Raw genomic sequence first — 56,325 nt, 5'->3', positions numbered from 1 at the left:
GTGCATGCAGCGATTCTGGAAGAAGTCGTTGTATTCCAGCTCGGGATGGTAAAGCGCGAGGACGGCCTCGATGTCACGGGCCTTCCAGCTCAGGTGGTAGCGCATCACCACGTCGCGGGTGGCGGCGGTCAGGGGATCGGGAACTTGATCGTGGGAACTCATGGGACGGTCATGGCGAAGAGAAGCGCAAAGCATGCCCGAGCCGATGGGGGACCTTCAATGCAACGGCTGAACATGCCCCAGCCTGCGCAGGCGCTGGGCCAGCTGCAGGTGCTGGGTCGGGTTGTCGCAGAGCAGCAGGGCGCGTTCCAGGTCATAGCGCTCGGCCTGGGGGCAGTCCAGGCGCTGGTAGATGTCGGCGCGCACCAGGTGGTCGTGCATGCTCGGCGGTCCGAGCAGCAACACGCGCTCGGCGTCCTTCAGGGCAGCGAGGAATTCGCCTGCTTCGCGGTGCAGCTGGCTGAGGTTGCGTGACAGGCGCTGGATCATGTCTCCGGGACTGGCGGTCTGCAGGTGCGCGGCCTTGAGTTCGGCCTGTGGACCTTGCACGCGCACCAGCAGGTCCCGGCAGTCACGGGTATAGAGCCGGCGACCGCTGCTCGGGTCGAGCAGGTGGTCGGCGGTGGGCACGCGCAGCAGGAAGTGGCCAGGGAAATTCACCCCGACCAGTGGAATGCCCAGTCGAGAAGCCAGCTCCAGGGCAATCAACGCCAGGGACAGCGGCTGGCCTCGTCTCGTTGCCAGCACCTGGGGCAGCAGGGCCGCTCGCGGACGAAGGGGCATTTCGTCGTCTTCGTGGAAGTCCAGTTCATTCAGGCGCCGCAGCAGGGGTTGCGCCAGTTCCGCCGGTGGCAGTTGCGGCAGGCCGGCGGCGACCAGTTGCAGCAGCGCGCCGAAATCGCGCAGCACCTGTTCGGGCTCGAGCCGTGGATCGTGTTCGGCGGCAATCCACAGCGCCGCCTCCAGCATCGCGGGAGGGTCGCGTTCGAGGCAGGAGAGACAGTGTTGGCGCGGGTCCATGGGGTATCTCCGACGGGTTGATTCCTTGTAGCCAACTGGTTGATTTTCGTCCAGTAGTGGCACGCGCAGCGGTTATCTCGGGGCCTTGGCTTATGTCCGGATGCAAGGGGGCGGGTGGCGCAGCTCGGCCTATACTGGCCCTTAACGTCAGGAAGGGAGCCCGCCATGTTCGCCATGATGGAAACCGCCCGGCTGGAGGCGTTGCACCTCGCCAATGATCCCGCCACCGGACTCAAGGCCATCATCGCCATCCACAACACGCGCCTCGGCCCAGCCTTGGGCGGTTGTCGCTATCTCGCCTACCCGGATGATGAAAGTGCCATTCGCGATGCAATCCGCCTCGCCCAGGGCATGAGCTACAAGGCCGCCCTGGCCGGCCTTGACCAGGGTGGCGGCAAGGCCGTGATCATCCGGTCCGCCCACGTGAATGACCGCGCCGCCTTGTTCGAAGCCTTCGGACGGATGATCGAGTCCCTGGGCGGCCGCTACATCACTGCCGTGGACAGCGGCACCTCCAGCGCCGACATGGACTGCATCGCCCAGCAAACCGGTCACGTCACCAGCACCACCGCTGCTGGCGATCCCTCGCCGCACACCGCCCTTGGCGTGTTCGCCGGCATTCGCGCCACGGCCCATGCGCGCCTTGGCAGCGACGACCTGGAAGGCCTGCGCGTTGCCGTCCAGGGGCTCGGCCATGTCGGTTATGCGCTTGCCGAGCAGCTTCACGCGGTCGGTGCGGAACTGCTGGTCAGCGACCTCGACGCCGGGCGCGTGCAACTGGCGATGGAACAACTGGGCGCCCAGCCGGTGGCCAGCGATGCATTCCTCACCACCCCTTGCGACATCCTCGCGCCTTGCGGTCTCGGCGGCGTGCTCAACGCCCAGACCGTCGGGCAGTTGCGCTGTGCGGCGGTGGCCGGTGCGGCCAACAACCAGCTCGCCAGCCCCGATATCGCCGACGAGATGGAAGCACGCGGCATCCTTTATGCGCCGGACTACGTGATCAACTCCGGCGGGCTCATCTACGTCGCCCTCAAGCACAAGGGCGAAAGCTTGCCGGCGATCACCGCACACTTGTCGCGGATCAGCCAGCGCCTCACCGAAATCTACGCGCACGCCCAGGCCGACAAACGATCCCCCGCGCGGGTCGCCGACGCCCTGGCCGAGCGCTTGCTGTTCGGCTGAACGGCCGCCAACCAGCGGCCTGCCCGGCCCATTCCCGGAGCCATAAGCCCCGGGCCTCGACAGGCACCCACAAGGTGTAAGGAGAGATGCCATGTCCAATCGAATCGAGTTGCCCTATACGCGCTTCCTCGACCCCGAGGGGCGACTGGTCGGTGAACTGCCGGTCTGGGCAGACGACTTCAACCTGCTCACCGATCTCTACCGCCGCATGGTGCTGACCCGCCTGTTCGACCAGAAGGCGGTGGCCCTGCAACGCACCGGCCGCATTGGCACCTACGCGCCGACCCTCGGCCAGGAAGCGATTGGCGTCGCCATCGGCAGCCTGATGCGAGCCGAAGACGTGCTGGTGCCGTATTACCGTGATACCGCCGTGCAGTTGATGCGCGGCGTGCGCATGGAGGAAATCCTCCTTTACTGGGGCGGCGACGAACGCGGCAGCGATTTCCAGGACCCGCGCTCGAAAGAGGACTTCCCCATCTGCGTGCCCATCGCCACCCAGTCCCTGCATGCCTGTGGCGTGGCGACGGCGATCAAGATCCGCGGCCAGCATCGCGCCGTGGTGACCACCTGCGGCGATGGTGCCACCAGCAAGGGCGACTTCCTCGAAGCCCTGAACGTGGCCGGCGCCTGGCAGTTGCCAGTGGTCTTCGTGGTGAATAACAACCAGTGGGCCATTTCCGTCCCCCGGCGCATCCAGAGCGGCGCGCCGACCCTGGCGCAGAAGGCGATCGGTGCCGGCTTCCATGGCGAACAGGTGGACGGCAACGACGTGCTCGCCGTCTACGACCGCATGCAGTGGGCGCTGGATCGTGCCCGCCACGGCAAGGGGCCGATACTGCTGGAGTGCATGAGCTACCGGCTGGGCGACCACACCACCGCCGACGACGCCACCCGCTACCGCAGCGCCGAAGAGGTCAAGGCGGCCTGGCAGGACGAACCCATCAAACGCATGCAGGCATTCCTCGCCAGCCACAAGGTCTGGGATGAAGGACGCGAACAGGCGCTGATCGCCGATTGCCAGCGTCAGGTGCAGGTTGCTGTGGATAACTTCGAAGGTGCTGGAATCCAGCCGGTAGAGTCGGTGCTGGACCATGTCTACGCACGCTGGCCGGCCGCCCTTGGCGACCAGCGCGAAATGCTCCTTGAACGGGTCGCCCGCAGGGAGGAACAGGGTCATGAGTAACCTCAATGCAACTACTGAAAAACGCGCCCTGCTGGAAGCCGTGAACATGGCCCTGCACCGTGCGATGCAGGAGGACGAGAATGTTGTAGTCCTGGGTGAAGACGTGGGCATCAACGGTGGCGTGTTCCGCGCCACGCTCGGTCTGCGCGACCGCTTCGGATTCAAGCGGGTGATCGACACGCCGCTGGCGGAAACCATGATCGGCGGACTCGCCGTGGGCATGGCCGCCCAGGGCCTGAAGCCGGTGGTGGAAATCCAGTTCCTTGGTTTCATCTATGCCGCCATGGAGCACCTGGTGTCCCACGCCAGCCGCATCCGCTGTCGTACCCGTGGCCGGCTGACCTGCCCGCTGGTGCTGCGCAGTCCCATGGGCGCCGGCATCCGTGCGCCGGAGCATCACAGCGAAAGCACGGAAGCCTTGTTCGCCCACGTTCCCGGCTTGCGCGTGGTAATTCCGTCGTCGCCAGCACGAGCCTACGGCCTCCTGCTGGCGGCCATCGACGACCCTGATCCGGTGATCCTCCTTGAGCCCACCCGGCTCTACCGGATGAATCCGCAACCGATCATCGACGACGGCAAGCGACTGCCCCTGGATAGCTGCTTCACCCTGCGCGAAGGCTCGGACATCACCCTCGTCAGCTGGGGCGCCAGCATCCACGAAACACTTCAGGCCGCTGCCAGGCTGGAAGAGCAGGGCGTATCCGCCGAGGTGATCGACGTCGCCAGCATCAAGCCGCTGGACCTCGACACCCTGGAAGCCTCGGTGCGCAAGACCGGCCGCTGCGTGATCGTCCACGAAGCACCACGCAGTTGTGGCGTGGGCGCGGAGATTGCCGCCAGCCTCTACGAGCGCGTGCTGCTCGACCTGCAGGCGCCGATCCAGCGGGTCACGGCACCGGACATTCCCCCGCCGCTGTATCGCCTTGAACAGCTGTACATCCCCGGCCCGGAAGACATTCTCGCGGCCTGCGACCTGGTGCTGAACTACGCCTGAGGAGTGCACGATGAAATACTTCAAACTGCCCGACCTGGGCGAAGGCCTGCAGGAAGCGGAAATCGTCCAGTGGCACGTGAAGGTGGGGGATAACGTCAAGGCGGACCAGTTGCTCGTCTCGGTGGAAACCGCCAAGGCCCTGGTGGACATCCCGGCGCCCCACGATGGTGTGGTGGCCAAGACCTTCGGCAAGGAGGGCGACATCCTCCATGTCGGCGAACCCTTGCTGGGTTATGAGGGCGAGGACACCGACGCCGGCACCGTGGTCGGTCGCCTGGAAGGCGGTGGCAATGCCCAGGCGGACAGCTTCTTCGTCGGCGCCGCACCCTCTACCCGAGAACACCTGGCGCCCCGCGCCACCCCGGCCGTTCGCCAGCTCGCCCGGCAGATGGGCGTGGAACTGGCGGCCTTGGCCGGCAGCGGCCCGGATGGTCTGGTGACCCGCGCCGATGTGGAACAGGCCGCGCAAAGCGCCCGCGACAGCTTCGGCGGCGAGCGGCTACGTGGGGTGCGCCGCAGCATGGCGATCAACATGGCGCGCTCCCACGCCGAGGTGGTTCCGGTGACCATCTTCGGTGACGCCGACCTGCACCGCTGGCCGGAAGCCCGCGACCCGCTGATCCGCCTCGGCAAGGCCATCGCAGCGGCCTGTGAGGTGGAACCAATCCTCAATAGCTGGTTCGACGGCCGCGCCCTGTCCATTCGCCAGCACGACAAACTCGATCTCGGCATCGCCGTGGATACCCCGGACGGGCTCTTCGTCCCGGTGCTGCGCAATGTGGGTGGACGCAATGCGGAAGACCTGAAAGAAGGCATGTCGTGCCTGCGGGCGGACGTGAAGGCACGTTCCATCCCGCCGCAGGAAATGATGGGCGCCACCATCACACTGTCCAACTTCGGCACCCTGTTCGGTCGGTACGCCAACCCCGTGGTGGTTCCGCCCCAGGTGGCGATCATCGGGGCAGGCGGCATCCGTGATGAGGTGGTGGCCTGGCAAGGCAAGGTGGAAATCCACCCGGTGCTGCCCCTCTCGCTGACCTTCGACCACCGTGCGGTCACGGGCGGCGAGGCGGCGCGGTTCCTCAAGGCGCTGGTGCAGGCGTTGGAGCAGCCGTAGGGCAGAGCTGCGCCCTGCTTGGCGATTGAAATCGCCCCCACAGGACTGCGCCAAAGATCAGCCGAAAGTCACCCCTCTCCTCTTCAGGGAGAGGGGCCGGGGGAGAGGGTTGTGTCAGGGCGGCTCGGTGCCAATCCAGTTCGCGAATGAATTCGCTCCTACAGGGCAGGGCTGCGCCCTGTTTGGCGAATGAATTCGCCCCCACAGGGGAAGTGCCACAGGACTGCGTCGAAGATGATCCAGAAGTCACCCCTCTCCTCTTCAGGGAGAGGGGCCGGGGGAGAGGGTGGTTTCCGGGGGCTCGGTGCCAACCCAATCCGCAAATGAACTCGCTCCTGCTCATCCCCTTCGCACCCACTTGCCGAGCCGGGAGAAGGTCGTTATTTCTGTCTGCCCCCGGAACCGGCAGGAGGCCCCCGATGACCGAATCCCCTTGGCAGGGCGCGCTCTGGCTGGCCCGTGATTTCTGCCTGCTCGATGGGGTCAGTGGCAGTGCGCGTACCCACGCCCACTACGCTCATCAGGCGCTGCTGGCCAAGGCTGCGCCGTTGCGCCTGACGGTCGATGGTGAGCTTCAACGCGGTCGCTTCCTGCTGGTCGAGTCGATGCATCCGCATGCCATCGACAGCACCAGCCAGAACCTGCTCGCCGTCTATGTCGAACCCTTGGCATTCAGCCCGGCGACCTTGCGTGAAGTGCTCGAAGATGCTCCGGCAGACCTCGGGCGCTTGGCCGACCTGCTGCTGGCGGCGCCGCGGCAACGGCTGGATTCGCGCATTGCCGAGGCGCTCGCGGCGGTCGATGGATTGCTGACGGACAAGGTCAGTGCGACGACCCTGGCGCAACGGGCTTGCCTGTCCCTGAGCCAGTTGGAGCGGTTGTTCGGCGACCAGGTCGGGCTCTCGGTACGGCGCCTGGTGCTCTGGCGCCGCTTGCGTCTGGCGCTGCGGCTGGCGCTTGAGGGTTTGTCACTGACCCAGGCCGCTCACGATGCCGGCTTCGCCGATGCCGCACACTTTTCCCGCACCATGCGCGCCACCTTCGGCATCCGCGCTGACCGCAATCTGGCACGGCTGAAGCTGCAACTCATCGATTAGGCACCGCGCAATCCGGCGGGTGCTTCCGGGCTGGCGCCGTGATCCTGGGCGCGGAAGGGTTCGGCCATCTGGGCCAGGTAGTCGCAGGGATAATCCGGGCGGCTGCCGATACCCAGGTCATCGACGCCCATGCGGTATTCGCTGTGAAAGGCGGTGCCCAGCAGGCGGTCCCAGAAGCAGAAGAACAGCGCGAAGTTCACGTCTCCGGCGCGGCCGTATTTCATGTGGTGGAAACGGTGTACCGGCGCCCAGGCGAACAGGTGGCGCAGCGGGCCGATGCGCATGTCGACGTTGCTGTGCTGCAGCAGAAGCTGCAGGGCGATGGCGAAGGCGAGCAAGGCCGCGACCGGCAACGGCATTCCCATCAGAAGCAGAGGCGCGGTGCCGGCGAGGGCTTCGACTGTCTGGTGCAGCGGGTGCTTCATCAGGCCATTGAAACCGTACATGCGCTGCACACTGTGGTGCACGGCATGCAGGCGCCAGAGTGGCTCGATCCTGTGGCTGAGGTAATGCATGAGGGTGACGCCGAAGTCGGCGATCAGGATGGCCAGCAGCAACTGCAAAGGCAGCGGCCAGTGGTGGGGCCACACGCCGGCGTTCGGTATCCAGGCGGCAGCCAATGGGATGGCCGCGATGCCGAGCAGGTTGAGGGTTTCGTTGAACAGCGCGTGCAGGCCGTCCCGCAAGAGGTCGCCCCGTGGCCGGTTCCACTGTGGCTCATAGGGCAGCCAGGCTTCGGCGAGGAAACTCAGGGCAATGGCCAATACCAGAAACACCACGAGCCAGTAGGGCGAGTGCTGGGCCGTGGTCCAAAGTGCAAGGGCGAGGAAGCCGAAGAGGAACAGCGGGGAGTAGAGCCAGGCGAAGAGTGGACGCATGGGAGGTCTCCTTGAAAAGTGACCTCCAGCGTGAGGGACAAGGCGCCACGCGGATTGAAGAAACCGCGCAAGGTGGAACGGGCGCGGTTTACTCGCCAGCCAGTTCCAGCTCGGCCAGCGCGTCGGGCTGGTTCTTGAAGGCTCGGGCGAAGGTGTCGCGATGCTTGGCCATGAAGATGCCGATGTCTTCCACCTGCTGCTCGCTCAGGGACGGCACCGCTTTCTGCAGGACTTCGGCCAGGGATTCGGCCAGTTCGAGCATCTTGTCGTAACGGTCGGCTTCGGCCTTATCCATGAACAGGCGCTCCGGATCGCGACTGCTGCGGTACACCACTTCGACGGCCATTCATCACCCCTCACCTTCATCGGTTGGAAAATACTGGATGTGCGTACAGTATTCGGAATGATGGCAAATGGAAATAGCCCGTAGGAAATTTCCCTCAGCCGGCCTCGCTCAACGGTCGCTGCGAATGGGCCCGAATTCCGCTGGAATCCAAGCATAGCCCGTGCCTTCGCCTTCGCTAAGAACAGGGCTGTGGTCGCCGGGACGAGGGTCAGGGCTGCGACAACCTGCCTCGTGGCGCGCAGGGTAGGGCGGCCCCCATCCTGCATCACCCCCAACTGTCACTTTTCCCCGGCACCATCAGGGCCGTTGTCGCAAGGAGCTGTATCGTGAAAATCAACTGGGCTGAACAACTGCGCGAAAACGTGCATGGCCTGGCCGAGTCGCTGGGAAATCTCCTGGTGGAGAGCTTCCATTACCTGGCGCTGTTCGCCATCGGCGGTATCACCGCCTGGGCCGCTGTGGTGGCGTTCCTGGGGATGGTGGAGAAGGGGCACATCACGGTCGATGACATCCTGCTGCTGTTCATCTACCTCGAACTGGGCGCCATGGTCGGCATCTACTTCAAGACCAATCACATGCCGGTGCGCTTCCTGATCTATGTGGCGATCACCGCCCTGACGCGCCTGCTGATTTCCGACGTTTCGCATCATCACCGGCCCGACCTGGGCGCGGTTTTCGTCTCCGGGGCGATTCTGTTGCTGGCGCTGGCGATCCTGGTGGTGCGCTTCGCTTCTTCGCGCTTCCCTTCCGAACAGTCCGACGCAGCTCCGCGCCGCCGGCACCTGCGCCGTCAGGTCGAGGCAGAAGAGGAAGCCTGACCGCGTGCACGAATAGCGTGCATCAGATGCGCGCTATTTGTGCGGCGTTGACCTGTCCCGAGCGAACCGGCGCGACACTGCCGCCGGTCATGCTGGTAAGCAGTTCTCCCACCTTGTTGCCGCTCTCGATGGCGATCCCCAGGCGAATGCTTTCAATCACGCGATTGAGGCGTACCGCATCGTTGCGTTGCGCTGCGCTGATCAAACGCCGCGCTGCCACGCCGCGCTCGTTGGTGAGGGTCAGCATGATGGCGCCGTCCGGGCTGACGAGGCTGAGGTTGACGCGGTATTCGGCCTGGAATTCGTCGGTGAGGATCTGGAAGGGGTTGTACATGGCCTGTCACCTGGTTGATGGAGCATGAGTCGATGGACGCCAGGAGAACTGCAAAGTTCGAACCGCCATGACCAACGGCGCGCGCGGAAACCGACCGGCGTCGTCGCCAGCGAACTGGAGGTCGCAGCCCATCCGTCGGCTCGGCTCGGTCGTGCGATCTCTGGGGGAGGCCGCTGCGGGTCTGCAGCTGGTACGTCGGGCGCCTGATACAAAATCTTCATTGCAATTCAGACACGGCTGAGAATAATTCTCACATTTCATGGCACTTTCGCCCCAACTGGCGGCCCGCTCGCTCCGCCAACGGGGCAGTGCGAGCCATCTGCCGACTTCCGGTTTGCCACTGTCGACGGGCTGTCAGCCCGGAAAGGGCAATCAATGAAGGAACTAACGTGAGCAAAGCCAAGACCTCCACGCGCTGGGACGTAACCGCGCGGGTACTGGCGGCGATTCTCGGTGGCTACGCGGCGGCCTATGCGGCCACGGCGTTCCTGTCCGTTTATCTGCCGCTGGTGCGCAGCGACCGGGTGGTGTTCGCCAGCCTGTCCTGCTTCGCCGTCTACACCCTCGCCATCATCTATGCCTTTGCCGCGCGTTCGGCCGTCCGTGCCTGGCTCGTGCTGGTCGGGGCGACCGCCCTGATGGCGCTGGCCGCCTACCTGCCCAGCGGTTTCGGAGTACGTCCATGAGCCTGCGCCAATCCATGGCGGGATTGCACACCTGGGGCGGGCTGCTGCCGTCCTGGCTGCTGTTCGTCATCTTCTTCGCCGGCAGCATCGCGTGCTTCGACAAGGAACTGGAGCGCTGGATGCGCCCAGCACTGCATGAGCCATCCAGCCACAGCATGACCGTCGACCAGGTGCGCGAAGCCATGCTCGCCAAGGCACCGGATGCCCATGCCATCTGGATTCGCCCGCCGAGCGAGCGCGAGCCCTTCTACTGGGCCGGCTACGAGCCCGCCGATGAAAGCGAATTCATTCGTTTCGCCCTCGACCCCGCCACCGGCGAGGCGATGCCGGAAACCGTCGGCGGACTGTTCTTCTTCACCCTGCACTACGACCTCAACGCCGGCAGGGTCGGCATGTACATCGTGGCCATCGCCGCCATGTTCATGCTGGTGGCGCTGATCAGCGGCATCATCATCCACCGCCGCATCTTCAAGGACTTCTTCACCCTGCGCCCGGACGCCAACGGCCAGCGCGCCTGGCTCGATGCGCACAACCTGTTCGGCGTGGTGGGATTGCCGTTCCACCTGCTCATCGCCTACACGGGCCTGGCCATCTTCGTGGTGTTCTACATGCCCGCCGGTATCCAGCGCGCCTACGACGGCAATGCCGAGGCGTTCTTCCACGACGTGATGGGCGCCTACTCGCGCGAAGACATAAAGCAGCCCGCACCGCCGCCGATGTCCCTCGACAGCCTGGTGGCCGACGCCCATCGCCGCTGGGGCGGCAATGAGACCGGCTGGATCAGCGTGCATCATCCGGCCGACGCCGCCGCGGTGGTGGATATCCGCCGCTACGACCGTTCTGGCATCGTCGACTTCCAGTGGACCCTGTCTTACGACGCGGCCAGCGGCGAACTGCTCCACGAACAGAAACCCTACAGCCCCGGCTACCAGAGCTATGCCTGGCTGACCAACCTGCACATGGCGCAGTTCGGCGGGCAGATCGTCCGCGCTCTGTACCTGCTGCTCGGCCTGATGGGCTGCGCGATGCTGCTGGCCGGCCTGCAGGTCTGGCTGCGCAAGCGCGAGACGCGTGGCAGCTACGACATCGGCCTGGTGCGCGCGCTGAATGGCGCGGTGGTCGGCGGCCTGCCGATCGCCAGCCTGGGCCTGCTCTACGGCAATCGCCTGTTGCCGGCCGGCATGGCCGAGCGCGCCAGCGCGGAAACCTGGGTCTTCGTGGATGTCTGGCTGCTGGTGGCGGCCTGGGCCGTGCTGCGCCGCAACAGCGGCAAGGTTGCCCGTGATGTGTTGATTGCCGTGGCGGTACTGGCCTTCGGCTTGCCACTGCTCAATGCGCTGACGACGCCCCAGGGCAGCCTGCTGGCGACCCTGGCGCGTGGCGATTGGGAGATGGCGGGCATCGACCTTGTCCTGCTCGGGACCGGCGTTCTCTGCGGCTTCCTGGCCTGGCGCCGTTCGCAACCGCAGGTGGTGAAAGCACCGCGTGTGCGCCGCCGCCTGGTGGAGGAGAGCGCCTGATGCTGTTCCTGAGTTTCGCCTTCTGCTACCTGGCCATGACCGGATTGGCCCTGGCCATGTCACGCCAGCACAAACTGCTCTTCAGTGCCGCCCTGAGCGAATCCCGCAGCCGCCTGCTGCGGATCGGCGCCGTGCTCGCCATGCTGGTAGGCCTGGCCCTGGCCATCGCCGAACTGGGTGGCGAAATCGGCGGCGTGATCTGGCTCTGCCAACTGATGCTGGCCGGCTTGCTGTTGGTTGCGCTACTGGCCTGGCAGAACCGCTGGGTGCTGCCTCTGGTGGCCCTGCTGCCACTGGGTGGTGGCCTGCTGAGCCTGATCTGAACCGTCCGACTGGCACCGCTCGCCGTTCGCAATGGCGAGCGTAAACTGGTCCTGGCGGTGCCTTGCATCACCGTCAGGAGGTGTTCCATGCGACCCACACCCCTCATCGTGCTGGCCCTGGTGATCCTTTCCCCGACGGTGTTGGCATCCACCATCGAGGTCAGCTTCACACAGCCCGACAAGTACAGTGATGCTCGCCTGAATCGCGACTACGGCCGGGGTGCGGATGACTTCGTGCTGAAAGATCTCAAAGCGCATATCGAGAAACTCGGCAAGCGCTACCTGCAGCCCGGCCAGACCCTCAAGATGGAAATCCGCGACATCGACCTCGCCGGCCAGTTCGAGCCCTGGCGAGTGAATTTCCAGGACGTGCGCTTCATGCGTGAAGTGACCTGGCCGCGGATCAAGCTGCACTACAGCCTGGAGCAGGACGGCAAGACGCTGGTGAGTCGCGATGCCACGGTGATCGACCAGTCCTACCTGCAACATGGCAACTACTACTTCAGCAACGACCGCCTGCGTTACGAGAAGACCATGCTGGACGACTGGTTCCGCTGGAACATCGGGCCGAAGGACAAGACTGTTTCCTATTGAGTGGCCATGTGGGCTGCGGAAGATTCGCGAGCAAGCTCGCTCCTACAAAAGCACGGCAGGACTGCGTCCTGCATAGCGATTGAAATCGCCCCCACAGGACTGTGCCTATCAGGACTGCGCCGAAGGTGTGCCGTGAGTCACCCCTCTCCCACTGGGAGAGGGGCCGGGGGTGAGGGGGATAACCGGCGGCTCGGTGCCTGCCCCTTTCGCGAATGAATTCTCTCCCACAAAGCCCCCTAGAGGACTGTGCCGAAGTCGAGCCGTGGGCACCCCTAGCCCTTCAGGCTCGGAAGGTTCGCGAGCAAGCTCGCTCCTACAAAAGCGCGGCAGGACTGCGTCCTGCATAGCGATTGAAATCGCTCCCACAGGACTGTGCCTATCAGGACTGCGCCGAAGCTGAGCCGTGAGTCACCCCTCTCCTCTTCAGGGAGAGGGGCCGGGGGAGAGGGGCCCTTAGTACTCCACGCTGTAACTCAGGCTGTAGGTACGACCGCGGCCGTGGTAGTCGAACAGGTCGGCGGGGATGTTGGCGCTGTAGAACACTTGCGCGCGCTGGCCCCAGACGGTGGTGTAGTCCTTGTCCAGCAGGTTCTGGATGCCGAAGTTGAGGGTGCCCACCGGCAGGACCTGGCTGCCCAGCAGGTCGAAGGTCGCGTAGCCGTCGATCTTGTGGTCATTGCCATCGAACTGGCCATTGGCGAGGACGTTGCCGTCGTCGGACAGGTTGAAGGTGCGCACGCCTTGCAGGCGCAGGCTGGTGTCGTCGTCGCGCCAGCCGACGAAGGCGGTTAGTTTGGACGGGCTGGCGGCGGTCACGTCCTGCTTCTGCCAGCGGTCGTCGATCTTCTGCTGGGAACGGATGGCGAGGGCGCTGGTGCCGATCTGCCAACTGTCGTTCAACCAGTAGTTGGCCTGGCCTTCCAGTCCGTAGTTGCGCTTCTTGTTGTCCAGTTGCTCCACCAGCAGGGTGGTGCGGTTGTAGGTGATGCTCTTGTCGGACCAGGCGTAGAAGGCGGCCAGCTGGGCATCCAGGTTGCCGTCGTAGTGGCGCCAGCCGAACTCCAGCTGCTTGGTCTTGATGCCGTCGAGGGCGGAGTCCTTCACGTTCACACCCTTCTGCAGCACCCAGCGGCCATTGACCGGGGCGGCGGAGTAGGTGCCCTGGCCGTAGTACTTGGCCGGGTCCGGCAGCTCGAAGCCTTCGGAGTAGTTGGCCCAGACCTGCTGGGCCTTGTTCAACTTGTAGACGGCGCCGAAGTTGTAGAGATCGACCTGGTAATCCTTCTCGCCGCCGGGAATGGCGTCGGCGCTGGTGCCGTTGCCCTTGCTGATCTGGATCTGCTGGGCTGCCGCAACGAAGTCACCGACGTCGTTGTTGGTGCGCTGACGACGCACGCCGCCGGACAGGGTCAGGTCGTCGGTGGCGCGCCAGCTGCCCTGGGCGAACAGCGAGTTGCTGTCGGTGTCGATGCCCGGGTAGCGGCCGACCTTGGCGTATTCGTCAGCCACCAGGCCCCCGGTCTGGGCGGCGGTGCCGAGGTCGAACAGGGCCTGGTCGGAGTCGAAGCTTTCCCGCTCGACGTCCGCGCCGTAGGTCAGGGTGAAACGGTCCCACTCTTTCACCAGCACGGCCTTCAGCCCGTAGTAGTCGGTGTCCTGCTGCGAGGCGGAGTAATAGGAGCGGGCGGGGTTGATGGCGCCGGTGCCGGTGAAGCTGATGCTCGGATAGGGCTGGAAGGCCATCTCTTCGCTGCGGTAGTAGGCCTGCAGGTAGAGGTCGTGGCCGAGTACTTCGGGGGCATGGTAGGTGGCGTTGAACTGGGTGCGTTCGGTGCGCGGCTCGCGGTCGAAGCTGGCGCCGCCTTCGATCTCGAACGGCTCCAGGCCCCGCAGGCCGGCGAAGTTGCGGCCGAGGTCGACACCCTTGTCGCCGTCGTAGCCGGAGTCGTACCACTGGGCGCCCAGGCTCAGGCTGTGGCCATTGGCGAAGGCGAAGTCGAGGCTGCCCATGACGTCCACCGACTGGTTGTATTGCAGGTCGGTCTGGGTGATGTCGAGCATCACCTGGTCGCTGCTGCCGTCGTAGGCGGCGCCGTTCTTCTGGTAGGCCACGGAGGCGCGGCCCTTGATCTGCTCGCTGCCACCGCTGACGGACTGGGCTACGCGCCAGTCATGGTCCTGGCTGGTTTCGAAGCCGCTGCGCAGGCCTACTTCGCTGTTGAAGCGAGCGGCGCCGGCTTCACCCTTCTTGGTGACGATGTTGATGATGCCGCCGGTGGCACCACCGCCGTACACCGCGCTGGCGCCGGAGAGCACTTCGATGCGTTCGATATTGAACGGGTCGATGGAGTCGAACTGGCGGCTGATGCCACGGGAGCTGTTCAGGGAAACCCCGTCGATCATCACCAGGGCACTACGACCCCGCATGTTCTGGCCGTAGTTGGTACGGCCCTGGGGACCGATGTCGAGGCCGGGGATCAACTGGCCGAGGGCTTCCTTGAAGGGCACGCCGGCGCGGGTCTGCTCCTGCAGCTGGGGCGCGTCGATGATCCATACGGTGCCCGGCAGCTCGCTGATGCTGGTGGGCGCGCGGGAGCCGACGACCACCTGGCGGTCCACTTCGATGGCGGCGCCGGATGATTGCAGGCTGTAGCCGCCGGCCTGGACCACGGCGTGCAGGCCGCTACCGGCCAGCAACTGGTTCAGGCCCTCGTCGACACCGTACTGGCCGTGCAGGCCCTGGGTCTGGCGGCCGGCGGTGAGCTCTGCGCTGAAGGACAGCAGCACGCCGGCTTCCCGGCCGAATTGGTTGAGTGCCGCTTCCAGTGGGCCCGCGGGAATGTCGAAGGCCTGGAGTTGGCTTTCAGCACCCATTTCCACGGCAGCCGCCATGACGGGAGCGGGCAGGGTGGCGGCCAGGCCGAGGCTCAGCAGCAGCGGCTGCATGGCACGGACCAGCGGTTTGCGGGCGAATTGGCGAAGGCGCGGCGGGTACTGCATGGGGTCGTCTCGTTCGTGAATTGGGAAGGTCTCTGCCTGCCTTGTCACGCGAGTTCGGAAAAAAGGCTCAGCTTTCGCAAAAAACTGTTGATTGCTATCGCGCCGCTCCCACAGGTCGTGTCGGTGCAGGCTTTTTGTAGGATGGCGTTGAGCGCAGCGATACCCATCGTTCCGGGCGTCCGGGGGGCACCCCGTGGCGCGCGGATGCACCTTGATCCAGTAGCGGGTCAGACTGTGCACCTCCACCGGCAGCGCCTTGGGCAGCATGGCGAAGATGCGTTCGGTGTTGTCCAGCGGATAGCTGCCGGAAATCAGCAGGCCGGCCACCTGCGGATCGCAGCTGAGGTGGCCACGTCGGTAGCGGCCGAGTTCCGCGAGGAAATCGTCCAGGCGCATATGGCTTGCCACCAGCATGCCCTGGGTCCAGGCCAGGCTGTCTTCGCTGGCGCTTGCAGGCGGGTCGATGCGGGTGGGCGAGAGGTTGGCCTGTTGGCCGGGCACCAGCGACTGGCGCTGGCCATCGGCAAGCAGGTCGGCGTTGCCATCGAACAAGGTGACGCGGCTGCTGCGTTCGAGGATGCGCACATTGAGCCGGCCGCCTCGGCTCTCGATCAAGCCTTGCGGGGTATGGATGCGCAGGGGGCGGGGATCGGCCACGCCATCGAGAAGGATTTCGCCCTGGCGCATTTCGATCAGCCGTTGCCCAGCGTCGAAGCGGATATCCACCGCGCTTGCAGTGTTCAGCTCGAGGCGCGAGCCGTCGGCCAGGTGCAGGGCGCGGCGCTCGCCGACAGCGGTGGATTCGTCGCTGCGCAGGGCTAGCAGGGGTTCGCTGTCGCGCAGGCTGATGGCGCCGCCGCCGACGAGGGCGCAAAGCATCAGCAGCTTCAGGGCCTCGCGGCGATTGCGGTGGGCGGGAGCGCCCAGAGCCGCCAGCGCCACTGGCGTTTCCAGGCCGCGCAGGCCCCGGTTCACTGCCTCGATGCGTTGCCAGGCGCGTTCATGTTCGGCATCGGCGCTGCGCCAGTCCCGCCAGGCCCGGTGACGTTGTTCGCTGACCTCGCCACTCTGCAGTTCCACCAGCCATTCGACCGCCTGCTCGGCGACGGCCGGGGCGATGCGGCTGCGATCCACGCTGTGCAGGCTCATGTCACACGCTCTCCGCGAAATAGCAGCGCTGCGCCGCCCTGACCATGTGGCGCTTGACGGTGGAGAGGGAGATATCCAGTTGGGCAGCGATTTCCACGTAGGTCATGCCGTCCACCTGGGCCAGCAGGAAGACCTTCTTCGCCACCGCCGGCAAGCCGTCCAGCAGGCGATCCAGCTCCACCAGGGTCTCCAGGATGATGGCGCGCTCCTCTTCGCTGGGGGCGAGCGCTTCCGGCTGCGAAGCGAGCGCTTCGAGGTAGGCCCGCTCGATGTCCTGGCGCCGGTAGTGGTTGGCCAGCACGCGCTTGGCTACCGTGGTGAGGAAGGCGCGGGGCTCGAGGATCACCGGTTTTTCCCGCGCCAACAGGACGCGCAGGAAGGTGTCCTGCGCGAGGTCCGCCGCGTTCTGCGGGCAGCCCAGGCGACGGCGCAGCCAGCCCGTCAGCCAACCGTGATGGTCGCCGTAGAGTTTCTGCAGGGATTCGGCCGGCGGAGGCGGAAGAGCGTCGGCACCGTGATTCAAGAGCTGGACTCGGAAGCAAATGGGAACGTTTCGCATTCTATAGTTGCTAACCGGACTTCAGCAATAATCAGAGGGTATCGAAGAATCTTCTTAACTTGCTGTAGGAAGATTGGAACCGCCCAACACGCTCCGTGGTCAACTGGCAACAAAATCTGGAGAACTCACCATGCTTTCGCGTCACTGCAACCGTCGTCTCGCTTCCGTCCTGATCGCCGGTCAGTTCGTCTTCCTTGCCCAGATGCCGCTGGCGCAGGCCGCCATGATCGGCACACCGCAGGCCATGCAGGAACAAACCCTGCAGCAGCATCAACCGGTCGACCAGGCACAACTGCGCGCCATGCTGGATGACCAGAAGGTGCAGCAGAAGCTCGAATCCCTCGGTGTGCCGCGAGAGCAAGTGGAGGCACGTATCGCCAGCCTGACGCCGGCCGAGTTGCAGCAATTCAACCAGCGCCTGGAGCAGGAACCGGCCGGCGGCTGGGTGGGCATCATCGTGCTGTTCCTGGTGATCTTCATCATCACCGACATGCTGTGCGCCACTGACATCTTCAGCTTCATCAAGTGCATCAACTGATGCGGCTCTGGCTCGCGGTCCTGGTGCTGGCCCTCGCGGGCTGCGCCGGGCAGCAACCCGTGCTGTCGCCCCAGAGCGACCGCCTGCCGCAGCGCATGGAGCTGACCCAGACACCGTTCTATCCACAGGAAATCTACCAGTGCGGCCCGGCCGCGCTGGCGACGGTGCTGGTGCAGCGCGGCGTGAAGACCTCACCCGAGGAGCTGACGCCGAAGGTCTACCTGCCGGCCCGCCAGGGCAGCCTGAAGCTGGAGCTGGTGGCTGCCGCGCGCCAGTACGGGATGCTGGTCTATCCGCTGGAACCGAGCCTGGATGCGCTGCTGGCCCAGGTGGCCGCCGGCAACCCGGTGCTGGTGATGCAGAACCTCGGTCTGGACTGGCTGCCGCGTTGGCACTTCGCGGTGGTGGTCGGGTTCGACCGCAGCAAGGACGAGCTGGTGCTGCGGTCCGGCACCGAGAAGCGCTGGGTCACCGATCTGCGCAGCTTCGACCGTACCTGGCAGCGTGCCGAGCGCTGGGCCGTGGTGACGGTGCCGGCGGATCAACTGCCCGCTGAGGTCCGCCTGGAACCCTGGATCAAGGCCGCCAATGACCTTGAGCAGACCGCCCAGCGCCCAGTGGCGGAGCGTGCCTATCGCACGGCCGCCGAGCACTGGCCAACGGAACCGTTGCCGCTCTTCGCCCTGGCCAATGCGCGCTATGCCGACGGTGATCGGGACGGCGCCGAGCAGGCCCTGCGCGAGAGCCTGAAGCGCAAGCCCGACTACGCTCTAGGCTGGTTCAACCTGTCCGAAGTGCTCAACGAGAAGGGCTGTGCGACCCAGGCCCAACAAGCCCGTGCCTGCGCTCGCCAGTTGGCACCGGGGGACGCGCGTTTGGCATCGCCGCTGGGTGCGGCTCCCAACGGCAAAAGACAGTGCGGCGCGCTGCCGGTGTGCCGTGAGTGAAGAACCTGTAGGGGCGATTTCAATCGCCAGGCAGGCCGAAGGTCTGCCCTGCTGTGTCCGTCAGGGCAACTGCGTTGCCCTTGGCGATTGAATTCGCCCCCACAGGATTTCCGTCCAGCGTTCCACAAAAAAGCCCCGCAATTGCGGGGCTTTTTCTTGGGGCTTGGCCTTACAGGCGCAGGCCGCCGTCCAGCTCCAGGACACGACCGGTGTAGTAGTCGTTTTCCAGGATGTAGGCGACCGAGTGGGCGATTTCCATCGGCTTGCCCAGACGGCGCAGGGGGATGCCCGAGGTCATCTTTTCCAGGGCTTCCGGCTTCATGCTGGCGACCATGTCGGTCTCGATGAAGCCCGGAGCGACGCCGGCCACACGGATGCCGTAACGAGCCAGTTCCTTCGCCCAGACCACGGTATCGGCTGCCACGCCGGCCTTAGCGGCGGAGTAGTTGGCCTGGCCCATGTTACCGGCGCGGGAGATGGAGGAGATGTTGATGATCGCGCCCTGGTTTTCCAGTTCGATCATCTTGGCGGCGACTTCGCGGGTGCAGAGGAAGACACCGGTCAGGTTGACGTCGATCACAGCCTGCCACTGGGCCAGGCTCATCTTGGTCATTTCGCCGTCCTTGACCTTGATGGTCAGGCCGTCGCGCAGGATGCCGGCGTTGTTCACCAGGCCGTTGATGGCGCCGAAGTCTTCGGCCACCTGGGCGACCATGTGGGTCACCTGCTCTTCGTTGGCCACGTTGCAGAGGTAGGCGCGGGCATCACCACCGGCAGCCTTGCAGGCGGCTACCGCTTCATCCAGTTTTTCCTGGTTCAGGTCCACCAGGGCGAGCTTCGCGCCCTTGGCGGCCAGATACTCACCCATGGCGCGGCCGAGGCCCTGGCAACCACCGGTAATGATGATGACCTTGTCTTTGAGTTGCATGAGAATCCCCTCGAATAACTGTCGCTTTGCCCCCGCTTGCGCCGTTAAACCGCTATTCTGGGCGCTCGTCCGTTTTCGACGGATTCTTTGCGAGGAGTCATAAGGTGAGCGTGAAAGCCGCAAAGCATGCACGAGAAATGCTGCTCAAGGAATACCAGGGGGTGCTGTCCACCCATTCCAAGACCATGCCGGGCTTCCCTTTCGGATCAGTGGTGCCTTATTGCCTGGATGCCGAAGGCCGACCGCTGATCCTCATCAGCCGCATTGCCCAGCACACCCATAACCTGCAGAAGGACGCCAAGTGTTCGCTGCTGGTGGGCGAACGTGGCGCCGCCGACGTCCAGGCCGCCGGCCGCCTGACCCTGCTGGCCGAAGCACGGCAGATCAGCGACGAAACCGAGGTGGAAGCCGCGGCGACCCGCTATTACCGCTACTTCCCGCAGGCCGTGGACTACCACCGCACCCATGACTTCGATTTCTGGCGCCTCGAACCGGTGCGCGCTCGCTTCATTGGCGGCTTCGGCGCGATCCATTGGGTGGATCAGCTCGTTCTGGCCAACGCCTTCGCCGGCGAAGCCGAGATCAGCATGCTGGAACACATGAACAGCGATCACGCCAATGCCATCGCCCACTATGTGGAACTGGCCGGCTTGCCGTCCGGACCGACGGCGGAGATGGTCGGAATCGATTCTGAAGGATTCCACCTACGCATCGGTCAGACTCTTCATTGGTTGCCCTTCCCAACATCCTGTAACAACCCTGGCGCAGTCCGTCAGGCCTTGGTACAGCTGGCTCGTGCTGAATCCTGGCCGACCGGTGGCGAGGCGGTGGCTTGAATTGGGAGGAGGGCGACTTCATCTAACGGATTATCGGAAGCCGTTCTTCCGCCAAGGACCCCCAGATGCGCGCTTTTCTCTTTCTGTTCCTGCTCTTTCCGCTGATCGAGCTGGCCGTCCTGATCCAGGTCGGCAGCGCGATCGGCATCCTGCCTACCCTGCTGCTCGTCATTGGTACCGCCGTGCTCGGCAGCGTGCTGCTGCGGGTGGCCGGTGTCGCCACTGCCTGGCGCGCCCGTGAGCGCCTGGCCCGTGGCGAAGTGCCTGAGCAGGAAGTGCTTGAGGGCCTGCTGATCGCTGTCGGTGGCGGCCTGCTGCTGCTCCCGGGTTTCATCAGCGACATCATCGGCCTGTTCTGCCTGATCCCCTTCACCCGCCGCCTGTTCATCCGCAATCTGCGCCAGCGCGCAGCGGCCCAGGCCATTCGCCAGCGCGCCTTCGCCGACGACCTCGCCGCCCGCAGCGGCCAGACCCGTCCGAACGTGATCGAAGGCGAGTACGAGCGCCGCGACCGCTAGTTTTTTTTGTGGGTGACCCTTGAAATGCCTCTTGGCGCCCCTATGTATCGGTCACCGCAAGGTTCTTGCCTGTTGGCAGGTCAGATTCCAGCGGCGCGCCCGTCGCGCTGCAACCGGCCCCGCCGGACATTACCAACCCACCGGTGCGCGCACCGGTCGAAAGACAACACTATTGGGAGAGATCGACAATGAAGCTTCGTCCTCTGCATGACCGCGTCGTCATCCGTCGCAGCGAAGAAGAGACCAAAACCGCTGGCGGCATCGTGCTGCCGGGTTCGGCCGCCGAGAAGCCGAACCGTGGCGAAGTCGTCGCTGTAGGCACCGGTCGCCTGCTGGACAACGGCGAAGTGCGTCCGCTGGCCGTCAAGGTCGGTGATCAAGTGGTGTTTGGCCCGTACTCCGGCAGCAACACCATCAAGGTCGATGGCGAAGAACTGCTGGTGATGGGCGAGAGCGAAATCCTCGCCGTCGTCGAAGCCTGAATCTCGCGAATCTCCGCCTACACACCAAAGAATTGAGGATCAATTAAATGGCTGCTAAAGAAGTCAAATTCGGCGATTCCGCCCGCAAGAAGATGCTGGTTGGCGTGAACGTACTGGCCGACGCCGTTAAAGCCACCCTGGGCCCGAAAGGCCGTAACGTGGTTCTGGACAAGTCCTTTGGCGCTCCGACCATCACCAAGGATGGCGTTTCCGTTGCCAAGGAAATCGAGCTGAAAGACAAGTTCGAAAACATGGGCGCCCAGCTGGTGAAAGACGTTGCCTCCAAGGCCAACGACGCTGCCGGTGACGGCACCACCACCGCTACCGTACTTGCTCAAGCCATCGTCAACGAAGGCCTGAAGGCCGTTGCTGCCGGCATGAACCCGATGGACCTGAAGCGCGGCATCGACAAGGCCACCATCGCCATCGTTGCCCAGCTGAAAGAGCTGGCCAAGCCTTGCGCTGACACCAAGGCGATCGCCCAGGTAGGCACCATCTCCGCCAACTCCGACGATTCCATCGGCAACATCATTGCCGAAGCCATGGAAAAAGTAGGCAAGGAAGGCGTGATCACCGTTGAAGAAGGCTCGGGCCTGGAAAACGAACTGTCCGTCGTAGAAGGCATGCAGTTCGACCGTGGCTACCTGTCCCCCTACTTCATCAACAAGCCGGACACCATGGTCGCCGAACTCGACGGCCCGCTGATCCTGCTGGTGGACAAGAAGATCTCCAACATCCGCGAAATGCTGCCGGTCCTGGAAGCAGTCGCCAAAGCCGGCCGTCCGCTGCTGATCGTCGCTGAAGACGTTGAAGGCGAAGCCCTGGCTACCCTGGTTGTGAACAACATGCGTGGCATCGTCAAAGTCGCAGCCGTCAAGGCTCCGGGCTTCGGCGACCGTCGCAAGGCCATGCTGCAGGACATCGCCATCCTGACCGGCGGCACCGTGATTTCCGAAGAAGTCGGCCTGTCCCTGGAAAGCGCTTCCCTGGAACACCTGGGTAACGCCAAGCGCGTTGTCCTGAGCAAGGAAAACACCACCATCATCGACGGCGCTGGCGCCCAGGCTGACATCGAAGCCCGCGTTGCCCAGATCCGCAAGCAAGTCGAAGAAACCACCTCCGACTACGACAAGGAAAAACTGCAAGAGCGTCTGGCCAAGCTGGCCGGCGGTGTTGCCGTGATCAAGGTCGGTGCGGCTACCGAAGTCGAGATGAAAGAGAAGAAAGCCCGCGTTGAAGACGCCCTGCACGCTACCCGTGCTGCCGTCGAAGAAGGCGTGGTTCCTGGCGGTGGCGTAGCCCTGGTTCGCGCCCTGCAGGCCATCGAAGGTCTGAAAGGCGACAACGAAGAGCAGAACGTCGGTATCGCCCTGCTGCGTCGCGCTGTAGAAGCTCCGCTGCGCCAGATCGTGGCCAACGCCGGTGACGAGCCGAGCGTGGTAGTCGACAAGGTCAAGCAGGGTTCCGGCAACTACGGCTTCAACGCTGCTACCGGCGTCTACGGCGACATGATCGAAATGGGCATCCTGGACCCGGCCAAGGTCACCCGTTCCGCTCTGCAAGCCGCTGCCTCCATCGGCGGCCTGATGATCACCACCGAGGCCATGGTTGCCGAAGTGGCTGACGACAAGGCCGGCCCGGCCATGCCTGACATGGGCGGCATGGGCGGCATGGGCGGCATGATGTAAGCCACCCGGCCATCCGGTTCGAAAAAGCCCCGCCTCGTGCGGGGCTTTTTCTTGCCTGTGAAAATGGGCGCAAGCGCCACGCGTGGGTATGATCGCTGGTTACGCGCTGACGGGAATTCCAGGTTGGTTCCCGGTCGAACGTACTCGGGCCGGCACGTGGCCATCAGTGGATGAATGGAGTTGCACCATGCGGATCCTGCTAGTCGAAGACAACAACGACATTCTCGGCAACATGGTCGATTTCCTCGAACTCAAGGGTTACTCCGTCGACTGTGCACGGGATGGCCTCTCCGGACTGCACCTGGCCAGCACCGAGCACTACGACCTGGTCGTGCTCGACGTGATGTTGCCGGGGCTGGATGGTTACAACCTCTGCCGCCGCCTGCGTGAAGAGGCCCGGCGCGATACGCCGGTCATCATGCTCACCGCCCGTGATGCGCTGGATGATCGCCTGCAAGGCTTCAAATCCGGTGCCGACGACTACCTGCTCAAGCCTTTCGCCCTTTCCGAGCTGGCCGCTCGCATCGAGGCTGTGCTGCGTCGTTCCCAGGGAGGCGGCAAGCGCAGCCTGCAGGTGGGCGATCTCAGCTATGACCTGGACACGCTGGAGGTCAGCCGCGCAGGCAAGACACTGCGGCTCAATCCCATCGGCCTCAAGCTGCTTGCGGTGCTGATGCAGAAGAGCCCGCACCTGGTTCGCCGGGAGGCGCTGGAAGAGGCCCTGTGGGGCGATGACTGCCCTGACAGCGACAGCCTGCGTAGCCACATCCACCAGTTGCGCCAGGTGATCGACAAGCCCTTCGACAAACCCCTGCTGCACACCATGCATGGTCTGGGCTACCGCCTGGCGGAGTCCGCTGATGGAGTTTAAGCAGAGCCTCGCCCGACGGATTCTCATCGCCTTCGTGCTGATGACAACCCTGGTGGGGGGCACCTTCTCCGTCGGCATCATCGAAGTCGTGCACCTGATCGAAGAGCAACTGATTTCCCGCGACCTGAACAACGAACTCCGCCGTGTCCTCACCCAGAACGTCTTCCAGGGCAAACCGCCGGCCCTGGACAGTGATACCCGCTTCTACATCAGCGACAGCGCCAGTCCCTACGCGATTCCCGAGAACCTGGCCGGTCTGGAACTGGGATTCCACGAGGTCTTCGAGGGCGAGAGCTCCTACCACGCGCTGGTTCGCGAGATCGATGGCCGCCGCTATGTGATGCTGCAGGACCAGAGCGATTTCGAGGCCCGCGAACAGGTGCTCTACCGGGTGGTGATGGTGGGCTTCGTCCTCAGCGTGTTGCTGGCGCTGATGCTGGGCTGGGTGCTGGCGCGCAAGGTCATCGAACCCGTGGTGCGCCTGGCCGGACAAGTCCGTCATCGCGACCAATTGCTGGGCATGGCGCCTCCACTGGCGCCGGACTACGCCGCCGACGAAGTGGGGCAACTGGCCCAGGCCTTCGACGATACCCTCGGCCGGCTGCATGACGTGCTCAATCGCGAACGCCTGTTCACCAGCGATGTCAGCCACGAACTGCGCACCCCCCTGATGGTGCTGGCTACATCCTGTGAGCTGCTGGCGGAGAATCCCCACCTCGATGCGCGTGGTCGTGCCCATGTGCAGCGCATTGCCCGTGCTACCGAAGAAATGCGCGACCTGGTCCAGACGTTCCTGATGCTGGCACGCGCCCAACGCGACGAAACCAGCGGGGCGCCACAGGCGAGCCTGACCAGGGTTGCCGGCGATCTCGCCAACCAGTGGCGCGAAGCCATCGAGCAGAAGGGCCTGCGCTTCGAGTACCAGCCCGGTACACCCCAGGAGCGTCCCTATAACGCGTCCTTCCTGCGCTCGGTCCTCGGTAACCTGCTCCGTAACGCGCTGCACTACACCGACGCCGGCAGCATCCGACTGGTGCTGAAGGACGGTGGCTTCGTAGTGGAGGACAGCGGTGTCGGCATCCCCGAAGCGGAGCGCGAGGCCATGTTCCGTCCGTTCGTCCGAGGGCCGGCGAAGCGCGGCGATGGTCTCGGGTTGGGGCTTTCGCTGGTACAGCGGATCTGTGACAACCAGGGCTGGACCGTCAGCCTGAGCGCCGTTGAGCCCACCGGTTGCCGCTTCGAGGTGAATCTCGGCGGTCGACCCGATCTCGCCAATTGAGTTTTTTCTCACCCTTTGACCCTTCCCGAAGCAGCCGTTGCGGACGCAATAAGCCCGGCACCGACCGTCGAGCAAGCGGGCAGCCCTTCGCGACTTGTGGCAGTTTAGGCGCCACTCGTCGCTGAGCGCGGCGGGTTGGTTAGTGCTGATCTACGGTTATGAAGCAGCGTTTGGCAGCGCTATCAAGGGGTTGCGATCATGAAATTAGAAGTCACACGAGCTTTGTTTCTCGTCGGCGCTTTGGGGGTAGCCTCCCTGGCGGTGGCTGCCTGGCATGAGCCTTCGCCCTCCGTGGTCAGCGTCAACGGCCTCGGCTACTGCCCGTTACCGCCCAATGCGCGGTTGAAGGCGCAAGCGCAGCCGGACCAGAACCTGCTGCTGTTCATGTTCGGCCTGTCCCAGGGGCTGCGCGCCCAGGAGTGAGGTCCGGACCCACGGAAACCCCGCCAAGGCGGGGTTTTCTGTTTTTTGGGGTGAGCGGAATCGACTTTGTTCGTTGGGCTTCGCGTAGCTCAGCCGCAACCTACGAGAAGTCCGGCCCCGCAAAAGAAAAGCCCCGCAATTGCGGGGCTGTTCGTTATTCAGCGGCTGGTCGCCGGCTGGCCTTCGGGCTGCAGGTCCTTCTTCGCCAGCAACGTATAGACGCAGGGCAGAACGAAGAGGGTGAACAGTGTGCCGATGGACATGCCGGTGGCGATCACCAGGCCGATGTCGAAGCGGCTGACCGCTCCCGCACCCGTGGCGAGGATCAGCGGAACCATGCCGAACACCATTGCCGCGGTGGTCATCAGCACCGGACGCAGACGAATGGCGGCGGCTTCTTCGACCGCTTCACGGGCGGACAGACCCTTCTCGCGACGCAACTGGTTGGCGAACTCCACGATCAGGATGCCGTGCTTGCTGATCAGGCCGATCAGCGTAACCAGGCCCACCTGGGTGTAGATGTTCATGCTGGACACGCCCAGGAACAGCGGGATCAGCGCGCCGCAGATGGACAGCGGCACCGTGACCAGGATTACCAGCGGGTCGCGGAAGCTCTCGAACTGCGCAGCCAGCACCAGGAAGATGATCGCCAGGGCCAGTGCGAAGGTGACGTAGAGCGCACTGCCTTCCTGCACGTACTGGCGGGATGCGCCGGCATAGTCGAAGCCATAGCCGCGCGGCGCTTCTTCGCGAGCGATCTGCGAGACGGTGTCGATCGCTTCGCCCATGCTCACGGTCGGGAAGCCTTCGATGATGGCCGAGTTGAGCTGCTGGAACTGCTTCAGGCGGGTCGGCCGGGCGCTGTCATGCACGCTGATCAGGGTCGACAGGGGCACCATGGCGCCGCTTTCACTCTTCACGTAGTAGTTGCTCAGCCAGCCCGGATTGTCGCGGTAGGCGCGCTCCACTTGGGCGATGACCTTGTAGCTGCGGCCGTCGATGGTGAAGCGGTTGATCTCACCCTCGCCCAGCAGGATCGCCAGGGTCGAGCCCAGGTCCTCCATGGACACGCCCATCTGTGCAGCCTTCGCCCGGTCGATGTCCACCACCACTTCCGGCTTGTCGAACGCCAGGTCGACGTTGAGGAAGGCGAACTTGCCCGACTCCATGGCGCGCGCCTTGATCCGCTCAGTCACTTGCAGCAGCGACTCGTAGTCGTTCGGGGTGTTGATCACGAACTGGAACGGCAGGCCTTCGCCGGTGCCCGGCAGCGAGGGCAGGTTGAAGCCGAAGATCTGCAGGCCGGGGATCTGGTTCAGCTTGCCCTGGACTTCATGGAGCAGTTCCATCTGGGTGCGCTTGCGCTCGTCCCAGGGCTTGAGCAGGAAACCGCCGATGCCGGACTGCACGCCGTCGAAGCCGTTGATCTGGAACGAGGAGTAGTACTCGGGGAACTCCTTGAAAATCTTCACGAACGCCTCGGTGTAAGCGTTCAGATAGTCCAGGTTGGTCGGCTGCGGCGCCTTGGCCATGATGAAGACGATGCCCTGGTCCTCATCCGGGGCCAGTTCGCTTTTGGTGAACTTCAGCAGCACCGGGATCAGGCAAAGCACGATGACCGCGAACACCACGACTACCGGGCGGGTGTTCAGGGTGCCATGCAGGGCCTGCTGATAACGCCGCTTGAGACGGTCGAAGATCATGTCCAGCTTATGCGCCAGGCCCGACGGGTTCTCGTCGTGACGCAGCAGCTTGGAACACATCATCGGCGACAGCGTCAGGGCGACGATCCCGGAGATGATCACCGCGCCCGCAAGGGTCAGCGCGAATTCACGGAACAGCGCGCCAGTCAGGCCTTCGAGGAAACCGATGGGGGCGTAGACCGCGGCCAGGGTGATGGTCATGGATATGACCGGCACGGCGATCTCGCGGGCGCCCTCGATGGCCGCATCGAAAGGCGTCTTGCCCTCTTCGATATGCCGGTGGATGTTTTCCACCACCACGATGGCGTCGTCCACCACCAGGCCGATGGCGAGCACCATGGCCAGCAGTGTCAGCAGGTTGATCGAGTAACCCATCAACTGCATGAAGAAGAGCACGCCGATCATCGACAGCGGGATGGTGATCACCGGGATCAGCACCGAGCGGAAGGCGCCGAGGAACAGGAACACGACCACTATCACGATCAGCACCGCTTCGCCGAGGGTCTTCACCACTTCGTCGATGGAGGCCTGGATGAATCGGGTGGCGTCGTAGGCGATGGACACCTTGAGGTTCGGCGGCAACTGGGATTCAAGCTCCGGCATGATCGCGCGCACGTGCTTGATCACGTCCAGGGGGTTGGCGCTGGGGGTGCCCTTGATGCCGATGTAGACCGAGGGAATGCCGTCGAAGGAGCTGATGGAGTCGTAGTTTTCCGCGCCCATCTCCACCCGTGCCACGTCGCGCACCAGCACGCGGCTGTCACCCACGGTCTTCACCGGGATGGCGCCGAAGGCGTCGGGGGACTTGAGGTCGGTGGTGGCATTGATGCTGGTGACGACGTACTGGCCCTTCACCTCGCCGGCGGCGGAGAGGAAGTTGTACTTGCGCACCGCGTCATTGATGTCGTTGGCGGTGATGCCGTAGGCCGCCATCCGCACCGGGTCCAGCCACAGGCGCATGGCGAAGACCTGGTTGCCGAGGATTTCCGCCTCGGCCATGCCCGGCAGGGTGGCCAGCTTGGGCTGGATCACCCGCGACAGGTAGTCGGTGATTTGCGGATTGGACAGCTCGTCGCTGTAGAAGCTGATGTACATCAGCGCCGAGGCGTCGGCCGCTTCCTTGGACAGCACCGGGTCTTCCGCGTCCTGCGGCAGCTGGTTCTTCACCTCGTTGGCCTTGGCCAGCAGTTCGGTGAAGAGCCGGTCGGAGTTGGCACCGATGCGCGCGTAGATCTGGATGACCGAGGCGTTCTGCTGGCTCGCCGAGGTCATGTAGTCGATACCCTCGGCGCTGGCCAGGCTCTGCTGCAGCGGCTGGGTGATGTAGCCCTGGATGGTCTCGGCGTTGGCGCCGGGGTAGGCGGTGGTCACCGTAATCAGGGCGTTTTCCATCTGCGGGTACTGGCGGATCACCAGTTTGCTGAAGGCCTGGAAACCCAGGAGCACGATCAGCAGGCTGACGACGGTCGCCAGTACCGGGCGACGGATGAAAGGATCTGTGAAAGCCATGTTCCGTTCCTTCGCGCGCGTGTCGCTTATTGGGCGCGGGCTTGAGTGTCCGGTTTGCTGGACAGGGTCTGGTCGGGCGCGATGGCGACGTGGGAGCCGTTATCCAGCTTGAGCTGGCCGGAAGTCACCACCTGTTCGCCCGCCTGGAGGCCCTTGAGGACTACGACCTTGCCATCGCGGCGCTCGCCGGTTTCGACGAAGCGGCGTTCCACCACCAGCTGAGTCTCACCGTCCGGGCCTTTCTCGGGCTGGCCTTCGGCGTTCTTCTTCTCGTCGATCACATACACCGAGTTGCCGTAAAGGGTGTAGGTGATGGCGCTTTCCGAAACCACCACGCGCTCCTGGTCGCCCGGCAGCAGCACCTCGAGGTTGGCGAACATCCCCGGCAGCAGCTTGCCATCGGGGTTCGGCAGCATGGCGCGGACCTGCAGGTTACGAGTGGCTTCTTCGACCTTGGGGTTGAGCGCGGCGATGTCGCCCTCGAAGGATTCGCCCGGGAACGCGGCAACGCTGATGCGCACCTTCTGCCCAACCTTCAGCAGCGGAGCGGATTGCTCTGGCAGGAAGAAGTCGACGAACAGGGTATTCAGGTCCTGCAGGGTGGCGATGATGGTGCCCGAGGAGAGGAAATCACCGACGTCCACCTGGCGGATGCCGATGGTGCCGGCGAAGGGCGCGACGATGCGTTTCTTGTCCATCAGGGCTTTGAGCTGGGCAACCTTGCCAGTGGCGGCCTGGAGCTCCGAGGACAGGCGGTCGAATTCGCTCTTGGAGATGTTCTGCCGACTGACCAGGCTGCGACCACGCTCGAACTCGACGCGGGCCAGGGACAGTTCGGCTTCGGCGGTGGCCAGGCTGGCGCGTTCGACGTCGCTGTCCATCTGAATCAGCGGTTGGCCCAGCTTGATCTTCTCGCCGGAAAGGAAGAGCACGTCCTGGACAGTGCCGCTGGCTTCCACGGTGAGGTCGACGCCCTGGAACGCCTTCAGCGAACCGATGGCGGGCAGGCGGCTTTGCCAGGGCTGCTCGACGGCCTTCTCGGCGGAGACGCTGATGGGAGGCTGGGGCGCAGAAAACTGCTGGATCTGCTGGTAGATCGAGAAGCCTTTATAGGCAGCAAGGGCGACCACCACGAGGGCAACGACGCCCAGCATGATGAGCATGCGGCGGAGCAACATATTCCGGTTCCTTGGCAGGGAAGAGTGGCCTGGGAATAGGCGAGGGAAGCACCTTAGTACCAGAGTTAGACCAAGTCAAAGACAAGAAATTGCAGAACGTTGCGTTTCGGTATTTTGCGGTTTGTGCGCTGCGGAGATCGCTGAAGATCGAGTCAGATCGGTGAATTTGTTCGGGCAGGAATCCGACCTTTCTGATCGAGGGGACAAGAGGCGGCGGCACTTCCCTGTGCCTGCCGTCAGGTCAGGCGTGGAGACGCGCCGTGAGTTGGGTGAGGTCGCCGGAAAGACCTTGCAGGTGCTGGCTGGCGCCCTGGGTACGTTGCACGTTCTCGTCGTTGGTGGTGGCGATGGCGGTAATCTCGGTGAGGTTGCGCGAGATGTCCTCGGCCACCGAAGTCTGTTCTTCCGCCGCGGTGGCGATCTGACGGTTCATGTCGCGGATGGCTTCGACCGCATCGGTGATGCGTTGCAGCATGGCGCCGGCCTCGGTGACCTGGGCGACGCTCTCCTCGCTGCGGTTCTGGCCGTTCTCGATGGCGCGGACCGCGTTGAGGGCGCCAGTCTGCACCGTGTCGATGATCTGGTGGATTTCGGCGGTGGACTCGGCAGTTCGCTGCGCCAGGGTGCGTACCTCATCCGCCACTACCGCGAAGCCACGACCCTGGTCACCCGCGCGGGCGGCTTCGATGGCGGCGTTCAGGGCCAGCAGGTTGGTCTGCTCGGCAATGCCGCGGATCACTTCCAACACCTTGCCGATGCGGCCGCTGTCGCTTTCCAGGCGACGGATCACTTCGGCGGTGTTGGCGATCTCACTGCGCATGCCGGTGATGCTGTGGATAGTCGCCTGCATCACCGCGCCACCCTGCTGTGCCGAGTGGTCGGCCTGGTCGGCCGCACCTGCGGCTTCGGCGGCATGGCGCGCGACCTCCTGGGCCGTGGCAGACATCTCGTGCATGGCTGTGGCCACCTGGTCGGTGCGGGAGAACTGCTCGCGGGTGCCTTCGGCCATCAGGCTGGCGATGGCGCTAAGTTCGCCGCTGGCGTTGTCCAGTTGCGCGGTACTCTGCTTGAGGCGGTTGAAGGTGTCGGCGAGGAAGTCGCGCAGGGTGTTGGCGGCCACGGCCAGGCGACCCAGTTCGTCCTCGCGGCTGGTATCGACGCGTTGGCCGAAGTTGCCCTGGCTGAGTTGGGCGATGTGCTCGATCAGCGCGCTGATGGGCGCGATCAGGTTGCGGTTGAGCAGCCATAGGCTGAACAGGCCGATGCCGATGCTCGACAGCAGCATGACCGCCAGACCGATGTTCACGGTGCTGTCGGCGCGGGCGCTGATGGCGTCGGATTGCTGGCTGCCACGGGCATGCAGTTCGGCCACAAGGGCGCTCATCTGCTCGCTGGCGGCGCGGTCGATGCCCTTGACCGCAGTGTCGCCGGCTACCGGATCGGCGCCAGCCGCGATGAAGGCGTCACGGCCCTTGCGGTAGGCGATGCCGAGGTTGCGGTGCTCGTTGCGCAGGCTCTCCACCTTCGCCCGCAGTGCCCCGTCGTCGAGGTCGCGGGTCTTGTTCAGCAGCTTGCCGAGCACCGCCTGGACCTTGGCTTCCTGGCCTTCGAACTGGCTCCAGTATTTATTCAGGTTCTCCGGGTCCTTGCCGCGCAGCAGTACGTTCTTCCATTCCTGGACCTGCACCTTGAACTCGAGGTTGGCCTCATCCACCAGGCTTGAAGCTTCCAGCGTGCCGTCCACCAGCCCGCGATAGGACTGGATGCCGCCGGAGAGGAAGTGGAAACAGGCCAGGGCGATCAGCAGGAGCAGCAGCAGGCTGCCGCCGAGCAGGGTGAGGATCTGGCCGCGCAGGGAGCGTCGCAGAGACATGGTGTTGCGCCTCTTGGAAAAGGAAAGGAGATGTGGGCTCTCTACCAGACGAATGTTGCAGTTGTGCGATCGCCGGAAAGGCGTGTTGGGGCGTGTCGGGCAGGCATTCACTTAGTCGGCACGGCGAGGTGCCGCTGAAGGGCGCAGGCAGGGAATTTGTGGGGTACGGAAGTGCCAGTAAGCCAGGAATGGCGGGGCTTTGAAATGGGGACTCTGTAGGAGCGAGCTTGCTCGCGAAGAATGTGCTCGGACTGTTCGCGAGCAAGCTCGCTCCTACAGGTTATGGTTTGCGCCGGCCGATCAGGCCAGGTGCAGGTGGTTGTCCCAGAAACTGGCCGGCAGTTGCAGCGGCGCGACGGTGATCTGTTCGCTGCGGCAGTCGTAGACGCGGCAACGGCCCTGGCCAGAAGTGACGACGAAGCCATCCTTCACCGCGCCGACGCCGGCGCAATCCGGCAGCGGTGCGTCGAGGCGTACGGCTCCGCTGTCCAGGTCCCAGATGAAGAAACGGTTGCCTCGTGGTGCGGTGAGGGCGACCAGGCGCAGCTCGTCGTGGATGGCGACACTGGCGGTGTACTGGACCATCGCCAGGCGCTGTTCGTCCTCCAGCGGGAAGGGCTGGAAGGGCTGGCCGGGACGCTTGATGGCGACCAGATCGGCCCGATCGGTGGCATCGCCCATGTACTGCTGGCCGGCGACGATGGTGCCGTCGGCGCCAATGGCGAGGTGACGGACGCTGTTCATCTGTTGCGGCAGGGTTTCCTTCGACAGCAGGCTGCCGTCGCGACGCATCAGCACCAGGCTCGGCTCCATGGCGTCGAGGTTCATTTCCACGCGGCTTTCGGCCTCGGTGCGGATACCGCCGTTGGCCACCACCAGAGTTTCGCCGTCGGGCATCCAGGACACCTGGTGCGGGCCCAGGCCGTGGGTGGAAAGCTCCCCGTCGTGGATCAATTGACCGGACTGATAGCGGTAGCGGCCGAGCATGCCCCGGCCCGGATCGGTGGTGTCGTTTTCGGTGGCGTAGAGCCATTCGCCGTCGCGATGCCAGACGCCATGGCCATAGAAGTGGCGGTCCTTTTGCGAAGTCAGCGTCTGCAGCAGGCGGCCGTCGCGCAGATCCACCAGGTAGCTTTCGGTACCAGGGCGACGGGCCACGAAAAGCGCCACCGGTTCGCTGGGATGCTCGACGATGTCGTGGCACCGCTGGCCGACACGGGTGGCGAATACCTGCGTTCCGTCCAGGCGGTAGCCCACGGCGTAATGGTGGCCGTCGGCATCGTCGCGAGCGGAGAGCAGCAGGGGCGATTCGCCCTTGCGGCTCAGGGTCCAGCCGCCCAGGCCAACGGCACCGAGCAACAGGCTGGCGAGGGTGAGTACCTGACGGCGGAGCATCTCAGTCACCGTCGTTGGCGTTGAAGCCGAGTTGCACATTCAGGGCCTTGGCCAGTTCGCCGGAGTGCAGGCGCTGAACGCGGTCGAGGCTGTCGTAGAACTCGTTGAGCTGCTTGAGGCCGTCTTCGCTGGCCAGCAGTTCGCTGAGCGGCTGCTTGATGGCGCTCAGCTTGCCGCGAGCTTCGCTGTAGCCGGCGTCGATCTTCTCGGCCAGGGCTTTCTGGTCGTCGCCCAGCAGGCTGCGGATGCCGTGCTTGTCCTTGCCCAGCCACAGGGCCTCGGCGCTGGCCAGGCTGGCGCTCAGGCTTTCCAGGGAGGAGTCGCTGCGCCAGCCGTCAGCCTGCATCGGCTGCGGCAGGCTCTTGGTCTGGCGGCCCATGGGGGTGCCGAGTTTCTTCTTCAGGGTATCCAGGGCGGTGACCTGGACGCGCAGCAGCTCGGAGATGGCTTCGTGGGAGTCCGCATAGCGCTGGTTGGGGAACTTGCTCAACTGGTCGAGCATGCCGTCCTTGCTGTTCCAGCGGGTGAGGATTTCCTCGGCCAGGGACTTCTGGCGCTCACCGATGGCCTGCAGCAACGGGCAGTAGCGTGCCTTCTGGGCGCTGTCGGCCATGTCCAGGTTGCTGTCGAAGAGGATGTATTCGTAGGCGGACAGGCCCTGGACGACCACGCTGGCCTTGGCCAGGGAGGTGGCGTCGACGTTGGGCTGGGCCTTGACCAGTTGCTCCACCTGGCGACCGACCAGGTTCTTCTTGTCGGGCCAGAATTGCACCTGCCAGGCGCGGTTGCCTTCGGCCAGCGGCCCGACCATCAGCGGCTGCAGTTCAGCCCAGGCTTTCTGCGCTGCGAGGAAGTCGGCGCGGGCCTTGGCCAGGTCTTCCTTGCCGGAGCAGAAGGCCAGGGCGCTGGCAGCGAGCTGGCGGTCCGCTTCGACCCAACGGCTGTAGGTCGGCAGGATCACGTCCTTGGCCAGGGCAGAGGCGGTCTGCGCTTGCGGGTCCTGCGGGGCGCAGGCACCCAGGGCCAGGGCGGCGAGGCTGGTGAACAGCAGTTTGGGACGGAACATGCAGGGCTCCTTATAGGGAATTCAGGAAGGCCAGCAGCGCGGCACGCTGCTCGGCGTCGTATTTGAGGACCTTCTGCTTCGCCGCTTCCGCTTCGCCGCCGTGCCAGAGAACGGCCTCCAGCAGGTTGCGTGCGCGGCCGTCATGCAGGAACTGGGTATGGCCGCTCACGGTTTCGGTCAGCCCGATGCCCCAGAGCGGCGGCGTGCGCCAGTCGCGGCCGGTGGCCTGGAACTCGGCGCGGCCGTCGGCCAGGCCCTCGCCCATGTCGTGGAGCAGCAGGTCGCTGTAAGGGCGGATCACCTGGTTGGCCAGCTCGGGTTCGGCGGCATCGGCCGCAGTGGTGAAATTCGGGGTATGACAGGACTGGCAACCGGCCTGGTGGAACAGGCCCTTGCCTTCCAGCACCTTTGTGCTGTCCACGTCGCGGCGGGCCGGTACGGCCAGGTTGCGGGTGTAGAACAGTACGAGGGACAGGATGTTGTCGCTGACTTCCGGCTCGCCACCACTCACTGCGGCCTTGCAGGCGGTCTGTGTCGCCGTGCAGTCGTCCTTCGGCAGGGAAGTGGTGGTCAGGCCCATATCACCCGAGAAGGCGTGAAAATTCTGTTGATTCAGGTTCGGCTGTCCGGCCTTCCAGCCGAAGCGACCGATCACCGTTTTGCCGGCGACATCGTCCCAGACCTGGTTGGGGCGACCGCGGATGCCATCGCCGTTGGAGTCATCGGGGTCGGCATTGGCGAGTATCGCCGCTTCCGGAATCGCTTCCAGCAGGCCCAGGCCGATCATGGGCGGGGCGATGCGCGCGGAGAACAGCGTGTCGGGATGCATCGCGCCATAGCCGAGCTGGGAGATTTCCAGGCGGGGCTTGCGCAATTCCACCGTCGTGCCGTCGGCGAAGGTCACAGGCACGGGGTCATAGCTGACGCGTACCTTGCCCTCGGGCGCGACCCCGGGAATCGACACGTCCTGCAGTTGGCCACCGTAGACCGGCTCCGGCACCACGCCCAGGCGTTCGAGCTGCCGTGCGTGTTCGGCCGAGGCGTCAGCCGGGATCGACAGGCGTACCAGCATCGACACGGCATTGTTGGCGCCGGCGGCTGGCGGGTGGCCGCGGCCGTCCTTCACGTGGCAGTTCTGGCAGGCATTGGTATTGAGAAGCGGGCCGAGGCCATCACGCGCCGTGGTGGTGGCGGGGGCGATCACCCAGGGATTGCGAAAAAAGCTGTTGCCCACGCTGAAGTCCAGCCTGCGCGAAGGCGTCAGGTTGGCCGAGGGCATGGAAAAGGCGTTGTGGTCGAACTGGCGGACCGTCGCTGCGCCGCCGGGCAGGTGCTCGCCGGGCTCGGCCTGGGTGAACCTCGGCGCGTCGTCACAAGCACTGAGGCCAAGGGCCAGCAGCAGGGGCGACAGGCGGCGAAAGGCCGGTGGAGCGAGCATTGGCGGGGTCCGGTCGACAATAAACAGGCCGGCAAGCTTATCAGGACTGAGGGCTCTGAATAAGAGGGATTTGCGTTTGGCTTACATTCTGAAGCCAAAGCCTATGGGGGATTATTGTGGGGGCGAATTCATTCGCTAAGCAGGCCGAAGGCCTGCCCTAAGGTCCTATTGGGGGGCGCTGCGCGCACCTTAGCGAATGAATTCGCCCCCACAGAAAAAGCAGCCCACCAGCTGGAAACAAAAAAGCGGATGCGGCACTGGGCCGCATCCGCTTCTGGTTACCGCTGCGTCGATCAGAACTGGTGATCGGCGTTGTCCGGCTTCAGGTCGGTGATGCCGAGTTTGCCAGCGGCATCCTCGATGGCACCGGTCTGCTTGACCAGGGAGGCAATGGCGTCACGAACCAGTTGCTGGCCGGCGGTGTTGTCGGCGGCGATCAGTTGGTCGAAGTGCACGCCCTTGTTGGCGCTGTCCACCAGGGCTTGCAGCTTGCCTTCGGTGGCTTCCAGGTCGGCCTTCAGGGTGGTGTCGGTCTGGGCGTCAGCCTTGGCCACCAGGGAGGACAGGCTCGGACCGGTCAGGGTGGTGCCGTCGACCTTTTTGTACTCGCCCAGGTAGACGTTGCGGATGCCCTTGCCGTTGTAGAAGTGCGAGTTGTGGGTGTTGTCGCTGAAGCAGTCGTGCTCGTCTTCGGTGGAGTTGGCTTCCAGGGCGACCTTCATGCGCTCGCCAGCCAGTTCGCCGAGGGACAGGCTGCCCATGCCGAACAGCATTTTGCGCAGGCCGGCTTCGGCCGGTTCGGCTTCCAGCTTGGCGCGGTAGTTGTCGGCTACGCCCGACTTCCACTGGCCAACCATGAACTCGAGGTCGGAAACCAGCAGGTCGGTCGCGGCCTTCAGGTACTGGCGGCGACGCTCGTTGTGGCCGCCGGTGGCGCCTTCGCCGACCACGTAGTCGGTGGCGGGACGGTTGCCGGCGCCCGGGCCGCTACCGTTCAGGTCCTGGCCCCAGAGGAGGAATTCGATGGCGTGGTAGCCAGTGGCAACGTTGGCTTCGGAACCGCCCAGCTCGTTCAGGCTGGCCAGCTTCTCACCGGTGATTTCGGTGACGTCGAGCTTCTCTTCGCCGACCTGGATGGTGGTGTTGGCGATGATGTTGGCGGTGGCGCCGGGGTTGCCCAGGGCGTGCTGGTAGTCGCCAGCGACGTAGTCGATCAGGCCTTCATCCAGCGGCCAGGCGTTCAGCTGGCCTTCCCAGTCGTCGACCACCGGGTTGCCGAAGCGGAACACTTCGGTCTGCATGTACGGGACGCGAGCGGCCAGCCAGGCTTCACGGGCGGCCTTCAGGGTGTCGGCGTCAGGCTTGGCGAGGAAGGCGTCAACGGCCTTCTGCAGGTTCACGCCAGTGGCGTGCGCGTCGGTGAAGACGGCGAGGGCGAGGTCGGCATAGTGAGCAACGACTTTCTTGGCCTCGGCCTCGTCGACCTTGGCGGTTGCAGCCGGGGCGGCGGCAGTGGTGGCCGGTGCGGTGGCTTGCGGTGCTGCAGCTTCTTTCTTGTCGTCACCGCAACCGGCGAGGGCAATGGCGACGGCGAGCAGGCTGGCGGCAGCCAGGGGCTTACGAATCATGGGCGAGGTCCTTTGCTTCTGGGTGATGGCAATGTGAAGTTGCGCAAATGAAAACCGCAACATAATGCGAAAGATTTTCATTTTTGGAAAGGCTGTTCTCGGGCGTTTTGCAACAGCTGAGTACGAGGTCTCCGCATCCTTGGCCAAACGCCATTAGAATCGCCGCAGCCCCCATGACCCGCAGCCTGAAGGAGAAGCCTGCATGAGTCTGACCAGCGTCGCCCTGATCGTGGTCCTGCTACTTGTCGCCGCCTATGCGGTGATCCTCTACAACGCACTGGTGCGCCTCAAGCACGGTGTCGGCAAGGCCTGGTCGAACATCGAGGTGCTCCTCAAGCAGCGGCATGACGAACTGCCCAAGCTGGTGGAAACCTGCAAGCAGTACATGCAGCACGAGCGCACCACCTTGGAGCGCGTGATTGCGGCGCGCAATGCGGTGGCCAGTGCCCGCGAGAAGGGCGACATCGGTGCCCTCGGCCAGGCCGAGAGCGGCCTGCGTGCCGGCCTCGGGCAGCTCTTCGCCCTGGCGGAGAACTATCCGCAACTCAAAGCCAACGAGAGCTTCCAGTTCCTCCAGCAGCGCATCAGCGGCCTGGAGAACGGCATCGCCGATCGCCGCGAGCTGTATAACGAGGCGGTGAACCTGAACAACGTGCGCATCGAGCAATTCCCGGACGTGATCATCGCCGGCCTGTTCGGTTTCAAGGCCGCCGAGCTGTTGGAGTTCAGCGAGGCAGAGAAGGCCGACGTCGACCTCAAGAGCCTGTTCAGCTGATATGGCGGTGGACGTAGCCGGGCTGGCAATCAGCCTGGGATTCAGCCTGGGCGCCTTTGCCGGCGGCGGCTGGTGGTGCCTGCGCCGCCTGGCGCAGGCGCGGTTGCTGCTGGATACGCCGACCTCGAAGATCCGCTCCGCGGCCCAGGGCTACGTGGAGCTTTACGGCGTGCTCCATCCCAACGGCGACGGTCCATTGGTGGCGCCGCTGACGGGCAAGCCCTGCCTCTGGTGGCGCTACCGCATCGAGGAGTACAGCGAGAGCGGCAAGAGCAAAAGCTGGCGCGTGGTAGACAGCGGAGTCAGCGATGCCTGGCTGCGCCTGTCCGACTCCACGGGAGAATGCCTGATCGATCCTCGCGGTGCTGAAGTCCGCCCGTCCACCCGTGAGGTCTGGAAAGGCCATCAGCGTCATCCTCGGGGTGCAACGGTTTCCGGCGGCTTGAGTGGCTGGCTGTCTGGCGGCGAGTACCGCTACACCGAGGAGCGTCTGCATGCCGACCAGCCGCTGTATGCCATCGGCGATTTCCGTACCAGTGGCGGTGGTCGCCAAGGACTCGACCTGACGACCGCCCAGGGGGCGGTGATCCGCGAGTGGAAAGGCAATTTCACCGGCCTGCTGCAACGCTTCGACAGCAATGGCGATGGCCAGTTGGACGAGGCGGAGTGGGGGCGCGTGCGCCTGGCTGCCAAGCTCGAAGCCGAAGATCGCCATCGCCACACCAGCGCGGCGCCTGCCGTGAACCAGATGCGCCGTCCAGTGGAGTCGCAACCCTTCCTGCTCTCCAGTCACGGCGAGGATGTGCTCGCCCGGCAGTTCCGTTGGCAGGCGCTGTTCGGCGCGGTGCTTTGCGTCGGTGGTGCGGTGGCGACGGTCTATGTGCTGAGGGTTACTGGGCTCATGTGAGCCGCTGTCCACTCGATGGGTTTCGCTTCGCTCTACCGCATCCTACGAAAGCCATAAAGGCGCCGTCCGGTAGGCTGGGTAGAGCCCGCGAAACCCATCGTTATGCTAGAGCGTCGCCGGATTGGAAGCCGCGTTGGTCAGGCGCCGGGCCTGCTTGAGGTAGAGGGTGAGTTCGCGGGCGGACAGGGGTTTGCTGTAGAGGTAGCCCTGACCTTCGTTGCAGCCCTGGGCGATGATGTAGGCCTCCTGCTCGGCAGTCTCCACACCTTCCGCGATTACCTGCATGCCCAGGTTGCGCGCCAACTGGATGATGGCGCGGACGATGGTGGCGTCGTCTTCGTCTTCCAGTACGTCCTGCACGAAGCTCTTGTCGATCTTGATCTTGTCCAGCGGCAGGCTCTTCAGGTAGCTCAGGGACGAATAGCCGGTACCGAAGTCGTCGATCGCGATCAGCGCGCCGGAGCGCCGCAGGCTGAGCAGGTGCTGGGCGGCGGTGGAGATGTCTTCCATCAGGCCGGTTTCGGTGACTTCCATCTCCAGGCTGCGCTGCGGCAGGCGATAGACCTGCAACAGGTTGTTCACCACGCGCGGCAGTTCGGCGTGGTGCAGCTGCACGGTGGAGAGGTTGATGGCCATGCGCAGTTCGCTGAAACCCTGGTCGTGCCATTCGCGAAGCTGGCGGCAGGCCTGGTCCAGTACCCACTCGCCGATGGGAATGATCGAACCGTTCTGCTCGGCCAGCGGGATGAACAGGTCCGGCGGCACGAAACCGTGCTGCGGATGCTGCCAGCGCAGCAGGGCTTCGACGCCCACGACGCGGTGGTCGCGGTAGTCCACCTGGGGTTGGTAGACCAGGTGCATCTCGCCACGGTTGAGGGCTTCGCGCAGATCCTTCTCGAGTTCGCGGCGGCGGCGCATCTCGCTGTCGACGCTGGCGATGTAGAACTGGTAGCGGTTGCGCGAGCGGCTCTTGGCCAGGGTCATGGTCTGCTCGGCTTTCTGCAACAGCTTCTCGGTGCTGTCGCCATCCTCCGGGAAGAGGGTGATGCCGATGGTGGCACGCAGGCGAACTTCCTGCTGCTCCAGGGAGAAGGCCACTTCGAGGTCATCCAGTACGCTCTGGGCCAGTTCAGCGGCCTCGTAGGGCTGCTCGATGTCGGCCTGCACCAGCGCGAACTGGTCGCCACCCAGGCGCGCCAGGGCGCCGAGACGGCCGCTGTGGCCGCGCAGGCGGTCGGCCAGGGCGATCAGCAGTTGGTCGCCGGTCTGGTAGCTGAACTGTTCGTTGACGCCCTTGAAGTCGTCCAGGCCGACACAGAGCACCGCCACGCGGCGCTGCAGGCGGCCGGCGTCTTCGAGAATCTGGTCCAGTTGCTGTTGCAGTTGCTGGCGGTTGGGCAGGCCGGTGAGGAAGTCGTACTGGGCCATGCGCAGCAGGCTGTTCTCGGCTTCGCGGCGCAGGTGGGTGTTGCGTTCGATGGAGGCCAGCAGGTCGTTGGCGGTATTTATCCACAGGCCCAGTTCGTTCTTCTCGTTGCCCTTGAGCATGGGCAGCTTGTGTTCGCTGGGCCGGTCGGGATTGATGCTGGAGAGGTGCTCGATGATCTTCGACAGCGGCTTGGTCAGCAGCCAGTGGTACACGAGGTAGAGCACCAGGCCCATTGCCAGGGCGCGGAGCACGCCGGAGATGAAGATGATGACGGAGCTGGTGACGAAGTCTTCCCCGTAGGGGGCGGTATCGAGGGTGATGCTGAGGTCGCCGTAGTACTCGCTGTAGGGGCTGCGGCCGACCAGTTGGGTGGTGAAGGTTTGTTCCTTGCCAAGGATGGGGTCGGTCAGCCAGCGAGTCGACAGCTCCATCAGTGGCCGGTCCTTCTCCGCCAGCATCGGCTCGTTGGGATGGCCGATGGAGGCGTGGCGCACCGATTCATGCTGGAACAGGCCCTCGATCACCTGCATGCCCATCTCGCGATCCAGGCTGTAGACCGCCTGGGTCGAAGGATCGCGGAACATGCCAAGGATCCGGTTGGCGTCATTGGAAACTGCCTGCCGCGTCTTGTAGACATCGAACACGATCTGCGCGCAGCTCAGCACCACACCGACTACCAGTGCGGACAGCAGCACCACGCGCAGCAGCTTGAGTGACAAGCTGTGTTTGAGATCCAGCTTCAAATGGAAATTCCTTGTTCGATGCCGCCAGGCGTCAGACGGGTGTGAGTATTGGCAAACAGACCCTGGCCGTCAAAGGGCCAGTATGCGTATGCCACTATTCAATGCATCGATCCACTGCCGGGATCGCCGCTTCGATTCCCCCTCTCCTTTATGTCGGTGCGAACCGGTCCGACCTTGAGGGGGTGTCCGACAATTTTTCCCTTTTACCGCAACAAGACGACGAATGACGCGCAAAAATGAAGAAACCCGGCGAATGGCCGGGTTTCTCTTACCGCTGGAGCGGGTCTCAGGCAGCGTAGTTCTTGGCTACGAAGTCCCAGTTGACCAGGTTCCAGAAGGCCTCTACGTACTTCGGACGCAGGTTGCGGTAGTCGATGTAGTAGGCGTGTTCCCAGACGTCGCAGGTCAGCAGCGGGGTGTCGCCGCTGGTCAGCGGGCAGCCGGCGCCGATGGTGCTGGCCAGGGCCAGGGAACCGTCAGCCTTTTTCACCAGCCAGCCCCAGCCGGAGCCGAAGGTGCCGATGGAAGTCTTGGAGAACTCTTCCTTGAACTTGTCGAAGGAACCGAAAGCGGCGTTGATGGCGTCAGCCAGGGCGCCGGTGGGTTGGCCACCGCCGTTCGGGCTCAGGCAGTTCCAGTAGAAGGTGTGGTTCCAGATCTGGGCTGCGTTGTTGAAGATGCCGCCGGAAGAAGTCTTGATGATCTCTTCCAGGCTCTTGCCTTCGAACTCGGTGCCCGGAACCAGGTTGTTCAGGTTTACCACGTAGGCGTTGTGGTGCTTGCCGTGGTGGAATTCCAGGGTCTCGGCGGACAGGTGCGGCTCAAGGGCGTTCTTTTCGTAAGGCAGCGGCGGCAATTCGAAAGCCATGTCTATCTCCTTCATCATCAGGTCGGGATTTTTGCGCCAGGCGCGGGGCCGTTCACGGTCGGCCGAAACAGCGGCTGCGAGTTCGTACTCTTTTTTGCCGCGAAGTCCGGATCATAGCATCGGGCATGGGGCTTAACCACGCAGCAACTGTGTGGTTTAAGCCCTGCGGCCAGGGCTCTGGCGCGGTTATCTCATCTGGACCCGACGCACTCAGATTCCGTTCACCAATTGTGCCGCCATGCCAAACATCATCACCGCCACGGCCAGGTCGAGCAGACGCCAGGTGGTTGGACGTGCGAGCCAGGGTGCGAGCCAGGCGGCGCCGAGGGCGATGGCGAAGAACCACACCAGCGAGGCACTGGCAGCGCCCAGGGCATAGGCGCCGGGGACGGTTTGCTGGGCGCCGAGGGAGCCGATCAGCAGGACGGTGTCCAAGTAGACGTGGGGGTTGAGCAGGGTGACCGCCAGGGCCGCCAGCAGCACTGTACGGCGCGAACGCGGTCCGGTTTCGCCGGACTGGTCGAGGATGCCGGGCTTCACCGCGCGGCGCAGCGCCTGAACGCCATACCAGAGCAGGAAGGCCACGCCACCCCAGCGGGCGACGGCCAGCAGCACGGGGTTCTGCGCCAGCAGGGTGGCCAGGCCGAAGACGCCGGCGCTGACCAGCAACGCATCACAAAGCACGCAAAGGGCTGCCACGGGCAGGTGGTGTTCGCGGCGCAGGCTTTGGGCGAGGACGAAGGCGTTCTGTGCGCCGATGGCGATGATCAGGCCCGCAGCCACGAGTATTCCGTTCAGATAGCTCTGCCACATGGTGCTCACTCCGCCTGGGCGTTGGCCGCCAGGGCCCGCAGGGTAGAAACGGCGCGTTCGGCATCGGCGCTGGCGACGAACAGGTGATCGTGGAAATAGCCCGCCACCACGTTGCAGCTGATACCGGCCTGAGCCAGGGCGCCGGCGAAGGACGCGGTCAGGCCCACTGCGCTCAGGGAGGAATGCACTTCGAGGGTGATCCAGGCGGCGCTGTAGTCGTAGGTCAGGCCCAGGCGTTCGGCTTCGCTACGTTCCAGGATCACGGTCAGTCCTTCGCGCTCGCGGAAACTGCCGAGCGGCACGCTGCCTTGCAGGCGGGCGGCGTCGTCCAGGGCGCAGAACACGTACTGGCCGGGATTGAGGTGCGGCGACATGTTGCGGATCAGGGTGGAAAGTGCGGTTTCGCCGGCCATGGTGCTTCCTTCGCTACGACGTTTTGGGATGTGGCGAGTCTGCGGCGTGAGGCTGTATAAGGAAAACGAATCATGCTGATCTCTCATTAGGAAAACTGATTTGTTCGACTACAAATTGCTGGCCGCCCTGGCGGCCGTGGTGGAGCAGGGTGGTTTCGAGCGTGCGGCCCAGTTGTTGGGACTGTCGCAGTCCGCCGTGTCGCAGCGGATCAAACTGCTGGAAGCGCGGGTCGGCCAGCCGGTGCTGGTGCGTGCCACGCCGCCGGCGCCGACCGAAGTGGGCACGCGCCTGCTCAACCATGTGCAGCAGGTGCGTTTGCTGGAGCGCGATCTGCAACGACAGGTGCCGGCGCTCGAGCAGGGCGACATGCCGGAGCGCCTGCGCATCGCCCTCAACGCCGACAGCCTGGCGACCTGGTGGGCCGCCGCCGTGGGGGATTTCTGCGCTGAGCAGCGGGTGCTGATGGAGTTGGTGATGGAAGACCAGGAAGTCGGTCTCAAGCGCATGCGTGCCGGTGAGGTGGCGGCCTGTGTCTGCGCCGCGGAACGTCCGGTGGCCGGCGCCCGCAGCCTGCCGCTCGGCGCCATGCGCTACCGCGCCCTGGCCAGCCCGGCATTCATCGAGCGGCATTTCCCCAAGGGCGTTACGCCCCGGGCATTGGCCCGCTCGCCGGCCATCGTGTTCGGCCCGGATGACTTGCTGCAGCACCGTTACCTGGCAGCGCTGGGAGTCGAGGGGGGCTTCGTCCATCACCTCTGCCCCTCATCGGAAGGCTTCGTGCGCCTGGCCGAGGGCGGTCTCGGCTGGGGGCTGGTGCCGGAGCAGCAGGTTGGGGCGCAACTGGCGCGGGGCGAGTTGCAGGAGCTGATTCCTGACCAGCCCATCGACGTACCGCTCTATTGGCACCACTGGCGCCATGGTGGCGAACTGCTCGGCCTGCTCACCGATCACCTGGCCGCAGCTGCCAGCCGCTGGCTGGTGCCTTTGCCGCGTTGACGGCACAGCGGGAACGATGGCCGGGGATAGCGTTCAGAGTCGTTCTATTGGCTCGCGACGCCACACCTGGCAGACGCCAGGGCTGCTAGAGTCGCGGGCATCACGACGTATGGCAGGGGACCATAGATGAAGATTCTGGTGACAGGGGCGAGTGGCTTCATCGGTGGGCGTTTCGCCCGTTTCGCGCTTGAGCAGGGGCTCGATGTGCGGGTGAACGGGCGCCGGCCGGAGGGCGTGGAGCATCTGGTCAAGCGCGGTGCCGAATTCGTCCAGGGCGACCTGTCGGACACTGACCTGGCACTGCGCCTGTGCGACGACGTCGATGCCGTGGTGCATTGCGCCGGCGCGGTCGGCGTCTGGGGCAAGTACGAGCACTTCCACCAGGCCAACGTCCAGGTCACTGAAAATGTGGTCGAAGCCTGCCTGAAGCAGCGGGTGAAGCGCCTGGTGCACCTGTCCTCGCCCTCGATCTACTTCGATGGCCGCTCCCATGTTGGCATCCGGGAAGAACAGGTGCCCAAGCGTTTTTCCGATCATTACGGCGCCACCAAGTACCTGGCCGAGCAGAAGGTGTTCGCCGCCGAAGAATTCGGCCTCGAAGTGATCGCCTTCCGTCCGCGTTTCGTCACGGGTGCCGGGGATACCAGCATCTTTCCGCGACTCATCGCCATGCAGCGCAAGGGCCGCCTGAAGATCATCGGCAACGGCCTGAACAAGGTCGACTTCACCAGCGTGCAGAACCTCAACGACGCCCTGCTCAGCGGCCTTCTGGCCGCCGGCCCGGCGCTCGGGCAGGTCTACAACATCAGCAATGGCCAGCCGGTGCCGATCTGGGACGTCATCAACTATGTGCTGCGCAAGCTGGGTGTCCCCCAGGTGACCCGGCATGTTCCCTATGGCCTGGCCTACAGCGCCGCGCTCGTGAACGAGTCGGTCTGCCGGATTCTGCCGGGGCGGCCGGAGCCATCGTTGTATCGCCTGGCCGTGGCGGTGATGGCCAAGGACTTCTCCCTGGATATCAGCCGCGCGCGGCAGAACCTGGACTACGACCCGCGGGTGAGCGTCTGGACCGCGCTGGATGAATTCTGTGCCTGGTGGGGCGCCCAGCAGCCTTAACCACGCAACGGACCGGCGTACTGGGTGTACTTGCGCACCAGTTCTTCCTCGCTGAGCACCGGCGGCTTGAGGCGAATGCCGGTCAGGATACTGAGGTGTTCGCCCAGCTCGCGGGTGGCGTCGCGCTGGGATTCGGCGCAGGCGTTGAGCATGGACAGGATGGCGTCGGGCTGGCTGAGGCGGATATCCACAGCCTGTTCGTCACGAAGCTGGCGCCGCAGGGTCTGCATGCAATCCAGCACAGCCTTGGTCAATTCCACTCCTTCTTCCCCCATGGTCGAAGTGTGCTCCTGCGCTTCATGGCGAAGAGCGGGAGCCTGGCGGAGCCGTCGGCTCCGGATGGCGATTTCCTGGCATGGCCCCGTGCCGGGGCTGGCTACTGGCTAGCAAGCCCCGTACCAGGCTGGAAAGCCCGGAACTGCTGGGCCCTGGCGTGGTCAATCGAATGTCGCCGCCCCTGCGCAGTGCACCCCGCACCGCCGTGGCGCGACGCTGAAGACCGCCGTTGGAACCGGTATACTTCCGGCCATTCGCGGTTTTGTGTTTCTCTCCAAAGGTCCCCCAATGCGCAACGACGCTCTCGACGAAGTGGATGATGTCCCCAGCCTGACTACCGATGCCCGTGATCGCGACGAGTTCGGCCATCACCCGGTGACCGAGCCCGTGCATCGCCACAACAATGGTTATTCAACCGCCGCTCCCGTGAGCAAGGGCGCCAGCACTGGGCCGCTGTGGGCCCTGGTGGTCGCCCTGGTCGTCGCCCTCGCCGGCCTGGGCTGGTGGAGCTTCCAGCAGATCAGCCTGATGGAGCAGCAACTGGTGGCGACCCAGGAAAGCTTCGCCCGGATCAGCGAAGAGGCGGCCGGCCGCATTCAGGACATCACCGGCAAGGTGGTGGCGACCGAGTCCAGCGTGACCAGCGGCAGTGAGTCCACGAAGCTGCAGATCAAGCAGTTGCAGGCCAAGGTGATCGAGCTGGCCAAGCAACAGCAGGCCGCCAGCGCTCAGCTGGGCAGCCAGGGCAAGCGTGTGGATCAGCTCGCAGCGGATGTGAAGGCCGCCCAGGGCGCCGCGACCCAGGTGGGCAGCCAACTGGCCAGCAAACTCGACGGTCTGGCCAGCGAACAGGGCAAGCTCAAGGCCGCGCAGGGTGACATGGCCCAGTTCGACAGCCGCCTGAAGGGTTTGGGCAGTGATGTCGAGGCGCTCAAGAAGCAGGGCAACCCGAACCAGGCGATCAAGGGCCTGGAGCAGGATCTGCTGGTGCTGCGCAGCGAACTGGACAACCGCCCGGCTCCGTCCCAGGGCGCCAGCACTGCGGAGTTCGACGCCTTCCGCGCGCAGATGACGCGCAATATCAGCACCCTGCAAAGCCAGGTGCAGAATCTGCAGCAGCAGCTCAATACGCGCTGAGATTGCCTATGCAACGCAAGAGCCCCCGGACCGCGAGGTCCGGGGGCTCTGTCGTTCTGGCTTGCGTAGGAGCGAGCTTGCTCGCGAACAGTTCCAGCGGGGCGCCCATTCGCCAGCAAGCTGGCTCCTACCCCGGTGTGCGCTTCAGAGCCTGAAGACGTAATTCAGATAAAACCGCTCTGCATTGTGAGTGATGATCCCCGCCGGTCCACGTGACGTGGTGGTGCGCTCGATGCCGTCCGGTTGCCCCTTGGTATGAAATTCGTTGTGCAGCCACACCAGGCTCAAGCCTTTTAGAACCCCCGTGAAACCGTACTGCAGCACACTCTGGAATTCCCGGCGGGAGAATCCGTCGTAACCGGCTGCGTGATCAGAAAAGGCGTAGTGCATATCCAGTCGGAGTTGTGGAATGCCAACTGCGCTGAAGTCAGTGCCGCCCACAAGTTTGAACATTTCCTCATCTTCCACGCCGAAGAAATAGAACAATTTTGCACTGCTGTTCCAGGCGCCATGATCCTTGCTGAAGAATAACCGATCGAAGTCGTCCCCTCGCACTTTGTTGTAAGTCATGCCGGCGTAATAATTTGCCGTACGGTACTTCGCGGAAAGATCGATATAGCGCGCGTCGTGGGAGGTTTCCGCTTCATAGAGTCCGGGTACTCCCTGGTAATCGAACAGGTCGCCGGCATCCTGCTGCATACCGTGGGTGGCGTAGAGGTCGATAAAGCGGCCGGCACCCAGGTCGAAGCTATGTTCCAGCTTGACGGAGGCGGCTCGCAGATAGCGCTCGGACTCGGAATACTCGGCCAGCAGCCGGCTGCCGAACGGCATTTGATAGGCAAGGGCGAATAATTGGAGCTGGTCGATCTGCTCGCCGCGGAAGTTGCTCAGGTCGTCTCCCCAGCCATTCTCGTTGCGCGGACTGAACTGGTTCACCCGGCTGTAACGCAGGTTCAGGCCGCCGATGCGGTAATCCGCATCCAGGCCTGTGGTGCCGGCGGGAAGGATGCGGGTGGCGTCGTCGAAGTATTGGGCGTAGCGGCGCACCTTCTTGCCACCGCCCACCACCAGCTCGCCCGCGTCGCCCTGGAGGCGGCCGCGCAGGTAGGCCTCCAGGGGCTTGGCCAGGCCGTGGGGCGACTGCACCGAATGGTCGGGTTCGAGGTTGCTGATGCTGTTGGCCTCGTCGCCGATGCGCAGATCATCGGCCAGGCCGTAGCTGTAATCCACGCCCAGCACATCCCGGTACCAGCCGGAATTGAAACTGAACTGGGTTCCCTGGACCCATTCGTCGCGGGTGGGGCCGACACCATCGCCGTTGTTTTCCTTCCAATAGAACTGGCTGTAGCGAACTGTCGTGATGCTGTCGTTGATAAAACCGTCGGCACTTGCACTTCCTGCCAGTAAGAGTCCGGCAATCCCTGCCAGATACTCGCAGCGAACTCTGCACATCTCATCACCTTTATTCTTGTGTTATGACGAAAAGACCGGTTTTCGGGTCGTGGTCTATTGTCGATTCACGCGAATAAAGGGCAATTCAATTGGGTTCCGCGCTGTGGAATCACAATTCAAAACGCGAATGAGAAGAGTCCGCCGAAGTTGCCGGCGAATACTTTTCATCGAGTGGGTCAAGTGCACGCTCAGCCGAGATTGTGCTGCAACTGGCTGACGGTATTGGCGAGTTTTCCGAGATGGCGCTCCTGCACGCTTTCGACACTGTTGGTATCGCGTGGCCAGTGCAGGGCGATGCTGCCCACCAGACGTCCCTGGCTGAGTATCGGCAATGCCACGGCGCGGATCAGGAAGGGCAGGCGTATCGCGTATTCCCATGAGCCTTCGGTGCGCTCGCCGAAGCCCCGGTTGTGCGCCTGTTCGTGAGCCCGCAGCAGATCGTCGCCGCTGATTCGGTGGTGGTGCGCCAGGCGCTGGACCTCGGCACTGTCCAACTCGCCGAGGCACGCCTTGCCCATGGCCGAATGGAACAGGCTGGCGCGCAACCCGATCACCAGGCGATTGCCCGGGTATCGCTTGCGCAGCACTTCCGGAATGGAGCTTTCCATCACGTGCAGTTCGTCGCCGTCGAAGTACGACAGGTCGGCCACCAGCCCGGTGCTCTCGCTCAGCTCCAGCAGCAGCGGTGCGGCCTGCTCGACAAGGAGCCGGCTGAAGCGCTGGGTGGGGTTGCCGAACAGGCGGCGGGAGCACAGGCGATAGCGACGGTCGCACAGGCCACGATAGAGCCATCCCTGCTCCTGCAGGGTATGCAGCAGGCGCGACACAGTCGCCTTGGGCAGTCCCGTGAGGTAATGCAGCTCTTCCAGCCCCAGTTCCTGGTGCTCGCCCAATAGCTCGACGATTGCCAGCGCGCGCTCCACCGACCTCACCGTGCCGCCATCGTCTTTACCTTGCGTGTCCGCCACCTGCCGTGCCTCCCGGATGTGCGTTCCGAAAACGCTGCAAGATCGGGACCCGAAGGCGCCGGAGATGCCGTCCATTGGCTTATTCAGCCTCTTTGAGCAACGGCGGTGGGCAATTGCGCACCCATTGGGTGAGCTGCTCGTGGGCGTGGGCGAGTTGCAGCACCGCCAGGTCGGCCTGCGCCGGGCCCATGATCTGCAGGCCCATGGGCAGGCCGGCGGCGTTGAAACCGATCGGCACACTCATCGCCGGGATGCCCGCCAGGGTGGCGCCGATCACCACCTCCATCCAGCGGTGGTAGGTGTCCATTTCCTGGCCCGCTATGGCCTTGGGCCAGTGCAGCGTTGCATCGAAAGGAAACACCTGTGCACTCGGGAGCAGCAGGAAGTCGTAACGCTCGAAGAGTTTTTCCACCGCCCGGTACCAGTCGCTGCGGTCGACCGACGCCTGATACACGTCCGCGGCACTGAGGCCAAGGCTGCTTTCCACTTCCCACACGGCCTCGGGCTTGAGCAGTGCGCGCCGGGATGGATCGGCGTAGGCGGCGCCGAGGCTGCCGCCCACCAACCACTGTCGGTGCACGAGCCAGCAGCGCCATAGCCGGTCCATGTCGAACGCCGGCAAGCAGTCCTCGACCACGCAACCGAGGTCGCGGAAATCCGCCAGGGCGCCTTCACACAGGGCCAGTACGCCGGGTTCCATTGGCAGGCGACCGTTCAGATCGCCCAGCCAGCCGATACGCGCGCCGGCGACGTCCCGCTGCAGCGGCCCGATCAGGTCGGCCGTGCTGGAAAGGGCCAGTGGCGTAGCGCGATGAGGGCCGGCCTGGGTTCGCAGCAGCGCTGCCACATCGGCCACGCTGCGGCCCATGGGGCCTTCCGTTCCCAGCTGCTGGGCGAACAGCTCGGGCGTGGGCCCGAAGGGCACGCGCCCCTGGGACGGGCGCAGGCCGTAGACGTTGTTGAAGGCCGCTGGATTGCGCAGCGAACCCATCATGTCGCTGCCGTCGGCCACCGGCAGAAGGCGCAGGGCCAGGGCTGCCGCCGCGCCGCCGCTGCTGCCGCCGGCGCAAAGACTCGGGTCGTAGGCATTACCGGTCGTGCCGAAGACGCTGTTGTAGCTCTGCGAACCCAGCCCGAACTCCGGGACATTGCTCTTGCCGATGAAGACCGCCCCGGCGGCGCGCACCCGCGAAACGGCGATGGCGTCGTGCTGGGCGACAAGTCCTGCGAACAGTGGCGAGCCCATGCTGGTCGGCAGGCCGGCGCAGGCAGCGAGGTCCTTCACCGCCTGGGGCATGCCGTGCATCCAGCCCAGCCATTGTCCCCGGGCCAACTGGCGATCGCGCTCATCGGCTTCGGCCAGCAGCGCCTCGGCGGGACGCAGCGCAACCAGCGCATTGACCCTGGGATTGAAGCGGTCGATCTGTTCCAGGTAGGCCTGCATCACCTCACGGCAGGACACCTGACGCGAGCGGATGGCCTCCGACAGCGGCAGGGCGTCCAGCGCGACGATTTCCTGCTGCAGGGTGGCGTGGGGGAGGTTGGTTTCGAAACGGGTCATTCACAGGCTCCGGGCAGTGGCGAGCAGGTCGCGGCGTTGGCGGCGTTCCAGGGCGGCGGGCGCGCCTTCGCGCAGGTAACAGGTGGCAACGAGGCCGACGAATGAGGCGAAGAGCACGTAGTAGGCAGGAGCCACCGGGGTGCCGCCGACCTGGGTCAGCCAGGTGACAATGAACGGCGCGAAGCCGCCGAACAGCATGACGGCGACGTTGTACGCGAACGCCAGGCCGGTTGAGCGCACGCGGGTGGGGAACTGCTCGGCCACGGCGGTGGGCGCTGGGCCGTAGAACACGCCGATCATCGAGCAGAGCAGCAGTTGCATCACCAACAGACGTTCCAGGCTGGGGGCCTCCGCGACCCAGGAGAACAGCGGGTAGACCAGCAGGAAGAACGCCAGGGTACCGCCGAACAGTACCGGTCGCCGGCCGATGCGGTCCGACAGGGCACCGGACAGCGGGATGATGACGGTCATCAGCGCTACGGCCAGCATCTGCACCATGAACACCTGGTCCAGCGGCAGACCGAGTTGCTTGTGGGCGAAGGTGGGCATGTTCACCAGCACCACATAGAAGGCCACGGTGCCGCTGATGGTGCCGCCCATGGTCGCCAGCACCGCGCGACGATGTTCGCGCACCACGCGCAACAGGCTGAAGGATTCGCCCTTGTGTTCGTGCTGGGCATCGATGAAGGCTTCGGTTTCTTCCATGTGGCGACGCATCCACAGTCCCACCGGGCCGATCAGCAGGCCAAGGATGAACGGAACCCGCCAGCCCCAGCTGTCCAGCGCTTCAGGGGAGAGGCTGTGGGTCACCAGGGCGCCCATGCCCGCGCCGGCGAACACCGCCAGGCACTGGCCGAACAGTTGCCAGGCGCCATAGAGACCCCGGCGGTTGGCGGGCGCGCTTTCCACCAGGAAGGCCGTGGCGCTGGCGTACTCGCCGCCGGTGGCGAAGCCTTGCAGCATGCGCGCGATGACGATCAGCAGCGGTGCGCCGATGCCGATGGCGGCGTAGTCGGGGGCGAAGGCGATGAGGGCGATGGACAGGGTCATCAGCAGGATGATGAGTTGCATGGCAGCCTTGCGGCCCTTGCGATCGGCATACATGCCCAGCAGCACGCCGCCCACCGGCCGCATGAAGAAGCCCACGCCGAAGGTGGCCAGGGCCATCAGCAGCGAGGCGTATTCGCTGTTGGAGGGAAAGAACAGCCGGGCGATGATGCTGGACAGGAAGCCGTAGACGATGAAGTCGTACCACTCGAGCGCGTTGCCGATGACGGCGGCGGTCACCTGGCGGGCGCGCGAGGTTCCGCTGTGGGAAGCGTGCATGGGGAATCTCCGGAAACGGGTGTTGGGCTAGGCGGCAGTGGCAGAAGCCTGGGAAGGCGCGACGGAGTCCTGGAACCAGGTTTCCGTCAGCGCGGCCCAGTACGCGGCGCCGCGCACCAGGATTTCGTCGTTGAAGTCGTATCCGGGGTTGTGGACCATCGGCCGCCCGGCACCGCTGCCGTTGCCGATGAAGAGGTAGCTGCCGGGGCAGCGTTGGAGCATCCAGGCGAAGTCTTCGCTGCCCATCACGGTCGGGGCTTCCAGTACCTGGCCGGCACCCGCGAGCTCCATACCGATACGCCGGGCGAAGTCGGTTTCCGCCGCGCTGTTGATCAGCACCGGGTAGGCCGGACGATGTTCGATGCTGGCGCGGCAGCCGAGGCTTTCGGCCTGGCTGTGGATGATCGCGTTCACGCGCTCCAGGACCTGTTCGCGTACCTGGGCGTCCAGGGCGCGCAGGCTGAGGCGCAGCAGCGCTTTCTGTGGAATCACGTTGGCCGCCTCGCCGGCCTGCAGGGCGCCGACGGTGACCACCGCCGCCTGTTGCGGATCAACGTTGCGGCCGACCACGGTCTGCAGCGCCATCACAGTGCTGGAAGCGGCCACCAGTGGGTCGACGGAAAGGTGCGGCATGGAGCCGTGGCCACCGACGCCTTCGATCACCACTTCCAACAGGTCCTGGGAGGCCATCAGCGGACCTGCGTGGAAGCACAGGTGGCCGGCTTCCAGGCCCGGCATGTTGTGCATGCCGAACAGCGCTTCGCAGGGGAAGCGTTCCAGCAGGCCGTCTTCGAGCATGGCTTCGGCGCCACCCTGGCCTTCCTCGGCAGGCTGGAAGATCAGGTTGAGGGTGCCCTGGAAATTGCGGGTCGCGGCCAGGTAGCGCGCAGCGCCCAGCAGCATGACCGTGTGCCCGTCGTGGCCGCAGGCATGCATGCGACCCGCGTGGCAGCTGCTGTACGCGAGGCCGGTGTTCTCGACGATGGGCAGGGCATCCATGTCGGCGCGCAGGCCGAGGGTGCGGCGAGAATCGCCATTGCGCAGCACGCCGACCACGCCGGTGCGGCCGATGCCGCTGTGCACCTCGTAGCCCCACTCCGTCAGCAGGCGGGCGACCAGGGCTGAGGTGCGCTGCTCTTCGAAGCCGAGTTCGGGGTGGGCGTGGATGTCCTGGCGCAGTGCCTTCAGGTCGGCGTCGATGTCGTCGAGCCAGGCCTGGATATGGGCGTAACGGGTCATTGTTGTTGTTCTCCTCGTTGGGGCGGCAACCGCCTTTCGCGGCTGGCCTTCAGCTAACCGCGAGGAGGAAAGGAGAACAATCGAAGGTGGTTCCACAGGGTGGAACAGGGGAAGAGCAGTGTTGGGCTTCGCTCCGCTCAGCCGCAACCTACGGGGACGTCGGGGCGTTCCGTAGGTTGGTCTGAGTCCACGAAGGCCAACGCGTCAGAGCGTGCTGTTTGCCTCGGGCATGAGCCGGCAACCCTGGTGCGGGCTGACCCACGCGGCGGTGCTGCTGCGTCCGAGGCCGCTGGCGGTCACGCGCTTGTGCTCGGCGTCGTCGAGGAAACCGCTGGTAGGCACGTATTGCTTCACATAGCCCTGGCAGTAATCGGCGTCGTTGCCCATCACGTAGCGACAGGAGCAGTACTCCTTGGCGGTGTAGGCGCTGATGATGTCAGGGAAGGCCGCCAGGTGCTGGCGATTCTGCCAGGCCAGGGCGGCCAGCAGGATGAGCGCGAGCACCAGCAGGCTGAGAACGGGGCGACGGGCGATCACGGCTGCACCTCCGGGGCGAATGCGGCCAGGGCCAGCTTGAGGAAGTCGTTGTGGTGGTAGCTGCCGTCGCGATCATCGGCGTAGCGCACGATCACCAGTTTCTGGCTGGGCAGCACGTACAGTGCCTGACCCCAGTGGCCGAGGGCGGCGAAGGCATCTTCCGGGGCGTCCGGCCAGGGTTTGGCGCTGCCCTCGATCTGGGCGTTGAGCCACCAGTGGCCGCCGGGTACGGCCTCTCCGGGCTTGGCCGGGTCGGGGCGATAGTGGGCGAAGGGCTTGCGGTTGAAGGCGACCCAGTCCGTCGGCAGGAGCTGGCGCTCGCCCCAGCGACCGCCGCGCTGCATCAGCAGGCCAACGCGGGCCAGGTCGCGGGCCGTCAGGTAGCTGTAGGAGGAACCAACGTAGGTTCCGGCCGCGTCGGTTTCCCAGACGGCCGAGCGAATGCCCAGGGGCTCGAACAGCGCCGTCCACGGGTACTCCGCATAGGCCTTCTCGCCGACCATGCCGCGCAGCGTGGCCGACAGTACGTTGGTGTCGCCGCTGGAGTAGCGGAAGCGCTTGCCGGGCACCGCATCCAGCGGGTGTGCAGCGGCGAACGCAGCCATATCGCCGCGGCCACGGGTATAGAGCATGGCGACCACCGAGGACTTCAGCGGGGCGTACTCGTAGTCCTCCTGCCAGGCGAGCCCGGAGGCCCAGTGCAGCAGATGGTCGAGCTGGACATTGGAGTGACCGGCGAACGCCGGGTAGTAACGCGAAACCGGCTCGTCCAGCTTGAAGCGACCCTCGCCATAGGCGACGCCGAGGACGGAGGCCAGCAGGCTCTTGCTCACCGACCAGGTGAGGTGCGGGGTGTCTGCGCGGGTGGGGCCGGCGTAGTGCTCGTAGATGAGCTCGCCATCGCGGATCACCACCACGGCATCGGTGCGCACGCCCTTGCGGCCGGCATCATCGCGCTGCGGGAAGGCATAGGACTCGAGGGCCTGCACGGCGGCGGTGCTGGGCGCCGGGGCTTGCTGCCAGTCGGCGGCGGGCCAGGATTCAGCCTGGGCCAGGCCGGCCAGCAAGCCGAGCGCCATGGTCAGCGGTCGTAGAACGGGGATGGGCATTGTTCGGCCTCTTCTGGTTTCGAAGGGCGAACCTAGCACGGCCTTTGTGACGGTAAAAAGCGCCGAACGCGCCGGCTGCTGTGGCTATTCGGCGCGATAAGTCAGTTCAGCGCGGCAACCGGTAGTCGTCCGGGCCGAGCAGGTCGAGGCCGCATTCCAGGTTCTCGATCCAGTAGAGGAAGGCGCTGATCATTTCCTGGCCAACGAAGGGACGGCCGTGCTGCGGGACGATCATCTCCACGTCCATGCCGCGCACCATGTCAGCCCAGAGTCGGCAGACCTTGTTGCTGGCCATGTAGCGGCGGTGGAAGCCTTCCATGTTCGGCACGTGGTTGACGAAATCGCGCACCGGCGTGGCGTCGTCCACCAGGGACGCCCCCATGTCGCCGGAGAAGAGGATGCGGCTGACCGGATCATAGAGCTGGAAGTTGCCCACCGAATGGAGGAAGTGCGCCGGCACGGCCTTGAGCTGGCAGCGGCCCAGGTTGATGGACTGGCCGCGATCGGGCAGGGCGATGATGCGGTCGTAGGTGGAAATGCCGTGGCTGATGGCCAGGTAGTTGGCGGTCAGGTGGGGCAGGAAGCGCGCCCAGAGCTTGGAGCAGATCACCCGTGCGCGGGTATGCAGCAGCCATTTGTCGAGGGACGCGATGATGTCCGGGTCCTGGTGGGACGCGAAGATGTAGGTCAGGTCCTGCACCGGCATGTGCTTGGACAGCTCCAGTGACAGCGGGGTGTAGGTCAGGTCGCCGCCCGGGTCCAGCAGCAGGTACTGCTCGTGGTCGGTGATCAGGAACTGGTTGGACTGCACGCCGTCGCCGCTGACCAGGTCGTCGAACATCAGGCATTGGTGGGAGCCGTTGTCGAACAGCACGATGGGTTCGCGACGCATGTAAACCTCGATAGGAAAAGCGACGCGCAGATGTAAGGCATTTCTGAAGGACGAGTGCTGACTTGAGTCAATTCAGACTGGCAGGCCGTGCTTTTTGTGGGGGGCGATTTCAAGCGCGAATGAATGCGCCGCTGGCTTTTGTAGGTTGGGCTGAGCTATGCGAAGCCCACCTCGAGAGGTCCGCGCGGCTGCTCGTTGGGCTTCGCTGCGCTCTGCCACAACCTACGGGAAATCAGGCCATGCCAAGCGCCGGCAGCTTCAATCGCGAATTGGCTTTTGTAGGTTGGGCTGAGCTGTGCGAAGCCCAACTCGAAAGGTCCGCGCGGTTGCTTGTTGGGCTTCGCTGCGCTCTGCCACAACCTACGGGAATCAGGCCATGCCAAGGGCCGGCAGCTTCAATCGCGAACTGGCTTTTGTAGGTTGGTCTGAGCTACGCGAAGCCCAACACGAAAGGTCCGCGTGGTTGCTTGTTGGGCTTCGCTGCGCTCTGCCACAACCTACGGAAATCAGGCCATGCCAAGCGCCGGCAGCTTCAATCGTGAACTGGCTTTTGTAGGTTGGTCTGAGCTACGCGAAGCCCAACTCGAAAGGTCCGCGCGGCTGCTTGTTGGGCTTCGCTGCGCTCTGCCACAACCTACGGGAATCAGGCCATGCCAAGGGCCGG

General features: G+C 64.6%; 52 protein-coding genes and 1 pseudogene (1 of these 53 running past the window's edge). 25 read left to right on the top strand and 28 right to left on the bottom strand.

Going from position 1 to position 56,325, the window contains the following annotated elements; genetic code table 11:
• Positions 1-162 carry the start of a helix-turn-helix domain-containing protein gene (locus E8E95_RS21930; protein WP_280353853.1) on the bottom strand. The gene continues 630 nt to the left of window position 1, outside the view, so the window shows 162 of its 792 coding nt (coding positions 1-162); it begins with the start codon at positions 160-162; its stop codon lies off the left edge, out of view.
• A 54-nt stretch (positions 163-216) separates the two neighbouring features.
• Positions 217-1,020 (bottom strand): transglutaminase family protein, encoded by an 804-nt coding sequence (locus E8E95_RS21925; RefSeq protein WP_280353852.1) that lies wholly within the window; start codon positions 1,018-1,020, stop codon positions 217-219.
• Between the two features lie 165 nt (positions 1,021-1,185).
• Here E8E95_RS21925 and E8E95_RS21920 point away from each other — a divergent pair, with 165 nt between their 5' ends.
• The 5 genes from E8E95_RS21920 (at position 1,186) to E8E95_RS21900 (ending at position 6,596) form a co-directional block, all read left to right on the top strand.
• Complete coding sequence (locus E8E95_RS21920) at positions 1,186-2,205, top strand: Glu/Leu/Phe/Val dehydrogenase dimerization domain-containing protein (protein WP_280353851.1); 1,020 nt, start codon at positions 1,186-1,188, stop codon at positions 2,203-2,205.
• 91 nt (positions 2,206-2,296) lie between these two features.
• Entirely contained in the window at positions 2,297-3,388 is a 1,092-nt protein-coding gene (gene pdhA / locus E8E95_RS21915) for a pyruvate dehydrogenase (acetyl-transferring) E1 component subunit alpha (RefSeq protein ID WP_280353849.1), read from the top strand.
• A complete protein-coding gene (locus E8E95_RS21910; protein ID WP_280353847.1) occupies positions 3,381-4,382 on the top strand; it encodes an alpha-ketoacid dehydrogenase subunit beta in 1,002 nt (333 codons plus the stop codon). The genes pdhA and E8E95_RS21910 overlap by 8 nt, the downstream gene beginning before the upstream one ends.
• Before the next feature lie 10 nt (positions 4,383-4,392).
• Complete coding sequence (locus E8E95_RS21905; protein ID WP_280353845.1) at positions 4,393-5,499, top strand: dihydrolipoamide acetyltransferase family protein; 1,107 nt, start codon at positions 4,393-4,395, stop codon at positions 5,497-5,499.
• 419 nt (positions 5,500-5,918) lie between these two features.
• Positions 5,919-6,596: an AraC family transcriptional regulator gene (locus E8E95_RS21900; RefSeq protein ID WP_280353843.1), complete on the top strand. Its 678-nt coding sequence runs from the start codon at positions 5,919-5,921 to the stop codon at positions 6,594-6,596.
• Here E8E95_RS21900 and E8E95_RS21895 read toward each other — a convergent pair.
• Both E8E95_RS21895 and E8E95_RS21890 read right to left on the bottom strand, forming a co-directional pair.
• Positions 6,593-7,474 (bottom strand): sterol desaturase family protein, encoded by an 882-nt coding sequence (locus tag E8E95_RS21895; RefSeq protein ID WP_280353842.1) that lies wholly within the window; start codon positions 7,472-7,474, stop codon positions 6,593-6,595. The genes E8E95_RS21900 and E8E95_RS21895 overlap by 4 nt on opposite strands.
• Before the next feature lie 88 nt (positions 7,475-7,562).
• A complete protein-coding gene (locus tag E8E95_RS21890; protein ID WP_077525854.1) occupies positions 7,563-7,820 on the bottom strand; it encodes a YebG family protein in 258 nt (85 codons plus the stop codon).
• Between the two features lie 326 nt (positions 7,821-8,146).
• Here E8E95_RS21890 and E8E95_RS21885 point away from each other — a divergent pair, with 326 nt between their 5' ends.
• The gene (locus E8E95_RS21885; protein ID WP_280353841.1) at positions 8,147-8,638 is read left to right on the top strand and encodes a phosphate-starvation-inducible PsiE family protein; all 492 of its coding nucleotides are present in this window, start codon (positions 8,147-8,149) and stop codon (positions 8,636-8,638) included.
• A gap of 22 nt (positions 8,639-8,660) precedes the next feature.
• On the opposite strand, the gene E8E95_RS21880 is transcribed toward E8E95_RS21885, so the two are convergent.
• Complete coding sequence (locus E8E95_RS21880) at positions 8,661-8,972, bottom strand: DUF3509 domain-containing protein (protein WP_179060439.1); 312 nt, start codon at positions 8,970-8,972, stop codon at positions 8,661-8,663.
• A 389-nt stretch (positions 8,973-9,361) separates the two neighbouring features.
• Here E8E95_RS21880 and E8E95_RS21875 point away from each other — a divergent pair, with 389 nt between their 5' ends.
• From E8E95_RS21875 to E8E95_RS21860, 4 genes are all read left to right on the top strand, one after another.
• Positions 9,362-9,658 carry a DUF3649 domain-containing protein gene (locus E8E95_RS21875; RefSeq protein ID WP_280353838.1) on the top strand — a complete coding sequence of 99 codons (297 nt, stop codon included), beginning with the start codon at positions 9,362-9,364 and terminating at the stop codon, positions 9,656-9,658.
• The gene (locus tag E8E95_RS21870) at positions 9,655-11,178 is read left to right on the top strand and encodes a PepSY-associated TM helix domain-containing protein (RefSeq protein WP_280353836.1); all 1,524 of its coding nucleotides are present in this window, start codon (positions 9,655-9,657) and stop codon (positions 11,176-11,178) included. Before E8E95_RS21875 ends, E8E95_RS21870 begins: the two co-directional genes overlap by 4 nt.
• The gene (locus tag E8E95_RS21865; protein ID WP_280353834.1) at positions 11,178-11,501 is read left to right on the top strand and encodes a DUF3325 domain-containing protein; all 324 of its coding nucleotides are present in this window, start codon (positions 11,178-11,180) and stop codon (positions 11,499-11,501) included. Before E8E95_RS21870 ends, E8E95_RS21865 begins: the two co-directional genes overlap by 1 nt.
• An 87-nt stretch (positions 11,502-11,588) precedes the next feature.
• Positions 11,589-12,095 (top strand): DUF3016 domain-containing protein, encoded by a 507-nt coding sequence (locus tag E8E95_RS21860; protein WP_280353833.1) that lies wholly within the window; start codon positions 11,589-11,591, stop codon positions 12,093-12,095.
• A 453-nt stretch (positions 12,096-12,548) separates the two neighbouring features.
• On the opposite strand, the gene E8E95_RS21855 is transcribed toward E8E95_RS21860, so the two are convergent.
• The gene (locus E8E95_RS21855) at positions 12,549-16,244 is read right to left on the bottom strand and encodes a TonB-dependent siderophore receptor (RefSeq protein ID WP_348532587.1); all 3,696 of its coding nucleotides are present in this window, start codon (positions 16,242-16,244) and stop codon (positions 12,549-12,551) included.
• Position 16,245: 1 nt separating this feature from the next.
• Positions 16,246-16,767 (bottom strand): sigma-70 family RNA polymerase sigma factor, encoded by a 522-nt coding sequence (locus E8E95_RS21845; protein WP_280353831.1) that lies wholly within the window; start codon positions 16,765-16,767, stop codon positions 16,246-16,248.
• Between the two features lie 166 nt (positions 16,768-16,933).
• On the opposite strand from E8E95_RS21845, the gene E8E95_RS21840 reads away from it, so the two are divergent.
• Positions 16,934-17,341, top strand: coding sequence for a PA2779 family protein (locus E8E95_RS21840; protein ID WP_280353829.1), 408 nt, complete (start codon positions 16,934-16,936; stop codon positions 17,339-17,341).
• Positions 17,341-18,288 (top strand): PA2778 family cysteine peptidase, encoded by a 948-nt coding sequence (locus tag E8E95_RS21835; RefSeq protein WP_280353828.1) that lies wholly within the window; start codon positions 17,341-17,343, stop codon positions 18,286-18,288. Before E8E95_RS21840 ends, E8E95_RS21835 begins: the two co-directional genes overlap by 1 nt.
• Before the next feature lie 169 nt (positions 18,289-18,457).
• Here E8E95_RS21835 and E8E95_RS21830 read toward each other — a convergent pair whose 3' ends face one another.
• Positions 18,458-19,216 carry an SDR family oxidoreductase gene (locus E8E95_RS21830; RefSeq protein ID WP_016494564.1) on the bottom strand — a complete coding sequence of 253 codons (759 nt, stop codon included), beginning with the start codon at positions 19,214-19,216 and terminating at the stop codon, positions 18,458-18,460.
• A 104-nt stretch (positions 19,217-19,320) separates the two neighbouring features.
• On the opposite strand from E8E95_RS21830, the gene E8E95_RS21825 reads away from it, so the two are divergent.
• The 8 genes and pseudogenes from E8E95_RS21825 to E8E95_RS21790 all read left to right on the top strand — a co-directional run bounded on the left by E8E95_RS21825 (position 19,321) and on the right by E8E95_RS21790 (position 25,313).
• Entirely contained in the window at positions 19,321-20,052 is a 732-nt protein-coding gene (locus E8E95_RS21825) for a HugZ family protein (protein ID WP_280353825.1), read from the top strand.
• 65 nt (positions 20,053-20,117) lie between these two features.
• Positions 20,118-20,570 carry an FxsA family protein gene (locus tag E8E95_RS21820; protein WP_077526662.1) on the top strand — a complete coding sequence of 151 codons (453 nt, stop codon included), beginning with the start codon at positions 20,118-20,120 and terminating at the stop codon, positions 20,568-20,570.
• A gap of 188 nt (positions 20,571-20,758) precedes the next feature.
• Entirely contained in the window at positions 20,759-21,052 is a 294-nt protein-coding gene (locus tag E8E95_RS21815; RefSeq protein WP_028628402.1) for a co-chaperone GroES, read from the top strand.
• A gap of 47 nt (positions 21,053-21,099) precedes the next feature.
• A complete protein-coding gene (gene groL, locus E8E95_RS21810) occupies positions 21,100-22,740 on the top strand; it encodes a chaperonin GroEL (protein WP_179060427.1) in 1,641 nt (546 codons plus the stop codon).
• A 187-nt stretch (positions 22,741-22,927) separates the two neighbouring features.
• Entirely contained in the window at positions 22,928-23,611 is a 684-nt protein-coding gene (locus E8E95_RS21805; protein ID WP_280353822.1) for a response regulator transcription factor, read from the top strand.
• Entirely contained in the window at positions 23,601-24,890 is a 1,290-nt protein-coding gene (locus E8E95_RS21800; RefSeq protein WP_280353820.1) for a HAMP domain-containing sensor histidine kinase, read from the top strand. The genes E8E95_RS21805 and E8E95_RS21800 overlap by 11 nt, the downstream gene beginning before the upstream one ends.
• A gap of 55 nt (positions 24,891-24,945) precedes the next feature.
• A pseudogene (locus E8E95_RS21795) lies at positions 24,946-25,092 on the top strand (InaA protein); the annotation flags it as partial.
• Positions 25,089-25,313 carry a hypothetical protein gene (locus E8E95_RS21790; protein WP_280353819.1) on the top strand — a complete coding sequence of 75 codons (225 nt, stop codon included), beginning with the start codon at positions 25,089-25,091 and terminating at the stop codon, positions 25,311-25,313. The pseudogene E8E95_RS21795 and the gene E8E95_RS21790, both read left to right, overlap by 4 nt.
• A 158-nt stretch (positions 25,314-25,471) precedes the next feature.
• Here E8E95_RS21790 and E8E95_RS21785 read toward each other — a convergent pair whose 3' ends face one another.
• The 7 genes from E8E95_RS21785 to E8E95_RS21755 form a co-directional block, all read right to left on the bottom strand.
• Entirely contained in the window at positions 25,472-28,525 is a 3,054-nt protein-coding gene (locus tag E8E95_RS21785) for a multidrug efflux RND transporter permease subunit (protein WP_280353818.1), read from the bottom strand.
• A gap of 26 nt (positions 28,526-28,551) precedes the next feature.
• Positions 28,552-29,703, bottom strand: a complete 1,152-nt coding sequence (locus E8E95_RS21780) for an efflux RND transporter periplasmic adaptor subunit (RefSeq protein ID WP_280353817.1) — start codon at positions 29,701-29,703, stop codon at positions 28,552-28,554.
• Positions 29,704-29,944: 241 nt separating this feature from the next.
• Positions 29,945-31,576, bottom strand: a complete 1,632-nt coding sequence (locus E8E95_RS21775) for a methyl-accepting chemotaxis protein (protein WP_280353815.1) — start codon at positions 31,574-31,576, stop codon at positions 29,945-29,947.
• 300 nt (positions 31,577-31,876) lie between these two features.
• On the bottom strand, positions 31,877-32,971 hold the full coding sequence (locus E8E95_RS21770; protein ID WP_280353813.1) for a DUF1513 domain-containing protein: 1,095 nt from the start codon (positions 32,969-32,971) through the stop codon (positions 31,877-31,879).
• A 1-nt stretch (position 32,972) separates the two neighbouring features.
• A complete protein-coding gene (locus tag E8E95_RS21765; protein ID WP_280353812.1) occupies positions 32,973-34,037 on the bottom strand; it encodes an imelysin family protein in 1,065 nt (354 codons plus the stop codon).
• Positions 34,038-34,047: 10 nt separating this feature from the next.
• Entirely contained in the window at positions 34,048-35,475 is a 1,428-nt protein-coding gene (locus E8E95_RS21760) for a di-heme oxidoredictase family protein (protein WP_280353811.1), read from the bottom strand.
• A gap of 293 nt (positions 35,476-35,768) precedes the next feature.
• Complete coding sequence (locus tag E8E95_RS21755; RefSeq protein ID WP_179060417.1) at positions 35,769-37,103, bottom strand: imelysin family protein; 1,335 nt, start codon at positions 37,101-37,103, stop codon at positions 35,769-35,771.
• A gap of 202 nt (positions 37,104-37,305) precedes the next feature.
• On the opposite strand from E8E95_RS21755, the gene E8E95_RS21750 reads away from it, so the two are divergent.
• Positions 37,306-37,878, top strand: a complete 573-nt coding sequence (locus E8E95_RS21750) for a LemA family protein (RefSeq protein ID WP_077526676.1) — start codon at positions 37,306-37,308, stop codon at positions 37,876-37,878.
• A gap of 1 nt (position 37,879) precedes the next feature.
• Positions 37,880-38,785, top strand: coding sequence for a GIDE domain-containing protein (locus E8E95_RS21745; protein ID WP_280353810.1), 906 nt, complete (start codon positions 37,880-37,882; stop codon positions 38,783-38,785).
• 105 nt (positions 38,786-38,890) lie between these two features.
• Here E8E95_RS21745 and E8E95_RS21740 read toward each other — a convergent pair whose 3' ends face one another.
• The 4 genes from E8E95_RS21740 to E8E95_RS21725 all read right to left on the bottom strand — a co-directional run bounded on the left by E8E95_RS21740 (position 38,891) and on the right by E8E95_RS21725 (position 43,051).
• The gene (locus tag E8E95_RS21740; RefSeq protein ID WP_280353809.1) at positions 38,891-40,957 is read right to left on the bottom strand and encodes a GGDEF domain-containing phosphodiesterase; all 2,067 of its coding nucleotides are present in this window, start codon (positions 40,955-40,957) and stop codon (positions 38,891-38,893) included.
• Positions 40,958-41,243: 286 nt separating this feature from the next.
• A complete protein-coding gene (gene sodB, locus E8E95_RS21735) occupies positions 41,244-41,825 on the bottom strand; it encodes a superoxide dismutase [Fe] (RefSeq protein WP_077526681.1) in 582 nt (193 codons plus the stop codon).
• Positions 41,826-42,035: 210 nt separating this feature from the next.
• On the bottom strand, positions 42,036-42,638 hold the full coding sequence (locus E8E95_RS21730; protein WP_280353807.1) for a LysE/ArgO family amino acid transporter: 603 nt from the start codon (positions 42,636-42,638) through the stop codon (positions 42,036-42,038).
• A 5-nt stretch (positions 42,639-42,643) separates the two neighbouring features.
• Positions 42,644-43,051 (bottom strand): ACT domain-containing protein, encoded by a 408-nt coding sequence (locus E8E95_RS21725; RefSeq protein WP_280353805.1) that lies wholly within the window; start codon positions 43,049-43,051, stop codon positions 42,644-42,646.
• Between the two features lie 100 nt (positions 43,052-43,151).
• Between E8E95_RS21725 and E8E95_RS21720 the strand changes: the two genes are divergently transcribed.
• Positions 43,152-44,048 carry a LysR family transcriptional regulator ArgP gene (locus E8E95_RS21720; protein ID WP_280353804.1) on the top strand — a complete coding sequence of 299 codons (897 nt, stop codon included), beginning with the start codon at positions 43,152-43,154 and terminating at the stop codon, positions 44,046-44,048.
• 126 nt (positions 44,049-44,174) lie between these two features.
• The gene (locus tag E8E95_RS21715; RefSeq protein ID WP_280353802.1) at positions 44,175-45,164 is read left to right on the top strand and encodes an NAD-dependent epimerase/dehydratase family protein; all 990 of its coding nucleotides are present in this window, start codon (positions 44,175-44,177) and stop codon (positions 45,162-45,164) included.
• Here the strand turns inward: E8E95_RS21715 and E8E95_RS21710 are convergent.
• Complete coding sequence (locus E8E95_RS21710) at positions 45,161-45,439, bottom strand: hypothetical protein (protein WP_218649326.1); 279 nt, start codon at positions 45,437-45,439, stop codon at positions 45,161-45,163. The two genes, E8E95_RS21715 and E8E95_RS21710, sit on opposite strands and share 4 nt — an antisense overlap.
• Positions 45,440-45,728: 289 nt before the next feature.
• On the opposite strand from E8E95_RS21710, the gene E8E95_RS21705 reads away from it, so the two are divergent.
• Positions 45,729-46,577, top strand: coding sequence for an ATPase (locus E8E95_RS21705; protein ID WP_280353799.1), 849 nt, complete (start codon positions 45,729-45,731; stop codon positions 46,575-46,577).
• Between the two features lie 144 nt (positions 46,578-46,721).
• On the opposite strand, the gene E8E95_RS21700 is transcribed toward E8E95_RS21705, so the two are convergent.
• From E8E95_RS21700 to E8E95_RS21665, 8 genes are all read right to left on the bottom strand, one after another.
• Entirely contained in the window at positions 46,722-48,029 is a 1,308-nt protein-coding gene (locus E8E95_RS21700) for an OprD family outer membrane porin (protein WP_280353797.1), read from the bottom strand.
• A 188-nt stretch (positions 48,030-48,217) separates the two neighbouring features.
• Positions 48,218-48,997 carry an IclR family transcriptional regulator gene (locus tag E8E95_RS21695; protein WP_280353795.1) on the bottom strand — a complete coding sequence of 260 codons (780 nt, stop codon included), beginning with the start codon at positions 48,995-48,997 and terminating at the stop codon, positions 48,218-48,220.
• A 79-nt stretch (positions 48,998-49,076) separates the two neighbouring features.
• Entirely contained in the window at positions 49,077-50,558 is a 1,482-nt protein-coding gene (locus tag E8E95_RS21690) for an amidase (RefSeq protein ID WP_280353794.1), read from the bottom strand.
• Positions 50,559-51,884, bottom strand: a complete 1,326-nt coding sequence (locus tag E8E95_RS21685) for a citrate-proton symporter (protein ID WP_280353792.1) — start codon at positions 51,882-51,884, stop codon at positions 50,559-50,561.
• Between the two features lie 27 nt (positions 51,885-51,911).
• Positions 51,912-53,123 (bottom strand): M20 aminoacylase family protein, encoded by a 1,212-nt coding sequence (locus tag E8E95_RS21680; protein ID WP_280353790.1) that lies wholly within the window; start codon positions 53,121-53,123, stop codon positions 51,912-51,914.
• A 204-nt stretch (positions 53,124-53,327) separates the two neighbouring features.
• On the bottom strand, positions 53,328-53,660 hold the full coding sequence (locus tag E8E95_RS21675; protein WP_179060404.1) for an amidase: 333 nt from the start codon (positions 53,658-53,660) through the stop codon (positions 53,328-53,330).
• On the bottom strand, positions 53,657-54,769 hold the full coding sequence (locus E8E95_RS21670; protein ID WP_280353787.1) for a serine hydrolase: 1,113 nt from the start codon (positions 54,767-54,769) through the stop codon (positions 53,657-53,659). Before E8E95_RS21670 ends, E8E95_RS21675 begins: the two co-directional genes overlap by 4 nt.
• 106 nt (positions 54,770-54,875) lie before the next feature.
• Positions 54,876-55,661 (bottom strand): MBL fold metallo-hydrolase, encoded by a 786-nt coding sequence (locus E8E95_RS21665; RefSeq protein ID WP_280353786.1) that lies wholly within the window; start codon positions 55,659-55,661, stop codon positions 54,876-54,878.
• Positions 55,662-56,325: the final 664 nt, after the last annotated feature.

The organism is Pseudomonas sp. BN414, from assembly GCF_029871275.1.
Lineage (GTDB): Bacteria > Pseudomonadota > Gammaproteobacteria > Pseudomonadales > Pseudomonadaceae > Metapseudomonas > Metapseudomonas resinovorans_C.
This window is presented reverse-complemented; position numbering and strand designations above follow the sequence as displayed.

Excerpts from the sequence above, each read along its gene's own strand:
- E8E95_RS21925 (WP_280353852.1), bottom strand. The coding sequence starts at position 1,020 with ATGGACCCGCGCCAACACTGTCTCTCCTGCCTCGAACGCGACCCTCCC.
- E8E95_RS21760 (WP_280353811.1), bottom strand. The coding sequence starts at position 35,475 with ATGCTCGCTCCACCGGCCTTTCGCCGCCTGTCGCCCCTGCTGCTGGCC.
- E8E95_RS21910 (WP_280353847.1), top strand. The coding sequence starts at position 3,381 with ATGAGTAACCTCAATGCAACTACTGAAAAACGCGCCCTGCTGGAAGCC.
- E8E95_RS21895 (WP_280353842.1), bottom strand. The coding sequence starts at position 7,474 with ATGCGTCCACTCTTCGCCTGGCTCTACTCCCCGCTGTTCCTCTTCGGC.
- E8E95_RS21690 (WP_280353794.1), bottom strand. The coding sequence starts at position 50,558 with ATGACCCGTTTCGAAACCAACCTCCCCCACGCCACCCTGCAGCAGGAA.
- E8E95_RS21800 (WP_280353820.1), top strand. The coding sequence starts at position 23,601 with ATGGAGTTTAAGCAGAGCCTCGCCCGACGGATTCTCATCGCCTTCGTG.
- pdhA (WP_280353849.1), top strand. The coding sequence starts at position 2,297 with ATGTCCAATCGAATCGAGTTGCCCTATACGCGCTTCCTCGACCCCGAG.
- E8E95_RS21775 (WP_280353815.1), bottom strand. The coding sequence starts at position 31,576 with ATGTCTCTGCGACGCTCCCTGCGCGGCCAGATCCTCACCCTGCTCGGC.
- E8E95_RS21765 (WP_280353812.1), bottom strand. The coding sequence starts at position 34,037 with ATGTTCCGTCCCAAACTGCTGTTCACCAGCCTCGCCGCCCTGGCCCTG.
- sodB (WP_077526681.1), bottom strand. The coding sequence starts at position 41,825 with ATGGCTTTCGAATTGCCGCCGCTGCCTTACGAAAAGAACGCCCTTGAG.
- E8E95_RS21790 (WP_280353819.1), top strand. The coding sequence starts at position 25,089 with ATGAAATTAGAAGTCACACGAGCTTTGTTTCTCGTCGGCGCTTTGGGG.
- E8E95_RS21745 (WP_280353810.1), top strand. The coding sequence starts at position 37,880 with ATGGCGGTGGACGTAGCCGGGCTGGCAATCAGCCTGGGATTCAGCCTG.
- E8E95_RS21680 (WP_280353790.1), bottom strand. The coding sequence starts at position 53,123 with ATGACCCGTTACGCCCATATCCAGGCCTGGCTCGACGACATCGACGCC.
- E8E95_RS21730 (WP_280353807.1), bottom strand. The coding sequence starts at position 42,638 with ATGTGGCAGAGCTATCTGAACGGAATACTCGTGGCTGCGGGCCTGATC.
- E8E95_RS21820 (WP_077526662.1), top strand. The coding sequence starts at position 20,118 with ATGCGCGCTTTTCTCTTTCTGTTCCTGCTCTTTCCGCTGATCGAGCTG.
- E8E95_RS21785 (WP_280353818.1), bottom strand. The coding sequence starts at position 28,525 with ATGGCTTTCACAGATCCTTTCATCCGTCGCCCGGTACTGGCGACCGTC.
- E8E95_RS21890 (WP_077525854.1), bottom strand. The coding sequence starts at position 7,820 with ATGGCCGTCGAAGTGGTGTACCGCAGCAGTCGCGATCCGGAGCGCCTG.
- E8E95_RS21905 (WP_280353845.1), top strand. The coding sequence starts at position 4,393 with ATGAAATACTTCAAACTGCCCGACCTGGGCGAAGGCCTGCAGGAAGCG.
- E8E95_RS21685 (WP_280353792.1), bottom strand. The coding sequence starts at position 51,884 with ATGCACGCTTCCCACAGCGGAACCTCGCGCGCCCGCCAGGTGACCGCC.
- E8E95_RS21815 (WP_028628402.1), top strand. The coding sequence starts at position 20,759 with ATGAAGCTTCGTCCTCTGCATGACCGCGTCGTCATCCGTCGCAGCGAA.
- E8E95_RS21900 (WP_280353843.1), top strand. The coding sequence starts at position 5,919 with ATGACCGAATCCCCTTGGCAGGGCGCGCTCTGGCTGGCCCGTGATTTC.
- E8E95_RS21865 (WP_280353834.1), top strand. The coding sequence starts at position 11,178 with ATGCTGTTCCTGAGTTTCGCCTTCTGCTACCTGGCCATGACCGGATTG.
- E8E95_RS21710 (WP_218649326.1), bottom strand. The coding sequence starts at position 45,439 with ATGGGGGAAGAAGGAGTGGAATTGACCAAGGCTGTGCTGGATTGCATG.
- E8E95_RS21880 (WP_179060439.1), bottom strand. The coding sequence starts at position 8,972 with ATGTACAACCCCTTCCAGATCCTCACCGACGAATTCCAGGCCGAATAC.
- E8E95_RS21750 (WP_077526676.1), top strand. The coding sequence starts at position 37,306 with ATGAGTCTGACCAGCGTCGCCCTGATCGTGGTCCTGCTACTTGTCGCC.
- E8E95_RS21830 (WP_016494564.1), bottom strand. The coding sequence starts at position 19,216 with ATGCAACTCAAAGACAAGGTCATCATCATTACCGGTGGTTGCCAGGGC.
- E8E95_RS21805 (WP_280353822.1), top strand. The coding sequence starts at position 22,928 with ATGCGGATCCTGCTAGTCGAAGACAACAACGACATTCTCGGCAACATG.
- E8E95_RS21725 (WP_280353805.1), bottom strand. The coding sequence starts at position 43,051 with ATGGCCGGCGAAACCGCACTTTCCACCCTGATCCGCAACATGTCGCCG.
- E8E95_RS21870 (WP_280353836.1), top strand. The coding sequence starts at position 9,655 with ATGAGCCTGCGCCAATCCATGGCGGGATTGCACACCTGGGGCGGGCTG.
- E8E95_RS21780 (WP_280353817.1), bottom strand. The coding sequence starts at position 29,703 with ATGTTGCTCCGCCGCATGCTCATCATGCTGGGCGTCGTTGCCCTCGTG.
- E8E95_RS21835 (WP_280353828.1), top strand. The coding sequence starts at position 17,341 with ATGCGGCTCTGGCTCGCGGTCCTGGTGCTGGCCCTCGCGGGCTGCGCC.
- E8E95_RS21670 (WP_280353787.1), bottom strand. The coding sequence starts at position 54,769 with ATGCCCATCCCCGTTCTACGACCGCTGACCATGGCGCTCGGCTTGCTG.
- E8E95_RS21700 (WP_280353797.1), bottom strand. The coding sequence starts at position 48,029 with ATGTGCAGAGTTCGCTGCGAGTATCTGGCAGGGATTGCCGGACTCTTA.
- groL (WP_179060427.1), top strand. The coding sequence starts at position 21,100 with ATGGCTGCTAAAGAAGTCAAATTCGGCGATTCCGCCCGCAAGAAGATG.
- E8E95_RS21840 (WP_280353829.1), top strand. The coding sequence starts at position 16,934 with ATGCTTTCGCGTCACTGCAACCGTCGTCTCGCTTCCGTCCTGATCGCC.
- E8E95_RS21770 (WP_280353813.1), bottom strand. The coding sequence starts at position 32,971 with ATGCTCCGCCGTCAGGTACTCACCCTCGCCAGCCTGTTGCTCGGTGCC.
- E8E95_RS21705 (WP_280353799.1), top strand. The coding sequence starts at position 45,729 with ATGCGCAACGACGCTCTCGACGAAGTGGATGATGTCCCCAGCCTGACT.
- E8E95_RS21665 (WP_280353786.1), bottom strand. The coding sequence starts at position 55,661 with ATGCGTCGCGAACCCATCGTGCTGTTCGACAACGGCTCCCACCAATGC.
- E8E95_RS21855 (WP_348532587.1), bottom strand. The coding sequence starts at position 16,244 with ATGAGCCTGCACAGCGTGGATCGCAGCCGCATCGCCCCGGCCGTCGCC.
- E8E95_RS21715 (WP_280353802.1), top strand. The coding sequence starts at position 44,175 with ATGAAGATTCTGGTGACAGGGGCGAGTGGCTTCATCGGTGGGCGTTTC.
- E8E95_RS21860 (WP_280353833.1), top strand. The coding sequence starts at position 11,589 with ATGCGACCCACACCCCTCATCGTGCTGGCCCTGGTGATCCTTTCCCCG.
- E8E95_RS21920 (WP_280353851.1), top strand. The coding sequence starts at position 1,186 with ATGTTCGCCATGATGGAAACCGCCCGGCTGGAGGCGTTGCACCTCGCC.
- E8E95_RS21755 (WP_179060417.1), bottom strand. The coding sequence starts at position 37,103 with ATGATTCGTAAGCCCCTGGCTGCCGCCAGCCTGCTCGCCGTCGCCATT.